This window comes from Arthrobacter sp. Dra40 (assembly GCF_059091905.1).
On sequence record NZ_JBNHHB010000005.1, the window covers coordinates 110,584 to 154,802 of the forward strand.

General features: G+C 67.1%; 45 protein-coding genes and 1 pseudogene (1 of these 46 running past the window's edge). 17 read left to right on the forward strand and 29 right to left on the reverse strand.

The window, feature by feature from the left end; genetic code table 11:
* The 12 genes from AC5RWT_RS04405 to dacB form a co-directional block, all read right to left on the reverse strand.
* A protein-coding gene (locus AC5RWT_RS04405; protein ID WP_494079297.1) for a PH domain-containing protein crosses the window boundary here: on the reverse strand, nucleotides 1-1,288 show its 5' portion. Its footprint begins 413 nt before the window's first position; 1,288 of the gene's 1,701 nt are visible here — the first part of the coding sequence; the start codon lies at nucleotides 1,286-1,288; its stop codon lies beyond the left edge, outside the window.
* On the reverse strand, nucleotides 1,285-1,797 hold the full coding sequence (locus AC5RWT_RS04410) for a PH domain-containing protein (RefSeq protein ID WP_494043380.1): 513 nt from the start codon (nucleotides 1,795-1,797) through the stop codon (nucleotides 1,285-1,287). The genes AC5RWT_RS04405 and AC5RWT_RS04410 overlap by 4 nt, the downstream gene beginning before the upstream one ends.
* A complete protein-coding gene (locus AC5RWT_RS04415) occupies nucleotides 1,790-2,287 on the reverse strand; it encodes a DUF3180 domain-containing protein (RefSeq protein WP_494043379.1) in 498 nt (165 codons plus the stop codon). Before AC5RWT_RS04415 ends, AC5RWT_RS04410 begins: the two co-directional genes overlap by 8 nt.
* A gap of 22 nt (nucleotides 2,288-2,309) precedes the next feature.
* Nucleotides 2,310-2,819 carry a 2-amino-4-hydroxy-6-hydroxymethyldihydropteridine diphosphokinase gene (gene folK, locus AC5RWT_RS04420; RefSeq protein ID WP_494043378.1) on the reverse strand — a complete coding sequence of 170 codons (510 nt, stop codon included), beginning with the start codon at nucleotides 2,817-2,819 and terminating at the stop codon, nucleotides 2,310-2,312.
* Complete coding sequence (gene folB / locus AC5RWT_RS04425) at nucleotides 2,816-3,199, reverse strand: dihydroneopterin aldolase (protein WP_494043377.1); 384 nt, start codon at nucleotides 3,197-3,199, stop codon at nucleotides 2,816-2,818. The genes folK and folB overlap by 4 nt, the downstream gene beginning before the upstream one ends.
* An 8-nt stretch (nucleotides 3,200-3,207) precedes the next feature.
* Nucleotides 3,208-4,113, reverse strand: a complete 906-nt coding sequence (folP, locus tag AC5RWT_RS04430; RefSeq protein ID WP_494079298.1) for a dihydropteroate synthase — start codon at nucleotides 4,111-4,113, stop codon at nucleotides 3,208-3,210.
* Between the two features lie 26 nt (nucleotides 4,114-4,139).
* Nucleotides 4,140-4,748, reverse strand: coding sequence for a GTP cyclohydrolase I FolE (gene folE, locus AC5RWT_RS04435; protein WP_494079299.1), 609 nt, complete (start codon nucleotides 4,746-4,748; stop codon nucleotides 4,140-4,142).
* 10 nt (nucleotides 4,749-4,758) lie between these two features.
* Entirely contained in the window at nucleotides 4,759-6,804 is a 2,046-nt protein-coding gene (gene ftsH / locus AC5RWT_RS04440; RefSeq protein WP_494043374.1) for an ATP-dependent zinc metalloprotease FtsH, read from the reverse strand.
* Nucleotides 6,805-6,961: 157 nt separating this feature from the next.
* A complete protein-coding gene (hpt, locus tag AC5RWT_RS04445) occupies nucleotides 6,962-7,513 on the reverse strand; it encodes a hypoxanthine phosphoribosyltransferase (protein WP_353916673.1) in 552 nt (183 codons plus the stop codon).
* A 15-nt stretch (nucleotides 7,514-7,528) separates the two neighbouring features.
* Nucleotides 7,529-8,641 carry a tRNA lysidine(34) synthetase TilS gene (gene tilS / locus AC5RWT_RS04450; protein ID WP_494079300.1) on the reverse strand — a complete coding sequence of 371 codons (1,113 nt, stop codon included), beginning with the start codon at nucleotides 8,639-8,641 and terminating at the stop codon, nucleotides 7,529-7,531.
* Nucleotides 8,638-9,801: a zinc-dependent metalloprotease gene (locus AC5RWT_RS04455; RefSeq protein WP_494079301.1), complete on the reverse strand. Its 1,164-nt coding sequence runs from the start codon at nucleotides 9,799-9,801 to the stop codon at nucleotides 8,638-8,640. The genes tilS and AC5RWT_RS04455 overlap by 4 nt, the downstream gene beginning before the upstream one ends.
* Nucleotides 9,802-9,867: 66 nt before the next feature.
* Nucleotides 9,868-11,280, reverse strand: a complete 1,413-nt coding sequence (dacB, locus tag AC5RWT_RS04460) for a D-alanyl-D-alanine carboxypeptidase/D-alanyl-D-alanine endopeptidase (RefSeq protein ID WP_494079302.1) — start codon at nucleotides 11,278-11,280, stop codon at nucleotides 9,868-9,870.
* A gap of 165 nt (nucleotides 11,281-11,445) precedes the next feature.
* Here dacB and AC5RWT_RS04465 point away from each other — a divergent pair, with 165 nt between their 5' ends.
* The 3 genes from AC5RWT_RS04465 (at nucleotide 11,446) to AC5RWT_RS04475 (ending at nucleotide 13,262) form a co-directional block, all read left to right on the forward strand.
* On the forward strand, nucleotides 11,446-11,931 hold the full coding sequence (locus tag AC5RWT_RS04465; protein ID WP_493951794.1) for an inorganic diphosphatase: 486 nt from the start codon (nucleotides 11,446-11,448) through the stop codon (nucleotides 11,929-11,931).
* 181 nt (nucleotides 11,932-12,112) lie between these two features.
* Complete coding sequence (locus AC5RWT_RS04470) at nucleotides 12,113-12,739, forward strand: hypothetical protein (protein ID WP_494079303.1); 627 nt, start codon at nucleotides 12,113-12,115, stop codon at nucleotides 12,737-12,739.
* 97 nt (nucleotides 12,740-12,836) lie between these two features.
* On the forward strand, nucleotides 12,837-13,262 hold the full coding sequence (locus AC5RWT_RS04475; protein WP_494043369.1) for a DUF1761 domain-containing protein: 426 nt from the start codon (nucleotides 12,837-12,839) through the stop codon (nucleotides 13,260-13,262).
* Nucleotides 13,263-13,434: 172 nt separating this feature from the next.
* On the opposite strand, the gene AC5RWT_RS04480 is transcribed toward AC5RWT_RS04475, so the two are convergent.
* Nucleotides 13,435-14,340, reverse strand: coding sequence for an HAD family hydrolase (locus tag AC5RWT_RS04480; protein WP_494079304.1), 906 nt, complete (start codon nucleotides 14,338-14,340; stop codon nucleotides 13,435-13,437).
* 128 nt (nucleotides 14,341-14,468) lie between these two features.
* A complete protein-coding gene (serS, locus tag AC5RWT_RS04485; protein ID WP_494079305.1) occupies nucleotides 14,469-15,758 on the reverse strand; it encodes a serine--tRNA ligase in 1,290 nt (429 codons plus the stop codon).
* 107 nt (nucleotides 15,759-15,865) lie between these two features.
* Between serS and AC5RWT_RS04490 the strand changes: the two genes are divergently transcribed.
* Nucleotides 15,866-16,951, forward strand: a complete 1,086-nt coding sequence (locus AC5RWT_RS04490; RefSeq protein ID WP_494079306.1) for a diacylglycerol/lipid kinase family protein — start codon at nucleotides 15,866-15,868, stop codon at nucleotides 16,949-16,951.
* A gap of 43 nt (nucleotides 16,952-16,994) precedes the next feature.
* Here the strand turns inward: AC5RWT_RS04490 and AC5RWT_RS04495 are convergent, their stop codons facing one another.
* The 3 genes from AC5RWT_RS04495 to AC5RWT_RS04505 all read right to left on the reverse strand — a co-directional run bounded on the left by AC5RWT_RS04495 (nucleotide 16,995) and on the right by AC5RWT_RS04505 (nucleotide 18,659).
* Nucleotides 16,995-17,324 carry a hypothetical protein gene (locus AC5RWT_RS04495; RefSeq protein ID WP_494079307.1) on the reverse strand — a complete coding sequence of 110 codons (330 nt, stop codon included), beginning with the start codon at nucleotides 17,322-17,324 and terminating at the stop codon, nucleotides 16,995-16,997.
* A gap of 82 nt (nucleotides 17,325-17,406) precedes the next feature.
* Nucleotides 17,407-18,333 (reverse strand): prephenate dehydratase, encoded by a 927-nt coding sequence (gene pheA / locus AC5RWT_RS04500; protein WP_494079308.1) that lies wholly within the window; start codon nucleotides 18,331-18,333, stop codon nucleotides 17,407-17,409.
* Nucleotides 18,333-18,659, reverse strand: a complete 327-nt coding sequence (locus AC5RWT_RS04505; RefSeq protein WP_494043363.1) for a rhodanese-like domain-containing protein — start codon at nucleotides 18,657-18,659, stop codon at nucleotides 18,333-18,335. The genes pheA and AC5RWT_RS04505 overlap by 1 nt, the downstream gene beginning before the upstream one ends.
* Nucleotides 18,660-18,789: 130 nt before the next feature.
* Between AC5RWT_RS04505 and AC5RWT_RS04510 the strand changes: the two genes are divergently transcribed.
* From AC5RWT_RS04510 to AC5RWT_RS04520, 3 genes are all read left to right on the forward strand, one after another.
* On the forward strand, nucleotides 18,790-19,533 hold the full coding sequence (locus tag AC5RWT_RS04510) for a Type 1 glutamine amidotransferase-like domain-containing protein (protein WP_494079309.1): 744 nt from the start codon (nucleotides 18,790-18,792) through the stop codon (nucleotides 19,531-19,533).
* A gap of 72 nt (nucleotides 19,534-19,605) precedes the next feature.
* Nucleotides 19,606-20,988: an amidase gene (locus tag AC5RWT_RS04515; protein ID WP_494079310.1), complete on the forward strand. Its 1,383-nt coding sequence runs from the start codon at nucleotides 19,606-19,608 to the stop codon at nucleotides 20,986-20,988.
* 195 nt (nucleotides 20,989-21,183) lie between these two features.
* Complete coding sequence (locus tag AC5RWT_RS04520) at nucleotides 21,184-22,587, forward strand: peptide MFS transporter (RefSeq protein WP_494079331.1); 1,404 nt, start codon at nucleotides 21,184-21,186, stop codon at nucleotides 22,585-22,587.
* A 108-nt stretch (nucleotides 22,588-22,695) separates the two neighbouring features.
* On the opposite strand, the gene AC5RWT_RS04525 is transcribed toward AC5RWT_RS04520, so the two are convergent.
* Nucleotides 22,696-23,136, reverse strand: a complete 441-nt coding sequence (locus AC5RWT_RS04525; RefSeq protein ID WP_494079311.1) for a DUF4190 domain-containing protein — start codon at nucleotides 23,134-23,136, stop codon at nucleotides 22,696-22,698.
* Nucleotides 23,137-23,286: 150 nt separating this feature from the next.
* Between AC5RWT_RS04525 and pgm the strand changes: the two genes are divergently transcribed.
* The 5 genes from pgm to AC5RWT_RS04550 all read left to right on the forward strand — a co-directional run bounded on the left by pgm (nucleotide 23,287) and on the right by AC5RWT_RS04550 (nucleotide 28,994).
* Nucleotides 23,287-24,933 (forward strand): phosphoglucomutase (alpha-D-glucose-1,6-bisphosphate-dependent), encoded by a 1,647-nt coding sequence (gene pgm, locus AC5RWT_RS04530; RefSeq protein WP_494079312.1) that lies wholly within the window; start codon nucleotides 23,287-23,289, stop codon nucleotides 24,931-24,933.
* A 126-nt stretch (nucleotides 24,934-25,059) separates the two neighbouring features.
* The gene (locus AC5RWT_RS04535) at nucleotides 25,060-26,385 is read left to right on the forward strand and encodes a uracil-xanthine permease family protein (RefSeq protein ID WP_494043359.1); all 1,326 of its coding nucleotides are present in this window, start codon (nucleotides 25,060-25,062) and stop codon (nucleotides 26,383-26,385) included.
* Nucleotides 26,386-26,522: 137 nt separating this feature from the next.
* Complete coding sequence (locus tag AC5RWT_RS04540) at nucleotides 26,523-26,732, forward strand: dodecin (protein WP_127513153.1); 210 nt, start codon at nucleotides 26,523-26,525, stop codon at nucleotides 26,730-26,732.
* Nucleotides 26,733-27,175: 443 nt separating this feature from the next.
* A complete protein-coding gene (locus AC5RWT_RS04545) occupies nucleotides 27,176-27,661 on the forward strand; it encodes an HtaA domain-containing protein (RefSeq protein WP_494079313.1) in 486 nt (161 codons plus the stop codon).
* A gap of 157 nt (nucleotides 27,662-27,818) precedes the next feature.
* On the forward strand, nucleotides 27,819-28,994 hold the full coding sequence (locus tag AC5RWT_RS04550) for a cytochrome P450 (protein ID WP_494079314.1): 1,176 nt from the start codon (nucleotides 27,819-27,821) through the stop codon (nucleotides 28,992-28,994).
* A gap of 172 nt (nucleotides 28,995-29,166) precedes the next feature.
* Here the strand turns inward: AC5RWT_RS04550 and AC5RWT_RS04555 are convergent, their stop codons facing one another.
* The 3 genes from AC5RWT_RS04555 to AC5RWT_RS04565 are packed head-to-tail and all read right to left on the reverse strand — an operon-like array spanning nucleotide 29,167 to nucleotide 31,565.
* A complete protein-coding gene (locus tag AC5RWT_RS04555) occupies nucleotides 29,167-29,682 on the reverse strand; it encodes a hypothetical protein (RefSeq protein WP_494079315.1) in 516 nt (171 codons plus the stop codon).
* A 27-nt stretch (nucleotides 29,683-29,709) separates the two neighbouring features.
* Nucleotides 29,710-30,831 carry a glycerate kinase gene (locus AC5RWT_RS04560; RefSeq protein WP_494079316.1) on the reverse strand — a complete coding sequence of 374 codons (1,122 nt, stop codon included), beginning with the start codon at nucleotides 30,829-30,831 and terminating at the stop codon, nucleotides 29,710-29,712.
* Nucleotides 30,828-31,565, reverse strand: coding sequence for a glycerophosphodiester phosphodiesterase family protein (locus AC5RWT_RS04565; RefSeq protein ID WP_494079332.1), 738 nt, complete (start codon nucleotides 31,563-31,565; stop codon nucleotides 30,828-30,830). The genes AC5RWT_RS04560 and AC5RWT_RS04565 overlap by 4 nt, the downstream gene beginning before the upstream one ends.
* Before the next feature lie 114 nt (nucleotides 31,566-31,679).
* Between AC5RWT_RS04565 and AC5RWT_RS04570 the strand changes: the two genes are divergently transcribed.
* Nucleotides 31,680-32,369, forward strand: a complete 690-nt coding sequence (locus tag AC5RWT_RS04570; RefSeq protein WP_494079317.1) for a hypothetical protein — start codon at nucleotides 31,680-31,682, stop codon at nucleotides 32,367-32,369.
* Between the two features lie 8 nt (nucleotides 32,370-32,377).
* Here AC5RWT_RS04570 and AC5RWT_RS04575 read toward each other — a convergent pair whose 3' ends face one another.
* From AC5RWT_RS04575 to AC5RWT_RS04595, 5 genes are all read right to left on the reverse strand, one after another.
* Nucleotides 32,378-33,214, reverse strand: coding sequence for an HAD family hydrolase (locus tag AC5RWT_RS04575; RefSeq protein ID WP_494043347.1), 837 nt, complete (start codon nucleotides 33,212-33,214; stop codon nucleotides 32,378-32,380).
* Nucleotides 33,215-33,253: 39 nt separating this feature from the next.
* The gene (locus AC5RWT_RS04580) at nucleotides 33,254-34,168 is read right to left on the reverse strand and encodes a carbohydrate kinase family protein (RefSeq protein WP_494079318.1); all 915 of its coding nucleotides are present in this window, start codon (nucleotides 34,166-34,168) and stop codon (nucleotides 33,254-33,256) included.
* 41 nt (nucleotides 34,169-34,209) lie between these two features.
* The gene (locus AC5RWT_RS04585; RefSeq protein ID WP_494079319.1) at nucleotides 34,210-35,055 is read right to left on the reverse strand and encodes an alpha/beta hydrolase; all 846 of its coding nucleotides are present in this window, start codon (nucleotides 35,053-35,055) and stop codon (nucleotides 34,210-34,212) included.
* A 24-nt stretch (nucleotides 35,056-35,079) separates the two neighbouring features.
* Nucleotides 35,080-36,159: a LacI family DNA-binding transcriptional regulator gene (locus AC5RWT_RS04590; protein WP_494079320.1), complete on the reverse strand. Its 1,080-nt coding sequence runs from the start codon at nucleotides 36,157-36,159 to the stop codon at nucleotides 35,080-35,082.
* A gap of 135 nt (nucleotides 36,160-36,294) precedes the next feature.
* Nucleotides 36,295-38,853 carry an ATP-dependent DNA ligase gene (locus AC5RWT_RS04595; RefSeq protein ID WP_494079321.1) on the reverse strand — a complete coding sequence of 853 codons (2,559 nt, stop codon included), beginning with the start codon at nucleotides 38,851-38,853 and terminating at the stop codon, nucleotides 36,295-36,297.
* Nucleotides 38,854-38,935: 82 nt separating this feature from the next.
* Here AC5RWT_RS04595 and ku point away from each other — a divergent pair, with 82 nt between their 5' ends.
* Nucleotides 38,936-39,793 carry a non-homologous end joining protein Ku gene (gene ku / locus AC5RWT_RS04600; protein ID WP_494079322.1) on the forward strand — a complete coding sequence of 286 codons (858 nt, stop codon included), beginning with the start codon at nucleotides 38,936-38,938 and terminating at the stop codon, nucleotides 39,791-39,793.
* Between the two features lie 110 nt (nucleotides 39,794-39,903).
* Here the strand turns inward: ku and AC5RWT_RS04605 are convergent, their stop codons facing one another.
* Entirely contained in the window at nucleotides 39,904-40,146 is a 243-nt protein-coding gene (locus AC5RWT_RS04605; RefSeq protein ID WP_494079323.1) for a DUF2630 family protein, read from the reverse strand.
* A 138-nt stretch (nucleotides 40,147-40,284) separates the two neighbouring features.
* Between AC5RWT_RS04605 and AC5RWT_RS04610 the strand changes: the two genes are divergently transcribed.
* The gene (locus tag AC5RWT_RS04610; protein ID WP_494079324.1) at nucleotides 40,285-40,758 is read left to right on the forward strand and encodes a MarR family winged helix-turn-helix transcriptional regulator; all 474 of its coding nucleotides are present in this window, start codon (nucleotides 40,285-40,287) and stop codon (nucleotides 40,756-40,758) included.
* A 102-nt stretch (nucleotides 40,759-40,860) separates the two neighbouring features.
* Complete coding sequence (locus AC5RWT_RS04615) at nucleotides 40,861-42,336, forward strand: MDR family MFS transporter (protein WP_494079325.1); 1,476 nt, start codon at nucleotides 40,861-40,863, stop codon at nucleotides 42,334-42,336.
* Between the two features lie 96 nt (nucleotides 42,337-42,432).
* On the opposite strand, the gene AC5RWT_RS04620 is transcribed toward AC5RWT_RS04615, so the two are convergent.
* Both AC5RWT_RS04620 and AC5RWT_RS04625 read right to left on the reverse strand, forming a co-directional pair.
* Nucleotides 42,433-42,969, reverse strand: coding sequence for a hypothetical protein (locus tag AC5RWT_RS04620; RefSeq protein WP_494079326.1), 537 nt, complete (start codon nucleotides 42,967-42,969; stop codon nucleotides 42,433-42,435).
* 99 nt (nucleotides 42,970-43,068) lie between these two features.
* On the reverse strand, nucleotides 43,069-43,497 hold the full coding sequence (locus AC5RWT_RS04625; protein WP_494079327.1) for a hypothetical protein: 429 nt from the start codon (nucleotides 43,495-43,497) through the stop codon (nucleotides 43,069-43,071).
* 537 nt (nucleotides 43,498-44,034) lie between these two features.
* Here AC5RWT_RS04625 and AC5RWT_RS04630 point away from each other — a divergent pair.
* Nucleotides 44,035-44,219, forward strand: a pseudogene (locus tag AC5RWT_RS04630) (hypothetical protein); the annotation flags it as partial.

Sequence of the window (44,219 nt, forward strand, 5' to 3'; positions counted from 1 at the left end):
CCAGCAACGCGGTGCCCGTGACGGCAAAGCCGTTGCGCCGCCAGGTCAGCCAGGAGAGCCAGCGGACGCGCCGCGGCGAGGTAACAAAGCCGCCGTCGGAGGCGCCGCCGTCGTTCTGGTCCGTGGCTGCGATCCCGTCCAGGCCCGCGGTGAAGACGGTGAACGGATCCTCCGTGCCCGGATCCGGGAGCACCAGGGCCAGCATCTGCATGACTTCCTGCTGCGTACCAACCGGCAACAACGTGGTGCGGGCACCGGAGTTCTCCGTGCTCACACCGTAGCCGGCCACGTTGACGCGCATCCGGTACCAGCCCTTGAAGCGCCAGAGCGGCGACTGCATGATTTCCACCGCCTGCACCCGGCCCGGCGGAACGGTTTGCGCACGGGTCTCCAGCAGCCCGTAACGCAGCCGGATGCCGTCCGGGGATACCGCGGCGCGGAAGTTGTAGCCGGTGCTGAAGGTTGACCAGTAGCCGGCGGCGACACCGAACGCGGCGGGCACCAGCAGGGCCGGGCCGAACGCTGCATCGAACAAAAAGGTGGACAGCCCCGCCGCGATCAGCATGATGGCAAGGAACACGGTGGTGCCGGAGAGCAGAGCCGCGCCGACGATGCGACTGCCCGGCACGGCCAGGATCTGCTGTTCGGGGGCCTCGGGAACCGGTTCCTGGGCATGGCCCGGTTCACTGGTCAGCCCGGCGGCCCGGGCCAGGATGGTGGCCCGAAGTTCCTGCGCCGCGGCCAGCGGAAGGTACGCCAGCCGCACGGCGGACTCGCCGGCGTCGGCCACCTCGAACTTGAGTTCCGCCAGGCCGAAGATCCGCGCCAGCAGGGGCTGGATGACGTCGATCGCCTGCACCCGGTCAAGCCGGGCCTGGCGGTGCTGGCGGAACAGGACGCCGGAGTTCACGCGGACGTGGCCTTCGGTCACTTGGTAGCGGGTATACCACCAGGACAGGAAGAAGCCGGCCACCAGCAGCAGGACGACCACGGCCACGATCAGCACGGTCCAGACCGCGCGGCCGCCGGTCAGCCCCCAGAATTCGTCGCCGCGGAACACGGCCTCGAACCAGTCGCGGCCAAAGAAGTAGGCGATGGCGGCCAGCGCGATCCAGCCACGGACCAGCGGCGAAATGGGATGCACCCGGTGCCAGGTGCCGGTGGTGTCAGGGGTGACCGGCACCCCCTGGGAGGCCGGCACCACCTCGCCGGACGCATCCGGTCCCCGCCCGTGCAGCGGATCCTGCCCGTGCAGCGGGTCTTGCCCGGTGCTGCCGGGAATGGTCATAGCCCGGCCAGCCTTGCCTGTCCGCGGTCGGAGAGCTGTTCGCGCAGCCGGGCGCCTTCTGCCGCCGGCACTCCGGGAATGCTGGCATTGGTCTGCGGGCTGGCCGTGTGCAGCTTGACCGAGCACAGGCCGAAGGCGCGCTGAAGCGGGCCCACGCCCACATCCACGTACTGCATCCTGCCGTAGGGCACCACCATCACGCGCTGGAAAAACAGACCGCGCCTGATCAGCAGGTCTTCGTCCCGTTCGGCGTAGCCGATGGCCCTGACTTGGCGCGGGATTAGCAGTCCGATCCAGATGCGGACCACGAGGGTGCCCACGCTCAGCAGCCAGGCGAGCCAGGCCGGGAAATCGGGCCACACGCCCGCCAGCAGCAGGACCAGCGGAACGGACAGGACGGCGAGTGCAACCACGGTGACGATCGCCCAGCTGATCAGTTCCACGGTGATGTACTTGGGCGAGACCCGGATCCAGCTGATGCCGGTCGGGTCGATCGCTTCGCTAGGCATACTCCCCCTCGCCTTGGGCCTCGGTCCCGTTGTCCTTGGCCGCCTCGGTGTCTTCGGGCGGGAGCTTGCAGAAATGCTCCACCACCAGCCCTATCACCACCATGATCAGGCCACCGCCCATCATAGCCAGCACGGCCGGCAGCTCGCCGAGGCCGGGCCGGTAGAGAAGCAGGATGAGCTGGTCCAGCAGGATGCCGGCGTGCCAGCCGAAGATCAGCGACCCGGCGTAGGCGCAGGCCTGGGCCAACACCAGCGTGCGGGCCGCCAGCACCGGATTCAGTTCCTTGTCCCGTTTGCCGTTGCGCCAGCGGCGCACCTTCAGGCCCAGCACCAGCGTGAACACGGCGATGGCCGCCATCGTGACCAGCGAGGAGAGATGCAGGAACGGCACCGGCAGCCCGTTGCGCTCGGTGACCTGGTTGCCCAGCCATCCCAGCACCGCTGTGACGACGGCGATGGCCGCCAGGACGCGGTACCTAATGGTCCTCACGAAGCCCCCACCACGCCGGACACTACTGCCCGGCTTCGAACGGTTCGGCTTCGTAGGGCTCTACGCCGTCCAGGTCCCCGGCAGCCTTCGCCAGTTCGCCCACCGGGACCCCGTTGAGCGTGGCGTTCGAGTCCATCCAAGCCCAGGGCGCCAGGACGAAGGCGCGTTCGTGCGCCCGCGGGTGCGGGATGATCAGGTCATCATCGTTCAGGGTCAGGTCGCCGTACGTGATGATGTCCACGTCCAGTGTCCGCGGGCCCCAGCGCACTTCGCGGGTGCGGTGGTGCTTGTTCTCCACCGCCTGGCAATGGGCCAGCAGCTGGTGCGGATCCAGGTCGGTCTCCACTTCCAGCACCATGTTCAGATAATCCGGCTGGTCCTCGGGACCGCCCACCGGCTTGGTCTGCACCACCGCCGAGACTTCGCGGAGCCGCACATGGGGCGTGTCCACCAGGTCTGCCACGGCGTGCGAGAGCGTGTCGCTGCGTTCGCCGAGGTTGCTGCCCAGCGCCAGTACGGCGCGCACGCTCATGGCTTCTCCCGGTAGATGCTGACCGTGACGTCGGAAAACTCCACCTGGATGGGCGCGTGGGGTTTGTGCACGGTCACCTCGACGGCCGCCACGGAGAACGTGCGCAGCACGTGGTCCGCAATCCGCTCGGCCAGTGTTTCGATCAGCTGCAGCGCCTCGCCGGTGATGATCGCTTCCACCTGATCCGCGAGCTCGGCGTAGTTGGCGGTCTTCGTCAGGTCGTCGCCTGCCGCCGCGGGCCGGATGTCCGTGTGCAACGCGACGTCCACGATGAACCGCTGTCCGTCATGGCGCTCTTGTTCCAGCACGCCGTGGTAGCCCACGGCGGAGATGCCGGTGAGCTTGATGATGTCCGGGCGCGCCGGTTGTCCTGCCGCCATGGCCCGCCCTACTTGGCCCAGGCGGCGGCGACCTTGACAGCGTCAAGGGAGGCACCGGCGTCGTGCACGCGCACGCCCCAGGCGCCGTTGGCCGCGGCCAGCGCGGAGACCGCCAGCGTGGCCTCGTCGCGTTCCTTGGGCGCGGCGGCCTTGCCTGCGGTGGTCAGCAACGACCCGAGGAACCGCTTGCGGGAAGCACCGACCAGCAGTTTGTGTCCCAGCTGGGCAAACTGCCCGGTGGCGCGCAGCAGTTCCCAGTTGTGCTCGGCATTCTTGGAGAAGCCCAGGCCCGGATCCAGAATGATCTGCTCCGGTGCAACGCCGGCAGCGACGAACTTGTCGCGCAGTTCCGTCAGTTCCGCGAGGACCTCGGCCACCACGTCCTGATATTCCGCCTTCGGATCCGCATGGCGGGCATCGCCGCGCCGGTGCATCAGGATGTAGGGGACCTTGCGCTCCGCCACCAGCGCCGGCATGTCAGGGTCGAAGGTCATGCCGGACACATCGTTGATAATGGCTGCGCCGGCATCCAGCGCCTTCGCGGCGGTGTCCACGTGCATGGTGTCCACGCTGATCAGGGCGCCGGCCTTGGCCAGTGCCTCGATGACCGGAAGAATGCGCTTCTGCTCTTCTGCCGGAGTGATCGAATCGGCGTCCGGGCGGGTGGATTCCCCGCCCACGTCAATGATGTCGGCACCGCCGTAGAGCAGCTTCAGCCCGTAGGCGATCGCCGCTTCCCGGTTGGCGTGCTCACCGCCGTCGCTGAACGAATCCGGCGTGACGTTCAAAATGGCCATAACGATGGCCCGGTCGGTGGGCAGCTCCGCAAACTTCTTCGGTACGCGTGCCTTGCGCAGCACGGGCAGGGGCGAGGTGGCGGGCCCGGTTCCGGGGACTGCGGCGAGTGAATCCATCTAGTTCTACCGTCTCTATCTCTTCGCTATCGTCCAATGATCAGGCTCATGGCCTCGGCCCGGGTGGCCTGTTCGCGCAACTGGCCGCGCACGGCCGAGGTGACCGTCTTGGCCCCCGGCTTGCGCACTCCGCGCATGGACATGCACATGTGCTCGCATTCGATGACGACGATCGCGCCCTTGGGTTCCAAGTACTTGACCAGCGCCTCCACGATCTGTGTGGTGAGGCGTTCTTGCACCTGCGGCCGGCGCGCGTAGATCTCCACCAGGCGGGCCAGCTTGCTCAGCCCGGTCACCTTACCGTCATGCGACGGAATGTAGCCAATATGCGCGGTCCCGTGGAACGGCACCAGATGGTGCTCACAGGTCGAATAGAACGGGATGTCCTTGACCAGCACCATTTCTTCATGGTTGATATCGAACGTGGTGCCGAGGATGTCCGCCGGATCCTGGTGCAATCCGGCAAAGACCTCCGCATACGAACGGGCAACCCGCTGCGGGGTGTCCTGCAGGCCCTCGCGGTCCGGATCTTCGCCGACGGCGATCAGGATCTCGCGCACCGCCTTTTCGATCCTGGGCAGGTCGATCTGCGGGTCGAAATCCAGTTCGGCAACGACGTCATCGTATTCGGTCACGTATGCGATCCTAGCCGCTGGTGCCCAAAACGCCGCCGCGGCCGTCGTCCTCCGGTAGCTCTCCGCCGGCCGGGTTCGGATCCACAATCACGGCCGCATGGCTTTCTTCTTCCTGCTGGCCGTTGGCGGCGGCGGCGGCTTCCCGCTCGCGCCGCGAAACGACGGGCGGAATGTCATGGACCGGCCGGGTCTCCTTGGACAGCCACACATCGCGCAGGTCGCGGCGGCGCAGGTCATGGAAGATCTCGGCGATCTCACGCTGGTTCAGCGTCTCGCGCTCCAGCAGGGCAAGGGCCAGCCGGTCCAGCACGTCGCGGTTTTCGGTCAGGATCGCGTAGGCCTCGTCGTGGGCGTCGTCGATCAGCCGGCGAACTTCCTCGTCCACCACGAACGCCACGTGGTCGGAGTAGTTGCGCTCATGCGACATGTCCCGACCCAGGAACGGCTCGCCGCCGCCCTGGCCCAGCTTCACGGCACCCACGCGTTCGCTCATGCCGTACTGGGTGACCATCTGGCGGGCGGTGCCGGTGGCCTTCTCAATGTCGTTCGAGGCGCCGGTGGACGGATCATGGAAGACAATCTCCTCGGCCACCCGGCCGCCCATGGCGTAGGCCAACTGGTCCAGCAGCTCGTTGCGGGTCACCGAGTACTTGTCATCCTCCGGCACCACCATGGTGTAGCCCAGGGCCCGGCCGCGGGGCAGGATGGTGACCTTGGTGACCGGCGCGGAGTAGCGCAGCGCGGCGGCAACCAGCGCGTGGCCGCCTTCGTGGTAAGCGGTGATCTTGCGCTCGTGCTCCTTCATCACGCGCGAGCGCTTCTGCGGGCCGGCCATCACACGGTCGATGGCTTCGTCCAGCGCCCGGTCGTCGATCAGCTGGGCGTTGGAGCGGGCGGTCAACAGTGCGGCCTCGTTGAGCACGTTGGCCAGGTCGGCGCCGGTGAATCCGGGCGCACGCTTGGCCAGCGACCGCAGGTCCACGCCGGGGGCCATGGGCTTGCCGGCCGCGTGCACCTGGAGGATCTGGTGGCGGCCCTCAAGATCCGGGGCCTCCACGGAAATCTGCCGGTCGAAGCGGCCCGGGCGCAGCAACGCCGGGTCCAGCACGTCCGGGCGGTTGGTGGCGGCGATCAGGATGACGTTGGTCTTGACGTCGAAGCCGTCCATCTCCACCAGCAACTGGTTCAGCGTCTGCTCGCGTTCGTCGTTGCCGCCGCCCACGCCGGCACCGCGGTGCCGGCCTACGGCGTCGATCTCATCCACGAAGATGATGGCTGGCGCGTTGGCCTTGGCCTGCTCGAACAAATCACGGACACGGGAGGCACCGACGCCCACGAACATCTCCACAAAGTCCGAACCGGAGATGGAGAAGAACGGTGCCCCGGCCTCGCCGGCCACGGCGCGTGCCAGCAGGGTCTTGCCGGTTCCGGGCGGACCGTAGAGCAGCACGCCCTTGGGGATCTTGGCCCCCACGGCCTGGAATTTGGCTGGTTCGGAGAGGAACTCCTTGATTTCGTGCAGTTCCTCGACGGCTTCGTCCGCGCCGGCGACGTCGGCAAAGGTCACCTGCGGCATGTCCTTGGAGATCAGCTTGGCCTTGGACTTGCCGAACTGCATGACCTTAGAGCCGCCGCCCTGCATCCGCGACAGCAGGAACCAGAAGATCAGGCCGATGATCAGGATGGGCAGGATCAGGCTGATGAAGCTCATGAACCAGTTGTTTTCCACCGGCTGGTCGGTGAAGTTGTCCACCCCGGAGGCGTTGATTGCGTCCACGATATCCGGGCCGCGGTCGCGGCTGTAGAAGAAGGTGACCGACTTGCCCTTGTTGGCGCCGTCGATGACCAGGTCGTCGCGCAGCGTCAGGTCGACGCTCTGCGCGCCGTCGTTAATCCGGGCTTGTTCCGCCTTCTTGTCCTGCAGCAGCGAAAGTCCCACACTGGTGTCCACCCGCGAGGACTGCGGACCGGCCAGGTTTGGCACGGCGATCAGGAGGATGACCAAGACCAGGACAATCCAGATGATTGGTCCCTTGAAAAGGTTCTTCAATTTCATGCGACTTGGGGGCTTGCGCCCGTCCCTCCTGCTTGTCCGCGCGTGATGGCAGCCCGGTGGGCTACTACAGCTATACACCGTCCGTCTTCATTCACGCTCGGCGGAGCCGATAAGTTCCCTCTCGGCGTAGCGTGGCCTTCAGTAGACGGTGCAGCGGTTATTCGTAAATGTGCGGCGCCAGCGTGCCGATGAAGTCCAGGTTGCGGTAGCGCTCGGCGTAGTCCAGCCCGTAGCCCACGACGAACTCGTTCGGGATCTCGTAGCCGACGTATTTGACGTCGATCTCCACCTTGGCGGCGTCGGGTTTACGCAGCAGCGTGCAGATTTCCACGCTGGCCGGACCGCGGGAAATCAGGTTGGTCTTCAGCCAGGACAGCGTGAGGCCGGAGTCGATGATGTCCTCCACGATGAGCACATGCTTGCCCATCAGGTCCGTCTCCAGGTCCTTCAGGATCCGCACCACGCCCGAGGACTGGGTGCCGGAGCCGTAGGAGGAGACGGCCATCCAGTCCATCTTGACGTGGCTGTGCAGGGCCCGCGCCAGGTCTGCCATGACCATCACCGCGCCCTTGAGGACGCCGACGATCAGCAGATCGCGTCCTTCATAATCCTTATCGATCTGGGCAGCCAGCTCGGCAACGCGCTGCTGGATCTGCTCCTTGGTGTAGAGGACGTGCTTGAGGTCTGCCTGGACGTCGTTGGAATCCACCACTTGCTCCCGGGTCTAGCGGTCTGACTGACCGGGGCTGCGGCCAGTTGCTCTCAACACAAGATTGCCATAGCCGGTGCCATCTTGGGGAACCGTATTGGCATTCGTCCGCCGGTAGACGCTGACGAATCCGGCCAACTGGACGGGGCCGGCCGAACCGTGGCGGCGCAGCAGCGTTTCGGCCGCTTGCAGCCGTTCGTAGCTGGGATTCTCGCCGCCCAACTCCGCGGCGGCCAAGGCGATTACGCGGTGCTTCATGGCGGCCGGGAGCCGTTCAATGCCGTCGCGCCGCAACTCCACTCCGTCCGGCGTCACGAGCCTCACGCGGCGGTATTCTTCGGCCGCCTGCTCCTGCAAGTACTCCGCATCCGCGGCCAGGATCTGAGCCGAACGCCACAGCGCCTCTGCCACGCCGGGGCCCATTTCGTCTTCCAGGAACGGCATCACCCGGGTCCGGATACGCGAGCGCATGAAGCGCGGATCCGTGTTGCTGGGGTCGTGCCAGGGTTGCAGTCCGGCCAGGGCGCAGACTTCCTCGGTGTCCCGCCGGCGCAGCGCCAGGAACGGACGCAGGTACTGGCCCCGCTTCACCGGCATGCCGGCCAGTGAGCGGGTGCCGGAACCGCGCCCGAGGCCCAGCAGCACCTGCTCTGCCTGGTCGTCCAGGGTGTGCCCCAGCAGAACCGCGGCCGCGCCGAATTCCGCCGCCGCAGCGTCCAGGGCTGCGTAGCGCGCCGTCCGGGCGGCGGCCTCCGGCCCCATCCCGGCGGATTCCACGCGCACGCGGCGCACCTGGATAGGCGCCAGGCCCAGCGATTCGAGCTGCAGCCGCGCCCCCTCAGCCACCTCGGCACTGCCTGCCTGCAATCCATGGTCGACGACGACGGCCCCCACCCGATAGGGACGGATGCCGTTGCGCGCGGGACGGTTGAAGAATTCGGCGGTGATGGCCAAGGCCAGCGAATCCGGCCCGCCGCTGCAGGCCACCAGCAACAGCGGCGCTTCGGCGGAGTCCGCGGCGGCCGGTGCCGGCCCAAACTCTTCCAGCACCTGGCGCAACTGGTGCCGGACGGACCCCACGCGCGGATGGAGCCGGGGCTTGCGCCGGCCCGCTGCCACACCGCTCATGCGCGGCTGAGGTCCATGCGGCTGATCCACAGGTCTGGATGGTGGATCTCTTCCTCGGTGGGCAGATTTTCCGGACGCTCCCACACGGCGTTGAAGCCTTCCATGCCGACCTGCCGGGTCACGGCGCGGACGAACTTGGCGCCGTCGGAGTACTGCCGCGCCTTGGCGTCCAGACCCATGAGCTTGCGGACCCAGTTCTCCAGCGCGCCGCGGCTCTGGCCACGGGCGTTGAACCGTTGGCGGATGGTTTTCACCGTCGGAACGATGGAGGAATCCACCGCATCCATCACCACGTTGGCGTGGCCCTCCAGCAGGCTCATCACGGCCGTCAGGTGCGAGAAGACCGCTTTCTCCTCCGGGCCCTGGATCAGTTCCAGGAGGGAACCCTTGAGCGAAGAACCCGGCGCTCCGCCGTCGTCCTTCCCGCTGTCCTTGGTCGCGGCCACGGCGGCCTTGACGGCCTGCTGCAGCCGCTCGCCCAGGGTGTCCGCTTTTTCCACCAGTGACGTCGAGAGCTCGCCGATCTGCTCCATCATGTGATCACGCAGCCAGGGCGCGGCAGCGAACTGCACCCGGTGCGTCTGCTCGTGCAGGCAGACCCACAACCTGAAGTCGGCCGGCACCACGTTCAGTTCGCGTTCCACGGTCACGATGTTGGGCGCCACCAGCATCAACCGGCCGGCCGCCGGGCCGCCGGGCAGCAGCGAGCAGAACGGGTCGTACTGGCCCAGCACCTTGCTGGACAAGAAGGAGAGGATGGCGCCCATCTGGGTGCCGGTAAGCGCGCTGCCCACGGCGGTGGTGGCGCTCTTGAGCTGGTCCGGGCGTTTCTCGGCGAGCGCAGTGAGGGCCGGGGCCAGCATGACCTCAAAGCTGCGGGCGTTGGCCTTTGACCAGGCCGCGCGGTCGATGATCAGCACCTCGGAATCGCGGAGGTCGCGGGCGGCGTCGAGACCGGTGATGCGGTGCACGTGGTCTACCGATTCCTCGGCAAGCCGGCGCAGCTCTTCCACGGCAGCACGGATTTCCGCGCCCTTCATCCGAGGGCCGGCCGGGGTCAGTTTGGCTGCCGTGGAGGCGGCCAGTTCCCAGTTGACCAGACGCGGGGGCGGGCCTGATGAGGCGCCGGATTCACTGGGGGTGGGTGCGCTGCTGTCCATGCGTTCCATCAGATCACATCAGCGCCGAGCCGGTCACTACCGGCCGTCTCTCGGATCGGTGCCCGGTCAGCGGCAACCGCAGCCGGCCAGCACGGTGGCGGCCCGGTCCGCGGCCGTGCGGGCGGCGTCGATTGAACCGTTCAGTCCATTGGCCACGAAGGCGAAAATCAGGAGCCGTCCGTCCGCGCTGGCCACGTAGCCGCTGAGCGACGTCACCGAGTTCAGCGTGCCGGTCTTGGCGCGGACCAGTCCGGCGCCGCCGGCGTTGACCCCCACATACCGTCCGGACAGGGTGCCGGTCAGGCCGGCGATCGGAAGCGAACCGATTCCTGCCCGCAGGTCCGCGTCCTGGGCGGTGGCGATCAACCTGACCGCCGCGGCCAGTTGTGCGGGACTCACCCGGTTCTTCATCGAGAGCCCGCTGGCGTCGGCCAACTCCATCCCCTCCACCGGAATGCCCAGCCGCTCGGCGGCCTCCCGCACGGCCTCGGTGCCGCCGCCGAAGGAGCCGGGCTTACCCACGGCAACGGCCGTGTTGCGTGCCAGGACCTCCGCCACGTAGTTGTCCGAGTTCTGCATCATGTAGGCCACCTGGTCGGCGACGGGTGCGGACTCCACCTCGGCCAGCACGGTACCGTCCGCCGGTGCCGCATCGCGGTCCACCTTGGCCGCCACCGTAAAATCCTTTCCGGCTACGGCTTGGGCCAGCGCATCCCGGAAGGCCGCCCCGGCCAGGGAAGCCGCATCGGCCACCAGATCACCCCCGCCGTCGGCCTGGTCCCGCCCGGCATACAGCGCCAGCGGGTAGACCGGGGCGATCTCGCCGTTCTTCACATCGCCCGGATCCCAGGCGGCGCTGATGGCCGGCCCCGAGTAGAGCGAATCGTCCACCACCACGGTCAGCTCGCCCGTGTAATCGCTGGCCGCCAGTTTCCCGGCCGCCTGGGCAGCCAGCGTTGCCAGTCCGGCTTCCCCCCAGACCGCGCCGGGCCGTGATTCCCCGGCCCCGAGCAAAGCATCGCCGCCGCCCACCAGGTACAGCACACCCGGGTTGCTGCCGCGCTTGATAGTGGTGCTGAGCCGCCGGTCCGCGCCGAGCGATTCCAGCGCGGCCACGGCGGTAAGCGTCTTCAGGTTCGACGCCGGAATCACCGGGTCGGCGGCGCCCTTGTTGTACAGCACCTCGCCGCTGGTCGCATCGGTGACCGTCCCCGTGAAGCTGCCGGCGCCGTCGAACGCCAAGGCCTTGTCCAGCGCGGGCTTCAGCGCGGCCGGATCGGGCAGCGGCGCCGTGCCGCTCGGACCCGCCGGCGGCGGATCCAGTTCGGTGGGGGGCAACTGCGCCGCCGGCGTGAGGATCACCGGCTCCGGCTCCGGCCAGTCGATGGCCTGCGCCAAATTGAATCCTGCGGGCACTGCCAGCGCGGCGAACACCACGGCCAGCAGCCCTGAGGTGAGCACACGGAAACCACGCCCCATGCTGCCCCTCCTGAGGATTGTGATTGTGGCTTTTCGCCCCGGCTCAACCCCGATGCCGGGGGGCGAAGGCAAGACGGATATCGTTAAGCGTAGTCGGCGCCGGGCAACGGTTGCGCACCAGCGGCGCCGGAGCCAAAAGTCTGAACGCCTCCAAGGAGCGAAGCCATGCAGCATGACGTCACCATCGAGATCCCCAAGGGATCCCGGGTCAAGTACGAAATCGACCACGAAACCCACCGCCTCCGCCTGGACCGGGTGCTGTTCACCTCCATGCAGTACCCCACCCACTACGGCTACTTCGAGGACACGCTGGGCGAAGACGGCGACCCGCTGGACGCCATGGTCATGCTGCAGGACTTCGACCTGCTGCCCGGCGTGCTGGTTGAGTCCCGCCCGATCGCCGTCTTTAACATGACCGACGACGGCGGCGGCGATGCCAAGGTGCTGTGCGTCCCGGCCGACAAGCGCTTCGACCACATCCAGGAACTCTCCGATGTGCCGGAGTTCCTGGTCAAGGAAATCGAGCACTTCTTCACCCGCTACAAGGACCTGGAGCCGGGCAAGTGGGTCAAGGCCGAGGGCTGGGCCGACCGCGCCGCCGCCGAAGCCGAACTGGAAGCCTCGATCAAGCGCTTTGCCGCCCAGGGCTAGAACTCGGCCGACGACGAACCGCAGGGACGCGTCGCCTAGCTGACGCGTCCGCTGGGGATAGGCGGCACCAACGACGGCGGTCCGGGCCTTAAAGGTCCGGGCCGCCTCCCGTCTCCGCGCACCGGACACGCCACCAACCGAAATCGGTTGTTCCCACCGTGCTGACGGCAATACTGGTGCCATGTATGTGCTCACCATCAACCAGCGCGATTCCCGCGAGGTGGGCGACCTGGTGCCCGAGCTCATCAAGTCGCTGCGCCACCTGCCGGCGGCCATCCCCTTCCAGCGCTCCGTCGGCGACGAGGCCATCGGTGCGGTCGCGGAAGCTTTCACCGCTATCGACGCCGCGCTGATCGCGCTGCGCAGCCGGCGCTGGCATGTGGGAATTGGCGTGGGTGAGCTGCGGCTGCCGCTTCCGCCGGAGATCAAGGACGCCGAAGGATACGGGCTGGTTTATGCCCGCCGCGCCGTGAACCGCGCACAGAAAACAGGCGAACGCGTCCCGCTGGCCGTTTCCGGCCCCGACGCGGACGTCGCAGCGGAAGCTGAAGCCGTGCTGCGGCTGCTCGGCCAGATTGTCGCCGCCCGCACCGACGCGGAGTGGAAGGTCCTGGACCTGATGACGCCGGGAGCGCGTGGCCAGCAAAAGTTCATCGCCGAGGAACTGGGCATCACCAGCCAGGCCGTGAGCAAGGCCGTGGTCCGGTCGCACTGGGTGGAGGAATGGGCCTGCCGGCCGGCAGCAGCGCGGCTGCTGGATCTGGTCTACGGGCCACGGTCCCTGCCGGCCGCCGCGCTGCCCTACTGACCGGCCGCGCGTGCACTGCCACAGCGCTTGCGGCGTTTAGACTCCGTAAGAGAATGCCCCGGCTTCCGTCGGTGGCGTGGAACAAAGGAGTGCACAAATGGTCCCCGAAATTAACGTCTGGGCGGTCATCGTAGCCACCATTTCAACCATGATCGTCGGGACCATCTGGTACACGCCGAAGGTCTTCGGCAACTACTGGATGAAGGTCGCCAAGGTCAGCCCCGGTGAAGGCAAGAACGCCGTGCGCCCCATCATCATCACCGTCATTGTCAGCTTCATCAGCGCCTGGGTGCTGGCGGGCTCGGCTGCCATTGCGCAGGACTTCTATGGCGGCAATTTCCTCTGGAACACCGTGCTGACCGCCGTGATCCTCTGGGCCGGCTTTACCGCAGCCCGCTTCGTCACCCATGACGCCTTCGAGGGACGCCCGGCCGGGCTGACCGTGCTGAACATCGTGCACGAACTGGTCACGTTCCTCGTCATGGCCCTGATCATCGGCCTCTTCGGGATCAGCGCAGCCTGACCCGCAGGCCAAGCGGCTGCCCTTTCCTGCCGGTTCCATGAGCCTCAGAGGCAGGTCGGCACGGCACGGGGTCAGCCCGGCTCGCTGTTAGACCGGCACGGTGTTCAGTCCGGCACAGTGTTCAGTCCGGCTCGGTGTTCGGTCCGGCTCGGTGTTCGGTCCGGCACGGTTCTTAGTCCAGCAGGCTGCGCAGGATAGTGGCGGCGCCGTCTTCTTCCACCGTTCCGGTGACTTCGTGGGCGACGGCGATGACCTCCTCGGGTGCCTGTCCCATGGCCACCCCGCGGGCGGCCCAGTCCAGCATCTCAATGTCGTTGCGCCCGTCACCCATGGCCACTGTGTGCGACGGCTCCACGTCCAGCTTTCGGCGCAGCGCTTCCAGGGCACTGGCCTTGGTGACGCCGTTGGCGGCGATGTCCAGCCAGGCCGTCCAGCCCACCGAGTAGGTCACTCCCTTGAGCCCGGCGGTGTCGATGGCTGCCTTGAACTCCTCGGGCGTGTTTTCGGCACTGGATACCACCACGCGCACGGCCGTGGATTCCAGCAGTGTTTCGAAGTCCACGCCCTTGGCTTCGATGCCGAAGCTTGCGTCCTGGAAGCGCTCGGTGGCCAGGAAGTTGCCTTCTTCGTCCTCCAGCGCGAACTTTGCGGTCGGCAGTTTCGAGCGCATCACGCGCAGGGCCGGGCCGGGGTTGAATGTCACCCGGTCTTCCACCTCGTAGCCGGCGTCCAGCGAGGTGTCGATCCGCAGGGTGACGCCGCCGTTCGAGCAGACCGCGTACCCCTTGGTCAAGCCGATCAACTCGATGATCGGCAGCGTTGCATTCAGCGACCGCCCGGTGGATACGACCACTTCGTGGCCGGCGTCGACGACGGCGCGAGCCGCTTCGCGCACCGCATCGCTCATGTGGCCGTCGTGGTTGACCAAGGTGCCGTCCACGTCCAAGGCCACCAGCTTGCGGGCCCCGTTCTCCACGAAGTTGTTCCGCCGGGCCGCGCTGGACTGATCTGTCTTGTTTTTCGCTGCTAACCGCTGGTCGTCGATGCCAGCGTGAGCTTTATCAGCTGTAGTTGTCATCCACCTAGTGAAGCATGACTAAGCTACGGACCGGTAGGGAGTTTTCTACGGGCGAATGACACGCCGGTGAACGGACGGGAGACTGCAGCGCACGCCTCGAGCCCGGAATCGGGCCACGCAAGCGGGTTTCAGCCGAGGACCGGCAGGACCTCCATGCCGCCCAGATAGGGCTGCAGGGCGGCGGGCACGTTCACCGAGCCGTCGGCGTTCTGGTGGTGTTCCAGGATGGCCACGATCCAGCGCGTGGTGGCCAGGGTTCCGTTCAACGTGGCGACCGCCCGGGTGCCCTTCCGCTCGCCCTCTGCCGCGACTTGGCGTTCGCGGATGTTCAGCCGGCGGGCCTGGAAGGTGGTGCAGTTGGAGGTGGAGGTCAACTCCCGGTAGGCCTGCTGGGTGGGCACCCAGGCTTCGCAGTCGAACTTGCGGGCCGCGCTCATGCCGAGGTCCCCTGCGGCGGTATCGATCACCCGGTAGGGCAGTTCCACCTTCGCCAGCATTTCCTCTTCCCAAGCCAGCAGCCGCGCGTGCTCGTCGGCGGCTTCCTCGACCGGGCAGTAGATGAACATTTCCAGCTTGTTGAACTGGTGCACCCGAATGATGCCCCGGGTGTCCTTGCCGGCCGCACCGGCCTCCCGGCGGTAGCAGGAGCTCCAGCCGGCGTAGCGCGTCGGACCGGCGGAGAGGTCAAGGATTTCGTCCGCGTGGTAGCCCGCCAAAGCCACCTCCGACGTACCCGTCAGGTACAGGTTGTCGCGCTCCAGCCGGTAAATCTCGTCGTCGTGCTCAACATCAAAGCCGGTGCCCTGCATCGTTTCCGGGCGGACCAGCGTGGGGGTGATCATCGGGATGAAGCCATTGGACACCGCCTGGTCCAGCGCCATGTTCATCAGCGCGATCTCCAGCCGGGCGCCCACTCCCTTGAGGAAGTAGAAGCGGGAGCCGGAGACCTTGGCCCCGCGTTCCATGTCGATGGCGCCGATCAGTTCCCCGATGGCCAGGTGGTCCCTCGGCTCGAAGCCGTCCGGACCAAAATCGCGGGGCTTGCCGACCGTTTTGACCACGGTGAAGTCGTCCTCACCGCCGGCGGGAACACCGTCCTCGATCAGGTTGGGGATACTGCGCAGCAGCGACTCCTGCTGGTTTTGCGCGGCGTCCGACGCCGCCTGCGCCTCCTTGACCGATGCCGCCAGTTCCTTGACCTGCGCGAGGAGCGCGGCCTTTTCCTCGCCCTTGGCCTGCGCCACCTTCTTGCCGAAGACGTTCTGTTCGGCGCGCAGTCCCTCGTACCGGTTGATCGCTTCCCGGCGCGCCACGTCGGCGGCGATGACGGCATCGACGACAGACTCGTCGGCGCCCCGGGCGCGCTGGGAGGCACGGAAGATCTCTGGATTGGCGCGGAGTTCGTTTACATCGATCACTTGCTAAGGGTACCCAAAAAGGCGTTCCCCCCTCGATCCGTGCCGCCGGCGCCGGCGGCGGGCGCGCGGGCCGCCCTCGAGGCGGCGCTGGATATCCTAGGAGCACCATGCCTGCCGAATGGATACTCGCCCTCACCGTAGCCGTAGCGGCGGCCGCCTTCGTGGTGATCTGGCTGGGCATCCGCCGGAGCTCCCGGCGACGCACGGGGGCGGGGCCCGCCGATCCGCCGCCGGCCCCGGTCTTGCCCGACCAGCGCGTGGTGTTCATCCTGAACCCGGTGAAGAACGGGGCGGCCGAGGCCCGCCGCCAGGTGGAAGCTGCCTGCGCAGCCGCCGGCTGGAGTCCTCCGCTGGTCTTGGAAACCACTCGGGACGACCCGGGCCACGGCCAGGCCAAACGCGCCTTGGAGGAGCGGCCCGACGTCGTCATTGCCGGCGGCGGGGACGGCACGATCCGGGTGGTTGCCAAGGAATTGTCCGGAACCCAGGTTCCGATGGGCGTGCTGCCGCTGGGCACGGGAAACCTGCTGGCGCGGAACCTGGGCCTTGAACCCAGCGCCCTGCAGGCCAACATCAACGTGGCGCTGCACGGTGTGATCCGCAAGATCGACACCGCGGACATCACCTTGGAGAACGAGGCCACCGGGGTACGCGTCGAAGACAGTTTCCTGGTGATCGCCGGCATCGGGGTGGATGCGGACGTGCTGGCCGACACCCGGGACGACCTCAAACGCCGGTTCGGCTGGATGGCCTACTCGGAAGCCGGTGTCCGCCACCTTGCCGGGCAGCGTAAGCGGGTCATGGTCAGCATCGACGGCGGCCCAGCCCAGCTCCGCAAGGTGCGCAGCATCCTCCTGGCCAACTGCGGGAGGCTTCCGGCGGGGATCGATTTCATCCCCACTGCGGAAATCGACGACGGCGAAATAGACATCGTGGTGCTCAGCCCGCGCAGCGTGGTCGGCTGGCTCTGGATCGCCGCCAAGACCGTGGTGCGGCACGCTGCGCCGATTCCGGTGATCGAATACCACCGCGGACGGACGGTTCGGATCACCGCGCACGACCCGATGGGCACCCAGCTCGACGGCGACCCCTCGGGGCCCGTCACGTCGCTGACCGTTGAGGTCAGGCCCCGGTCGCTGGCCGTACGCACGGAGTCGATCCCCACCGCCGACAGCGCCCGCCCCGCCGCCTAGGGCGAGGCAGCCGCTGCCGGCACGGGGAGATGAGACGGGGCGCTTAGGTGTCGTCGCCGCCGGCGTTGAGCGGATCGTCGCTGGCGTCGCCCTCGTTGGTGTCGTGCAGCTCTTCGCCCGGAATGTCGATCGGCTGCTCGTCCGCTTCGAGGGCCGGGATCTCAGCATCCGGCTGCTGCAGGTCTTCCTCCACGGGAATCGGGAATTCGCCGGCCGCCTGCTGGTTGATCAACTGCTGCTCCTCGGCGAAACGCAGGTCATTTCCCTGGTCCCCAAGGTCGCCCGGGCGGTTTTCGCTGGAGGTTTGGTTCAGCGCTTCCTCCGGGGTTGGCTCCCCGTCGTGGTACTGGTCCCTATCGTTCTGCTGTGTCATGCTGCTCCGATCTGTGGTCCCGAGGTCAGTTTTCCTCAGCATACTGACCATAACAACCGGCGGATACCCCGGCCGCCGGTATTCAGCGGGCGTGCAGCAGTTCCCTGACCCAACCATCGGCCCGCAGGAACGCCTCGTCCTGGTTGCTACGCGGAATCGTGTGGCCGCGGCGGTCGGCTCGCGGATAGGAGCCAAGGAACCTCAGGCCCGGGCTGAGCCGGTGCAACCCGCGAACCGCGTCGGCCACGCGTTCCTCGGCCAGATGCCCCTCCGCGTCCAGGCTGAAGAAATAGTCGCCGAGGAACTGTCCGGTTGGCCGGGACTCGATCCGGCTGAGGTTTACCCCCCGACTGGATAGCTGTTCCAAAATCGCCACCAGCGCCCCAGGATGATCCTGCGGCAGGGGGACCACCAGCGTGGTTTTGTCCGCCCCGGTCGGCGCTGGAAGGACGCCGGGCCGGCTGACCAGAATGAAGCGGGTGACGGCGTCGGGGTTGTCCCCGATGTCGTCGGCGAGCACCTGCAGACCGCGCTGCTCGGCCACCAGCGGCGAGCAGATCGCGGCCTGGTGTCCGGAGGCCGGGTCGAGCAGCCCCACTCCGGCCGCCGCGGTCGACGACGCGGGAAGATATGCCGCCTGCGGAATGTTTTCGCTGCACCACGCCCGGCACTGGGCCCACGCATGCGGATGGGTGGAAACCACGGAGATCCCGTGGCGCTCCGTCCCGGGACGGACGGCCAGCACAAAACGGATGGGCACCAGCTGTTCCCCGATGATCTGCAGCGGTTCACCGCCCGCTATCGCGTCCAACGTGGCGCTGACGCCGCCCTCGACCGAGTTCTCGATCGGAACCATCGCTGCGCCGGCTTCGCCCGAGCGGACCGCATCCAGGGCGGCCTCCACATTCGATGCCGGAATCCGGGGCACGTCTTCGGCCCCGGGGACCTGGAGGAGGGCTGCTTCGGTGAAGGTGCCCTCCGGCCCCAGGAAGGTGTAGACGCTGGTCATTACTGGACCCGGGGCTCCTGCCCGTTCTCCGACACGATGGGCTTGCCCGCGTCCAGCCAGGCACCCATGCCGCCGTGGATGTTGACGGCGGAATATCCGTTCGAGTTCAGCCATTCCGTGGCCCGGAAGGAGCGGCCGCCGCTGCGGCACACCACATGCAGGTCCACATCCGGGTCCAGCTCCTCCAGGCGCAGCGGCAATTCGTTAAGCGGAATATGCACCGCGCCGTCGATGTGTCCGGCTTCCCATTCATAGTCTTCGCGCACGTCCAGGATGGTGGCGTCGCCGCCTACGCTGTTGACGTCCACGTTCTCGACATCGCTCATGGCAACCTCCGCAATCCGCGGCAGCCACTGCTGCCGCTGATGATTTCTTGAGTACGCGTCCCGGCAATTCGGCCGCATCACAAGCCTATAGTGGGATCGTCCGCTGCACCTTAATGAGACAGGGGTATCCATGGCCGCAGACCAGCCGACCATCCTGGCCACGTCCGGAGGTTTCAAAGCCGGTGTGCGCAGCCGGATTGCGTTCAACCACCTGGTGCACCACGCCGTCGAACTGTCAGGGGCCACCGGGCGGGCGCCGCGGTTGACCCACCTGGGCACGGCCGGCGGCGACCAGCGCTGGTTCCAGGCCGAGCTGGACGAGGCGGCCCGGGCGGCCGGCTATGACCTGAGCCATCTCAACCTGTTCACCATGCCGAACGTGCCCGACGTCGAGGAGCACCTGCTCGGCCAGGATGTGGTGTGGGTGGGCGGCGGTTCGGTGGCCAACCTGCTGGCCGTGTGGCGGGTCCACGGACTGGATGCCATCTTCCGGCGGGTCTGGCAGGCCGGTGTGGTGCTGGCAGGCGTCTCGGCGGGCTCCATCTGCTGGTTCCGCGGCGGCACCACCGACTCCTTCGGTCCCGACCTGCGGCCGGTCACCAACGGCCTGGCGCTGCTGCCCTACGACAACGGCGTCCATTACGACTCGGAACCACAACGCCGGCCGCTGGTACACCGGCTGGTGGCGGACGGCATCCTGGGCGAAACACACTGCACCGACGACGGCGTGGGACTGGTCTACCACGGCATCGAACTGGCGGAAGCGGTCAGCGAGACCGAAGGAAAACTGGCCTACCGGGTGACCGCCCAGGCCGGCGACGGCCCGGAAGCCATCGCGGTGGAGGACCCGATCGAAGCCCGCTTCCTCGGCTGAACGGTACGGCTGCCCAGAGCGGGCCAGAGCAGGATTGGCCCGCACCGCCGCGCGGGGCTACAGTTACGGGCGATGACTGCACTGCATGATTTGACGGCCGTTGCCCAGCGCGACGCCGTGGCCCGAGGCGAACTGTCGGCCCGGGAACTGACGGACCACTATCTCCGCCGGATCGAGGCCCTGAATCCGCGCCTCGGCGCCTTCATAACTGTGGGCGCCGACCAAGCTCTCAAGCAGGCGCGCGCCGCGGACGACCACCAGGCCCGCGGCGGGACGCTGGGCCGGCTGCACGGACTTCCGCTGGCGTACAAGGACCTCACCGACGTGGCCGGACTTCCGACCACGCACGGCAGCGCCGCCCTGGATCACCGGCCCGCGCTGGCGAACCACCCGCTGGTCGACGTCCTCGAATCCGCCGGCAGCATCACCCTGGGCAAGACCCAGGTGCCGGAATTCGGTCTCACCTCCTACAGCGAAAACCGCGTGGCGCACCCGGCCCGCAACCCGTTGGATCCCACACTGAGCCCCGGCGGCTCCTCCGGCGGTAGCGCCGCGGCCGTCGCCGCGGGCATGCTGCCGTTTGCCCCGGGCTCCGACGGCGGCGGCTCGGTGCGGATCCCCGCGGCCGCCACCGGGCTGGTGGGACTCAAACCCGGACGCGGCCGGCTGCCCGCCGGCACCACCGGCGACGATGCCGGCCAGCTGGTGGTGGCAGGCCCCTTGGCCCGCACCGCAGCGGACGCGGGCCTGCTGATGGACGCCATGGCGGACGAACCCTCGGCCCGGGCGGCCTCCGGCGAGGAACCGGATTTCCTCGGTGCCGCGCTCCGCGCCGAAGGCCGCTTCCGGATCGGCGTGAGCACCGACTCGCCGTTCGAGTCCGCCTACCCGCTCTCGCTGGAACCGGAGGCCCGCCAGGCACTCGAGACGGCCCTGGAGTTGCTGGAGGGACTGGGCCACGATGTGGCGGACGCGGAGGTCCGCTACGATAACCGCTACCCGGACGCCTTCGCCACAGTATGGACCTCCGGCCTGGCCCGGCTGGACCTGCCGGCCGGACGCGAAGCGCAGCTCATGCCGCTCACCCGGGCCTTCCGGCGCCGCGCCGTGAAGCGCCCGCCCCAGGCGCTGGCGGAGGCGCTGTCCGTGCTGGCACGCTTCCAGGCCGACACCCGGGCACAATTCGGCCGCTACGACCTGATGCTCACTCCGGCGCTGGCGCAAACGCCGCGGCCGGTGGGCTGGTACACCTCCACCAGCGCGGATGTGGACTACATGCGCCAATGCCAATATTCGCCGTTCACCTCACTGGTCAACGTGTGCGGGCTGCCGGCCATTGCCGTTCCGGTCAGCAGCACCGAAGAAGGCTTGTCCATGGGGGTCCAGCTGATCGGCCGGCCGGGCTCCGAGGCCACCCTGCTGGCCGTTGCCGCCCAGCTGGAGAACGTCCGCTGACTCGCCGGAGAACCCCGCGCTGACCTGCGGAAACGCACTAGCACCCGGGCCCGGGTGAGGCAAGGATATGACAATGCGTGTCGCTAAGTGTCAGAATTGAACACCGTGAGCAATACCGTGCAGTCCGGAAATCCGCAGCCGGAACAAGCTATAAAGTCCAGTCAAACCGGCAAAACATTCTTCGGGCATCCACGGATGCTGGCCAATCTCTTCTCCGTAGAACTCTGGGAGCGTTTCTCCTTCTACGGCATGCAGGGCATCCTGCTCTACTACATGTACTACTCGGTCGCCGAGGGCGGCCTGGGCATCGACGAAGGCATCGCCACCGGCCTGGTGGGCGCCTACGGCGGCGGCGTTTACCTCTCCTCCATCCTGGGCGCGTGGGTGGCCGACCGCATCCTGGGCTCCGAGAAGGTCCTCTTCTACACGGGCATCATGGTCATGCTGGGGCACATCGCACTGGCCCTGCTTCCGGGCGGCGTGGGGCTGGCCGTCGGCCTGGTCCTGGTGGCCATCGGCTCCGGCGGCCTGAAGGCCACCGCCAGTTCGCTGGTCGGCTCGCTGTACAGCCTGAAGGACGACCGCCGCGATGCCGGCTTCTCCATTTTCTACATGGGCGTGAACATCGGCGGCCTGTTCGGCCCGCTGCTCACCGGCCTGGCCCAGGTGCAGCTTGGCTTCCACTACGGCTTCGGCCTGGCCGCGCTGGGCATGGCGATCGGCCTGACCCAGTACGCGCTGACCCGCAAGAACCTCCCCGAGGCCTCGCACCACGTGGCCAACCCGCTGCCGCGCGGCAACTACGGCAAGGTCGCCGCCGTGGCCGCGGCCGCCGTCGTCGTCATTGTGCTGCTGGTGGCCTTCGGCTTTGTCACCGCCGAAAACCTCGCGCCGATCATGGCCTGGCTGGCGATCATCGCCGCCGTCGTGTACTTCGTGGTGATCCTCTCCAGCAAGCAGGTGGACGGCGTGGAGCGCAAGCGGGTGTACGCCTTCATCCCGCTGTTCATCGCCTCCGCCGCATTCTGGGCGCTGTTCCAGCAGCAGTTCACCGTGGTGGCGCTGTACGCGGACAAGCAGCTGGACCGCTCGCTGGGCGGCTGGGAAATGCCGGCCAGCTGGGTGCAGTCCATCAACCCGGTGTTCATCATCATCTTCGCCGGCATATTCGCCGCCGTGTGGACCAAGCTCGGCCCGAAGCAGCCCAGCTCGCCGATGAAGTTCGCCCTGGGCCTGGTGGTCATGGGCCTGGCGTTCCTGGCCTTCATTCCGCTGGCCGGCGGCGGCGCCAACTCCACCCCGCTGCTGGCGATGGTCGGCATCCTGTTCCTCTTTACGATGGCGGAACTGTTCCTCTCCCCCACCGGGTCCTCGGTCTCCACCAAGCTCGCCCCGAAGGCGTTCCAGACCCAGATGGTGGCGCTGTTCCTGCTGTCCATCTCGCTGGGCACCACGCTGGCGGGAATCCTGGCCGGCTACTACGACCCGACCAATGAGGCCCCGTACTTCGGCTTCATCGGCGTGGTGGCGATCATCCTGGGCGTCGGCCTGGCCGCGGCCGTGCCGTCGCTGAAGAAGCTGATGGGCGGCATCCGCTAATACCGGACCGCAACCAACGACGGCGATGCCCGGGTGAGGATTGGATCCTCACCCGGGCATCGCCGTCGTTATGTGGCGTGTGGCTATTGGCAGGCAGCCGCGGCCGCGCTACATGCTGCCGAGGATGCCGATGAAGATCAGCAGGCACCAGATGCCGGTCACCGCGTAGCCCATGATCAGTCCGGCCAGCGCGAGGCTGCGGCCGGCCGGTTCCTTGCCCAGCGCGATGTGGCCGAACACGATGGCCAGGATCTGCGGGACGAACATGAAGCCGAACGTCACCACGGAGACAATGCCCAGCACCAGCGCCGCAATGCTCAGGCCCTTCGGTTGGGTCTGCGGCGTGTAGTACATCGGCTGGTTGTAGTCCGGGCCGCCATACGGCTGCTGGGCGTCGTACGGCTGGGCGCCGGGGCCGGGCTTGTACGCGTACGGATGGGGTGCATCGGGCAGCGACGGCGGCTGCGGGGCCTGGCCCGCGTTTGGGTCCGTGTACCAGCCCGGGTGCTTCGGATCGTTGAAGGGCGGCCTGTTCTCCGTGCCGGACATGCTCTGGATTCCCCCTGGGGTAGTTTCGCTGCTGCACGCAGCTGCGCTGCGGTGCCTTACCAGTCTAGGCGCCGCCCCGGATGCGCGGCTATGGCGGCGGATTCGTCACGGACCGCTACGGATCCTTGGGTTTTTTGGCATGCTTGAGGCATGGCAAACCGTGCGGGCACCGTAGCCCTCCCCACCGACCTTGTAGACCTGACCGCGCTGCGGGACGCCTACTTCGACATCAAGCCGGATCCGGCCGACCCGGCCCAGCGCGTGGCCTTCGGCACCTCCGGGCACCGCGGCACCAGCTTGAAGGCCTCCTTCAACGAGGAACACATCGCCGCCATCACCCAGGCCATTGTGGAGTACCGCGCCGGCCAGGGGATTACCGGCCCGCTGTTCGTCGGCAAGGACACGCACTCTCTCTCCGATCCGGCCCAGGACACCGCCCTGGAAGTGCTGGCCGGAAACGGCGTCACGGTGCTGGTCGATTCCCGCACCGGCTGGACCCCGACGCCGGCCATCAGCCACGCCATCCTGACCCACAACGCCGCCCATCCCGACGCCCAGGGCGACGGCATTGTGATCACTCCCTCGCACAATCCGCCCGGCGACGGCGGCTTCAAGTACAACCCGCCGCACGGCGGCCCCGCCGACTCGGATGCCACCGGCTGGATCGCCGCCCGCGCCAATGAGCTGCTGGAATCGGGCCTGCGCGGGGTGAGGCGGATGACGCTGGGGCAGGCGCAGTTCTCCGGCGCGGTGGGGACCTACGATTTCCTGGGCGCGTACGTGGACGATCTGCCGCAGGTGCTGGATCTGGACGCCATCCGCGCCGCCGGAGTGCGGATCGGCGCGGACCCGATGGGCGGGGCCTCGGTGGATTACTGGGGTGCCATCGCCGAGCGGCACCGGCTGGACCTGACGGTGGTCAACCCAACGGTGGACCCGCAGTGGGCGTTCATGACCCTGGACTGGGACGAGAAGATCCGGATGGACTGCTCGTCGCCGTCGGCCATGGCCTCGCTGATCAGCGCGGTGCGCGGCGGCGGCGCCGCCTTTGACATTGCCACCGGGAACGACGCCGATGCGGACCGGCACGGGATCGTCACCCCTGATGCCGGGCTGATGAACCCGAACCACTACCTCGCCGTGGCCATCGACTACCTCTACACACACCGGCCGGATTGGCCAGCGGGGGCAGCAGTGGGCAAGACGCTGGTGTCCTCCTCGATGATCGACCGGGTGGCGGCCAGCCTCGGCCGACGGCTGGTGGAGGTGCCTGTGGGCTTCAAATGGTTCGTGCCCGGCCTGCTCTCCGGCGAAGGCGTCTTCGGCGGCGAAGAGTCAGCCGGTGCCTCTTTTGTCCGCTTCGACGGCAAACCGTGGTCCACGGACAAGGACGGCATCCTGCTGGCGCTGCTGGCTTCCGAAATCAGCGCGGTCACCGGAAAATCGCCGTCCGAACTCTACGGCGGGCTGACCGCGAAGTTCGGGTCGCCGTCGTACGCGCGCATCGACGCCGCGGCGACTCGGGACCAGAAGGCAGCGCTGGCCAAACTCTCCGCCGCGGACGTGGCCGCGACGGAGCTGGCCGGCGAGTCGATCACCGCCAAGCTGACCGAAGCGCCCGGCAACGGCGCTGCCATCGGAGGGCTCAAGGTCACCACCGAAAACGCCTGGTTTGCCGCGCGCCCCTCCGGCACGGAGGACGTGTACAAGATCTATGCCGAATCCTTCCGCGGGCCGGACCATCTGGTGCAGGTGCAGGCCGAGGCCAAAGCGATTGTGGACGCCGTCATCGCCTAAAGGAGCCTGCTGAGTCGCAGAGCGGCCGCGTCTTCGAACCGTCACGACGGCGCGGCGCTGCTGCTGGAGCGGTAGGATGTCCTCCGGATATTTCCACTGACTCCCCGACTCTTTAAGAGGCCCACCATGAGCACGCCCGTCAAGTCATCCCCGTTCCGCTGGACGTTGCATGGTGACGGCAAGAACATTTCCGCGGGCACAGTGGTGGGGCCGCAGGAGCGGCTGACCTGGCCGCGCACCATCGGGATCGGCGCCCAGCACGTGGTCGCGATGTTCGGCGCCACCTTCCTGGTCCCGCTGCTGACCGGCTTTCCGCCGGCCACCACACTGCTGTTCTCCGGCGTGGGCACCCTCCTGTTCCTGATCATCACGGCGGGAAGGGTCCCCAGCTACCTGGGCTCCAGCTTCGCGTTCATTGCCCCGATCGGTGCGGCGATGAACCAGCACGGAATGGGCGGAGCGCTCGGCGGCCTGATCATGGCCGGCGCCGTGCTCTTCCTGATCGGCCTCATCGTGCACAAGGCCGGCACACATTGGATCCACGTGGTGATGCCGCCGGTGGTGACCGGTGCCATCGTGGCGCTGATCGGGCTCAACCTAGCGCCGGCTGCAAAAGCCAATTTTGAGAAAGGCCCGGTGACGGCGCTTGTCACCGTGGTGGCCATCCTGCTGGTGACCGTGCTGTTCCGCGGGCTGCTCGGCCGGCTGTCCATCCTGATCGGCGTGCTGGTGGGCTATCTGGTGGCCGTCCTGCGCGGCGAGGTGGACTTCTCCGCAATCAATGACGCCGCCTGGATCGGGCTGCCGGACTTCCATGCCCCGGAGTTCCACATCTCCGTGATCGGCCTGTTCGTCCCCGTGGTGCTGGTGCTGGTGGCGGAGAACATCGGCCACGTGAAGTCGGTGTCGGCGATGACCGGGCAGGATCTTGACCCGGTGACCGGGCGCGCGTTGATGGCCGATGGCCTGGCCACCGTGCTGGCCGGCAGCGGCGGCGGGTCCGGCACCACCACCTATGCAGAGAACATCGGCGTGATGGCTGCCTCCAAGGTCTATTCCACCGCTGCCTACTGGGTGGCCGGCATCGTCGCCATCCTGCTCAGCCTGCTCCCGAAGTTCGGCGCCGCCATCGCCACGGTTCCGGTCGGGGTCCTCGGCGGTGCCGGCGTGGTGCTCTACGGCATGATCGGCATCCTCGGCGTGCGGATCTGGGTGCAGAACCGGGTGAACTTCGCCAACCCGATTAACCTGTCGGTGGCCGGCGTTGCGCTGGTGGTCGGCATCGCCAACTTCACCTGGACTATCGGCGAACTGAAGTTCGAAGGCATCGCGCTTGGCACCGCGGCCGCCCTGATCATCTTCCACGGCATGAGCGCTGTGGCCCGTTGGCGCGGCACCGAGCCGGTGGACTCGGCCGAGGACGAGGGCGTCAAACCGTCCAAGCTCGGCTGACGCCCAGCCCGCGGCGCGGCAACTCTTGACGCGGCCATGCTCCCGGATCCCTTGAACCTAGACCGCGGAGTGGCCCGCGGCTAGCGTTGCACACACCCTCGGGGAGTCAGCCCCGGGAACGTCCGCAAGGAGGAAGCATGGCCAACCACGTTTACAACGTCACGGAGATTGTGGGAACGTCGCCGGATGGAATCGACGCCGCGGTCTCCAACGCCATCGCCGAGGCATCCAAGACACTGCGCAATCTCGACTGGTTTGAGGTGAAATCCGTCCGCGGCCACCTGAACGAAGGCAAAGTCTCGGACTGGCAGGTGACCATTAAGCTCGGCTTCCGGCACGAAAGCTAGCCGCGGGCCGAGACGAGGGCTTCCGGCGGTCAACGTGAACGATTTCGTTGGCGCCGGCTGTCCCGCCCTCCTAGCGCCACGAAGATGCACTGATCTGCTCGAGCCACTGTGAAGGCTCCGGAAGCAGGTGCGGCGTCACGACCTGGTCATCGAGAAGCGCAGACCAGACAGCGCCGGCCGGCTGTACGGCGCCCGCCGCTCTTCGCAAACACCGTCTGCTCGGCATCAAATCCTGACGACAGCACTGCCGTCCCGTTTTACCTCCGCTCTACACGGTTGGTGTGATCTTACTTACGATCAGAATACACACTGTCATGTGACAACTCACCCCGTAAAGCGATTTCAGGAACAACCCTTGGAAACACCCTCTGAATGTTCTTGTATCGTCAACATCCATTACGTGCCTGAAACGGATTTGGGCGCGACTAGTGCAGGGAGCAGACATGGAGGCAGGAATACTCTGGCCGATCAAGACAAGCCTGACGGCCTACATCCAGTCCCTCGACGACGGCAAGATCGACGTGGCGGAGCCCGCCGAGAGGCGCCCGGAAGGCTTTTGGTTTCCGCTGCGGGAAGGTGAAGCCTCGACCGAGCGGGGCGGCAGCATGCAGTTCGCCGGTTCCGTCCGACTGACCGGCCACTGGGGCATGCTCGACGTCGAATTCCGGGACCCACGTGTGGACTTCGACGATGCTGGAGCGGTTCTGCTCATTCGTGAACGCGGCGGCATCAACCAGGACCGGTTCGTTGCCATCGCCCGCCTGACCCGCGAACCCGAAACATCGGCAACCGCCCCCGACTTCGCGGCAGTCCTCACCGGCGAAGGCGCCTTCCTATTGGGCGGCCAATACCCAGCAGGGACGGCCCTGAGTCCGCTCCGCCTCCACCCGGCTACTGAGTCTTTCGAGCCGAATGCACAGCACGCATAGGTAGGATTCAAAACATTCATTTGTCTTATGCGGATGGACGCCGTTGGATAGCCATAGTGGCGCCGGACACATGCTCCGGCTCCCGATCCAACGCCCGAAGCCCGCAGAAGCGCCTTGCCGCTCCCTGCGCCCCCTACACGATGCGAGGTGCCACGGAATGGTTGCAGTGCTGCAGACGTCCGACATCGACCTTTGGTCCGACGAAGTATTGCTCGATCCCTACCCGGCGTTCACGGAACTGCGCGAGCAGGCCGCGGCCGTGCGGCTTGAAAAGAATGATGTCTGGGTGTTGAGCCGGTATCAGGAGATTCGCGAGGCGCTCGGCAACTGGGAGGCCTTCTCGTCGACTGCGGTCGCGTTCAATCCGGACATGAACGGCGCCTTGGTCGGCACCAGCCTCGCCACGGATCCGCCGCAGCACGAGGCACTGCGGAGCGCCCTCACCGAGAACCTCTCCCCCCGCGCGCTGCGCAAGCTGAAGGCCAGCATCGACCAGAAGGCCGACGACCTGGTGGCGGGCGTGGTGGAACGGGGCGCGTTCGACGCCATTAGCGACCTCGCCCGCGAACTGCCGCTGCAGGTGGTGCTGGACCTCATCGGCGTGCAGGGCGACGTTCGCAACAAGATCCTTGACTGGGGGGCTGCGGCCTTCAATGTGCTTGGTCCGATGAACGAACGCACCGCGCAGAACTTCCCGCTGGCCGGGGAACTGTTCCACTGGGCCACCACGCTTCAGCGCGAGGAACTCGTGGAGGGCAGCATGGGCCGGGCGATTTTCGACGCCGGGCACCGCGGCGAAATTCCCGCTGCGAACTGCGGCAAGATCGTGCACCAATACGTGGCAGCCGGCCTGGATACAACGATCGCCGCGATCGGCAACGCCATCGCGGCCTTCGGCGCGAACCCCGACCAATATGAACTGCTCCGGCAGGATGCCTCGCTCATTCCGGCTGCTTTCAACGAGACGCTCCGCTATGAGGCGCTGATGCACGCCCAGGGCCGCGTCACCACAAAGGACGTGGACGTCGACGGCACCATCATTCCGGCCGGATCCCAAGTTGCGCTCCTCTTCTACGCCGGAAACCGGGACCCCCGCCACTACCAGGATCCCGACACCTTCCTGGTGGAACGGAACCCGATCGACCACCTGTCCTTCGGGTACGGAGTGCATGGGTGTGCCGGACAGGGCCTGGCCCGGCTGGAGGCCTACGCGGTGTTCGACGCGCTCCGCCGCCGGGTGCAGGCGTTTACGGTCGGCGAGGGAGTGCGAAAGATCAACAACTCCAGCCGCGGCCTGGACAGCCTGCCCGTCCTTGAGGTGGTCCCGGCCTGATTCCGCGCCGGCGGGCTAGGGCCCAAACACCAAGCCGGAACACGTAGCAACGCCCGCATCCGGGCGCCCTCAAGCGGGGCGCCCAGGATGCGGGCGATGTTGTACGAAGGGATGGCCTACCGGAGCGCCCTCCTGCAGACCGCACCGAGAGGCGCCGGTTGTGCCAACTGCCTCAGTCGTCGACTGCCTGAGTAACCGGGCCCGCTGCTTTCCTGCCATCGGCCGCGGCGCGGAAGGCGAACACCGTGGACGCGATCGTCAGTGCCAGTGCGATGATTCCGAACGGGTTGCACAGCGCAGTGGACATTCCGAAGGCGGACGGACCGGCCAACAGCGACATGACGGACGTGCCGTCTCCGGCCCCTCCGCCGAAGTCCGGGACGGTGAACCCAAAGGCGATCGCCGCGAGCCAGGCGAGGGCCGGCGCCACCACGGCCCGCACCGGAAGCAGCACACCCCGGCGCGCCGCCTCGGCCAGCTTGACGCCGGTCAGCAACAGCAGCACCAGCAGCGCCGGGCCCAGGCTGATGCCCAACCACAGCACCATCTGGCCGCCGATCCCGAATAGCACCCGTCCCGCCACCACCCACAGCGGCACCAGTACAGCCATCGGAAGGGCCAGCCAGAGAACCACGGTTGGAAGGAAGGGTTGACGCACTGCGGAGGACGGAACAAAGGTACTGCTCATGCCCTCATGATAGGTCTGGCCCGGGGCTCAGGCCCCTTCGAGGGCGTGCTGCGTGGCCAACGTGACATAGCGCGCGGCGTGCGCCATCGCCTGCTCCTCACTGCGGGCCGTCTCCACCAGGCTGGCGGCCGCATGCACTCCGTATTCGGCCAGCTTGTCCGGCGCCAGGCTGATCTGACCAGCAACAACGACGGCGGGGATTCCGCCTGCGTGGGCACGTCCCGCCACGCCCAACGGCACCTTGCCAAACTCCGATTGCCGGTCCAGCGACCCCTCGCCGGTCAGCACCAGATCGGCATCGGCCAGCGCTGTGTCCAGCCCCACAAGGTCTGCCACGACATCGAAACCTCGCTCCACGCGGGCACCGGCCAGCGCCATGAATCCGGATGGGAAGCCACCCGCCGCCCCGGCGCCGGCTACGTTCACGTCGCGGCCTGTTGTCTGCAGCAGCAGCTGCGCCCACCGCTGCAGCGCTTCGTCAAGCAGCCGGCGCGAGACCGCATCGGCTCCCTTCTGTTCACCGAACACATGGGCGGCGCCGTCCGGGCCGTACAGGGGATTCACCACATCGGCCGCGATCCGGATGACGGTCTCCGCCAACCGCGGGTCCAAACCGGAGGCATCCAGCAGCTCGGCCGTCGCCAGCGCCGCACCGCCGAGCAGGATTTCGGCGCCGCCGTCGTTGTAAATGCTCACCCCGAGGGCGCGCAGGGCGCCGGACCCGCCATCGGTCATGGCGGAGCCGCCGACGCCCAGCACGATTTCGGTGGCGCCGGCATTCAGCGCCGCCTCGATCAGCTGGCCGCTGCCGTAGGAATGGGCCGCCAGGGCCGACTGCACGCTCGGCTCGGTGAGCAGAAGCCCGGAAGCCCGGGCGGTTTCGATCACGGCGGTTTTGCGATCCGGCCCTTCAAACATCCCCCACGATGCAGTCACTTCGCGGTCCAGCGGCCCGACTACGCGGTCGGTGTGCTCCACCGCACCGGCGGCGAGAGCGGCCTCCAAGGTGCCTTCGCCGCCGTCGGCCACGGGGAGCAACTGCACTTGGGCATCCGGATAGACCCGCAGCACGCCGTCGGCCATCGCGCTGGCAGCCTCGGCCGCCGAGAGCGTTCCCTTGAACTTGTCCGGTGCAATCAAGACCTTCATGTTGACTCCCTCTGCGGCCAACTGCCGCGTTCTGCCATGACGTCGGCCAGAATGTCGGCCCGGTCGGAGATCAATCCGTCCACGCCGAGTGCCAGTAGCCGCTGCATCTCGGCACGCTCGTTGATGGTCCACACATGCACCTGGAGGCCGGCGCGGTGGCACCGCCGCACGAAACCCTGCGTGACCACCGTGAACCGGCCGTACTTCACCGGCACCTGCACGGCATGCACCCGCAGCAACCGCGCCAGCAACTTTGCCAGTCCCACGAAGCCCAGCAGATAAATGCCCACGGTGGCATATACGCCGGCCGAGCCCGAGACCGGGCGCGTGAGCCCACGCAACACGCGGAAGCGCCGGCGGTCCGAAAAGGACGCCACCAGCACGCGGTCATGCGCGTCGTAGGCTTCGATCAGCCGGGCCAGCTCGTCCGCCGCAGCCATGTCCTTCACATCCACGTTGAGGCATACATCCGGCCACGCGGCCAGCAGCTCCTCGAACGTGGGAATCGGTTCCCCGGAGATCCGCAGCTGCGCCAACTGTCCGGCCGTGTGCGCGGTCAGTTCGCCGCGTCCGTCGGTGGTGCGTTCCAGCGTTGGATCATGGAACGCCATCAGCACGCCGTCGCGGGTGGCCCTGACGTCGGTTTCCAGGTAGCGGTAGCCCAATTCGACAGCGGCGCGGAAGGCGGCCATCGAGTTTTCCTGTCCCGCGGGGGAAAAACCTCGGTGAGACATTGCCAGCGGCCGGTTCTGCCCGGAACCGGGAAACGTAGGATTGAGGTACGGGCTGGCACTGCTCACACCCGGTACTCTACCGGCCCGCCCGACGTTGCCGACCAGGAGGAACCCATGCGCATTGCCCTAGTGCAGGCTGCCGGGCTGCACGGCGATGGCGCGGCGGTACGCAGCCAGCGCTGGCTGGAGCAGGCTGCCAGCCTGGGCGCCCAGCTGCTGGTGCTTCCCTCGGGTTTCCCGCCGGGCTTCCGCCGGGAACTGGGCAGGCTTGCTGCGCGCCACCGGGTGGCAGCAGCCGCCGGCGCAGGTACGGGCACCGGCGCCGGCAGCGGCACGGAACTCTGGCTGCTGGACGCCGCCGGCGAGCTCCAGGCCTGCACGGACTCTGCCGCGGTGGTGCCACTGAACGGGCGGCTGATCTGCGTGGCAACCGAGGACGATGCCGATCCGGCCGCCTGGGGCGCCGACCGCCGGCCCCGCCCATCGGTTTCCGACGAATGTGCCCAACTGCTGCTGGTGCCCGGCGGGAGCGCCGGGCGAGACGGCTGGTTCCGTGCGCTGGCCCGGCGCGGCGCACCTGCGCCGGCGGTGGCGTGGAACGGGCCTGGCCACAGCTTCATTGCCGCCCCGGGTGCTGGTGCATCCGCCGAGGCCGGCCTGTTCGAAGAGTTGATTTTTGCCGACGTGGATTTGTCCGCCAGGCAGCGGACCGTGGGCCCCAGCTGGTTTGCCCGCCGGTATCTTTCCGAAGGACCCGAGGCCAGGCCGCTAGCCGCGGCGACTGGAGTGGGCCGCGGCTCCTGAGCCAGGAATCAGGCGGTGGCCAACGGCCCCCGGGGTGTCTGCGGACGGCCCGCCAGCCGTTCCTCGATCACTTGGGCGACGCCGTCGTCATGGAAAGCCGGGGCACGGAACGGAGCCGCTTCGAGTGCCCTGCGATGTCCGGAGGCCATGGCGTACCCTGCCCCGGCCCACTGCAGCATCTCGATGTCGTTTGGCATGTCGCCGAAGGCCACCACGTCCCGGGCGTCAATGCCCAGCGAACCCGCGTACTCGGCCAGGGTGACCGCCTTGTTGAGTCCCGGCCGCGCCATTTCCAACAGCGGGTTTTCCGGCGCCGAATGCGTCACTGCCGCCAGGTGGGCGACAGCCGGGCCAACCTCCGCCAGGAAATCGTCCGGGTCGAGGTCGGTGCCGCGGGCCAGCAGCTTCACTACCGCATCGGTGCGGCGCAGGCTGTCCGGCAGCAATCTGGGCACGATGCCGTCCAGCAGTTCCACTGAGCCGGGCTGGATGAAGCCCGGTTCCAGTTGAAAGCCTTCCGTGGTTTCCGCGGCGAAGGTCACCGACGGGTGCAGGTGCAGGATGATTCGGCGCACGTCGAGGATGTTCTGGTACGGCAGCGCCTGCGCCGAAAGAACCTGACCGGACTCCAGGTCATAGACCACGGCGCCGTTGGAGCAGATTACTGTGCCGCGGTGGCCGATCTGCTCGGCCAGTGGGGTGAGCCAGCGCGGCGGCCGGCCGGTCACAAAGACAATTTCGACGCCGGCGGCCGCGGCGCTGTGGAAGGCACGGACGGTGCGGGGGCTGATTTTCCCGTCCCGGCCGATGATGGTTCCGTCCAAGTCGCTGGCGATGAGGCGCATTGCACCAGTCTAGGGACGAAGCGGCCGCCGGACGCCGCGCTAGCCCAACTCGTCCCGGTGCGGCGGGTTCGCCCCGGCCCGTGAAACCGTGACGGCGGCAGACCGGGCGGCGTGGGCCATCAGGTCTTCCAGCGTGGAGGCCGTCATGTCCCGCAGTCTCTCCCGCCGCGCTGAACCGGAAAATCCCGCTGCCAGCAGGGAATCGAGCAGCCCGGACATATAGGCGTCACCGGCTCCCACGCTGTCCACCACGGACACCGCCGGGGCGGCTACCGTGACCGATCCGGCACGGACCACTCCCCAGCTGCCCTTGGCCCCGCGCGTGACCACCACCGCCGCCGGCCCTTGCTTCAGCCAGTCCCGTGCTGTTTCTTCGACGCTGCGGTCCGGGTACAGCCACTGCAGGTCTTCATCGGATGCCTTGACCACGTCGGCCAGCACCATGAACTTTTCGGCCTGCCGGCGGGCAAAGTCCCGGTCGGTGATCAGCGTGGGCCGGCAGTTGGGGTCGTAACTGACCAGTGCCCGGGGGTGCGCCCGCTGCACCGTCCTGAACACCGTGTGCGCGCCGGGCTCCAACATGGTGGCGATCGAGCCGGTGTGCAGCCAGACCGTCTCGTCGAGCAGGCGGGGCCGGACCTGGTCGAGCTCCGGCAGTTCCCAGAGGAGGTCAAACGAGTAGCGGGCGGCACCGGTGGGATCCAGGTTGGCGGTGGCAGTACTCGTGGGCGAAGCATCCGGGTCCAGCGGCACCAGCACGGAGTTGCGCCGCAGGTGGCTGTGGACCAAGTCCCCGTACTGGTCCTTGCCGTACCGGCCGACGAACTGGACGGAATGGCCCAGCCGCGCCAGCCCGACCGCCACATTCAAGGGACTTCCGCCGACATGCACTCGGGGCGGCCGGGTGTCGGACCGGACCACGTCCACCAGCGCCTCGCCTATGACCGTGAGCACTCTGCCAACGTAGCAGAGCGCCGCCGGTTGCGGCAGCGGTATCAGCCCAGCCGCACCAGCACCTGCCGGATCCGCGCAAACGCCTCGGAAGCGGGATTGATCAGGTCGAAGTGGTCCCCCGGAACCATGATCAGTTCGGCCTCGCCGCCGGCCGCTTGGGCGGCGGCAACATAACGCTCGGAGAGCTCCCGCGGCACGTCCGCATCCTGGTCCGCGTGGAAGGCGTAGACCGGCACCGGCAGCGGCAGGTTCCGCATCGGGTCCGCCAGCCGGTACGGATCGGATCCATCCGGACCAGTGCCCTCCGCCCCGGCGGCGCCCCCAGCCATCCCCTGTGACGAGGAGGCATCGCCCGCCCCGTCCCGGCGGCGGCCCAGCAGGTTCTCCACCGCCCCGCCGCTCAGGCCCAGCTCATGGGCACGCGCCAGGTCCAGCACGCCGGACTGGCTGAGCACGGCGCCGAACTCCACCCGGGGAGCCGCCCCGGGCACGCGCCGTCCCGGGGCCCCGGCCGGCAACCGGCCCCGCCCGGCGGCCCACACGGCCAGCTGCCCTCCCGCCGAATGGCCTAGCCCCACCACGTGGTCCGCAGTGAATCCCAGCCGTTGCGCAGTGATGGCGAGTTTGTCGATTCCGGAGGCAACGTCGTCGAACGTTTCCGGCCAGCCGCCGCCGTTGCCCGCCCGCCGATACTCGACGTTCCAACAGATCCAGCCGCGCCCCGCCAGATCCGCCGCCAGCGGCCGTGCTAGCTCGGCCCCGTAGGCTGCGCGCCAGTAACCGCCGTGGATGAGGACGACGACGGCCGCGTACCGGCGTCGGGCAGGCACGTATAGTTCGGCGTATTGACTGGGATCCGGGCCGTAGCTGTGCCGCGTGCAGTCCATCCCTGCACTCTAGTGCCGGCTCGGCTAGGGCACCCCGTCGGAAACGCTGTCGGCCGCCTCATCCGAGCCGTCCGCTGCAGCCTCGACCGGGGCACCGGCCACCGTGGTCCCTCGGTGGTGCAGCTTCCACGGTGCGGGCACCAAGCGTCCGTTGGTGGGGGTACGCCCCTCCAACCGGTCGATCAGCAGGTCCACCACGGTGCCCACCAGCGGATCCGGGCCTACCGAGCTCATCGGCGGGTCGGAGTGGTGGCCCAAATCCGAGGTCTCCACCCCGATGATTTCCAAATCCTCGGGGATCCGGAGTTCGGCCGCGGTGGCGGAACCGGAGACGCACAGTGCCTCCAGATCCGCGGTGGTAAAGAACGCAGTGGGTGGATCGGCCAGCTTCAGGAGCTCGCCTGTCACCTCGTACGACTCGCGCCAGGACCCGTGCGTTGCCCGGACCAGGTTCTCGTCCAGTTCGACCCCGAGGTCGGCCATGGCCTGCCGGAACAGCTCCAGCCGGGTACCCCGCGGACCCGGTGCAGGCCCGCCCCTGTGCAGCACCGCGATGCGGCTGTGCCGGGCGGCCAGGTATGCGGCCGCCTGCGCGATGCCCGCTTCGGCGTCAACGGAGACCACATCGAAGCCGTCCGGCTGCTGGAACTGTGACACCACTACTTGCGCCACGCCGCGGTCAGCGAGATCGCGCAGGGTGTGGTCTTCCTCCGGCGTCTCGGTGCTGAAGCCCAGGATGGCGCCGTCCGCGCCGCCGGAGAGCATGAAGTTCCGCCACGCCTCCTGGCCCAGCAGGACCACCACGCGGTAGCCGTGTTCCGGAAGCACTCGGTTGGCCACCTCTGCCAACTGCCGGTCCCAGGCCGAATCCAGGTTTTCCACCACGACGGCGACCGTGTCCGTCCGCCCGCGCCGCATCCCTCGTGCAGCATGGTTGGGCACGTAGCCCAGCGACTTGGCGGCCTCCACCACCCGGGCTTTGGTCGGCTCGCTGATCCGGGTTGACCCCCCATGCCGCCCGGACAAGACATAGGACACCGTTGCCAGCGAGACTCCGGCCCGCTCGGCAACGTCGCGAATAGTCGGCTTAAATGAACTCCCCATGAGGTTCTGCCTTCTTCCCCAAGAAACATCCCCCGGAAACTTCCCCCTGAAGTTCCTCTGGGTAAAGACTAACGATTCATCGGCAGAATGATAGGGGTTCGGTGCAAAAACTTTTAAGCTTCCGGGACCGTCCGGTCAGGGCTGGAACTGCGGAATTTCGACGACGACGTCCGACGGCTTCTTGTCCGGCCGGAAGCCCCGCCAGACCGGGTGCCGCAGCTTCCCGGCCTCGGTGCGTTCGCTGAACTGCACCTCGCCGACCAAGGCAGGCCGGACCCAGTGCGCATCCGAGGCATCCGCCGCCGTCACGCCGTCCAGCGGCGGGGTCTTGCGGGACATCTTCTTCAGCCGGGATCCGATCTCGGCCAGTTCCCGCTCGGTCAGGCCGGAACCGACCCGGCCCAGGTAGCTCAGTTCCACGCCGTCTGGCACGGCCACCAGCAACGAGCCGACTTTGCGCGCGCGGGAACCCTTACCCGGCCGCCAGCCCACAATGACCACTTCCTGGGTCAGCTGGTGCTTGATCTTGATCCAACTCCTTGTCCGTAGGCCCGGCGCGTAGCTGCTGTCCGTGCGCTTGGCAATAATCCCTTCCAGGCCAACTTCCCGGCTGGCGGCAACGGCTTCTGCCAAGGCGGCGTCCAGTTCCGGCGGAACCTGGATGTGTCCGTCCCGGGGCGTTTCCACCGCTTCCTTGAGGATTTCGCGCCGTTGGGAGTATTCCAGCCCAAGCGTTGCCGTTCCGTCCAATTCCAGCAAATCAAAGAGGAAATAGTCCACCGGATATTTCTTGGCCGCACGCTCAATATCGGCCGTCTTCACCAGGTTCATCCGGTTCTGGAGCCGGCCGAAGTCCGGCCGCCCCTTGGCGTCGAGCGCGACGATTTCGCCATCAAGCACCGCAGTTTGGGCCAGCACATGCTCCGGCAGGTCCGAGAGCTCCGGGTAGGTCTTGGTCATGTCTTGGCCGTTGCGGCTGATCAATCGCACTTCGCCCCCCGCCACGACGGCGACAGCGCGAATCCCGTCCCACTTCATCTCGTACGCCCAGCCATCGTCCTCGTCGATGGAGGCCTCCGTACCCTGGACCGCCAGCATGGGTTTGACCGGCTGCGGCGCCGCAACAGTCGCCGGCGCGGAGCCGGCGCTGACCGGCGTCGCCGGCTCGCTGGCGGCTCCCTTGTCCTGGTCCTTGTCCTGGTCCTTGTCCTGGTCCTTTGACGGTGCGCTCTGCGCCCTCGCGGCTTCTGGGCGCGGCTGCTCCTTCATCAGGTGCATCAACCAGTTGCTCTTGCCATCCTCGCCGCCGGTGTGGATCAAGGCGTACCGGCGCGCACCGGAGGGACCGCCGTCGTTAGCGAGCCCCCCGTCCGGGCGACCATGCAGCACCACGATGACTTCCTTGCCGTCCCGCCACTTCTCCACTTCATAACTGCCGCTGTCCCAGATGGTCATCACCCCGGCGCCGTATTCGCCCTTGGGGATGGTGCCCTCGAAGGTGGCGTATTCCATCGGGTGGTCCTCGGTCTGGACGGCCAAATGGTTCTTGCCCGCCGTCACCGGCGGCCCCTTGGGCACGGCCCAGGACGCCAGCACCCCCTCATGCTCCAGCCGAACGTCGTAATGCAGGCGGCGTGCGTGGTGTTCCTGGATCACGAAGACCGGTTGTTCCGCCTCCCGCGGGGCGATGGCTGCCGGCACCGGTTCGGGGGTCCGGTCTGGATCGCGCATGGAGCGGTAGACGCTGAGCCGGTCCGCCGCCGGCGCCGCGGCCAGCGACTCTTCGTCTGCACTGCCGCCGGCCATGCCCGCGAGCGGGTCCCCGATCTGCTTGACCCGCTCCAGCACCTGCCGGAAGTCCAGATGGGTGAGGTCCGGGTCCTGCAGTTCCTGCCAGGTCCTGGGCACCGCCACGGTGGGATGCGGCCGGCCCCGCAGCGAGTACGGGGCAATGGTGGTCTTGGCCCAGTTGTTCTGGCTCCAGTCCACCAGCACCTTGCCCTGGCGCAGCGACTTCTTCATGTCGCTGACCACCAGGCCAGGATGGTCGGCCTCCAGCAGGCGGGCCAATTCGTGGGCCACCTGGCTGACTTCGTCGGAGGTCTGCTTGCCGTCCAGACCGGCGTAGAGATGGATCCCCTTGGAACCGGACGTGACCGGCCTTGGGTCAAGACCCATCCCCTCCAGGATGTCCTTGATCAGGAACGCCACCTCAACGCACTCCGGCAGCCCGGCGCCCTCGCCCGGATCCAGGTCCAGCACCATCCGGTCCGGGTTGTTGATCTTGCCGCGCGGACCAAACTTCCATTGCGGAACGTGGATTTCCAAGGCGGCAATCTGGGCCAGCCAGGTCAGGGTCGCCCGGTCATTGGCCAAGGGATAGACGTTGGTGTTGCTCTTGTGTTCAATGGAGTGCCGCTTGACCCAGTCGGGTGCCGACTTGTCCAGGTTCTTTTGGAAAAACACCTGTCCCGGTTCGGCGGCGGTGCCCACGCCGTGCACCCACCGCTTACGGGTCACCGGCCGGTCGGCCGCATGCGGAATCAGGTACTCGGCGATCTCGGAGTAATAGGCAATGACCTCCGCCTTGGTGGTCCCGGTCTCCGGATACAGCACCTTGTCCAGGTTGGTGAGCCTGAGCCGGCGCCCGTCAACGGTGACGGTCTCCTGCTGGCTGGATTTCGGGGTGGCCATACCGCCAGTCTGTCCGCCGCCTGCCCGATTGGCTAGTGGCTTGCCTCTGGCTTTGTACTGCCTCCGGGTGTTGACTAGTGCCATGAGAGCCATCTGGAAGGGAGCCGTGGCCTTTGGGCTGGTCAACGTGCCGGTCAAGCTCTACAGCGCCACCGAAGACCACGATGTGAGCCTGCACCAGGTGCATGACAAGGACGGCGGCCGCATCCGGTACCAGCGCCGCTGCGAGGTCTGCGGCAAGACGGTCGACTACCAGAACATCGACAAGGCGTACGACGACGGCGAGCACACGGTGGTGATTACCGACGAGGATTTCAAGTCGCTGCCGGTGGAAAAGAGCCGCGAAATCGAAGTGGTCGAGTTCGTGCCGAGCGACCAGATCGATCCGATCATGTTCGACCGCAGCTACTACCTGGAGCCGGATTCGAAGTCCTCCAAGGCCTACGTGCTACTGCGCAAGACGCTGGAGGAGACGGACCGCACGGCCATCGTGCAGTTCGCGCTGCGGCAAAAGACCCGGCTGGCGGCGCTGCGCGTCCGCGGCAAGGTCCTCATGCTCCAGACCCTGCTCTGGGAGGACGAAGTGCGGGAGGCCAGTTTCCCGTCCTTGGAAGAGACAGTACGAATCTCTGCCAAGGAGAAGGAGATGTCGGCGGCTCTGGTGGATTCGTTTTCCTCGGACTTCACGCCCGCCGACTACACCGACGAGTACCAGGAACAACTCCGCACCCTGATCGAGGCGAAGCTGGAGCAGGGCGAAGCGCTGGACACGGAGAAGACCTTCGGCGCGGAAGAAGAGGAAGAAGGCGGCAAGGTCCTGGACCTGATGGAGGCCCTGCGCCGCAGCGTGGAGAAGAACCGCGAGGCCAAGTCCTCCTCCGGCTCCGCCGCCAAGAAGAAGTCCGGGTCCAAGTCCTCCAAGGCGTCAAAGGGCGCCTAAATTCCGCCCCGAGAGTACGACGGCGAGGCGCAGCACCGGGCGCTGCAACTCGCCTTTCGCGTGCCTACCCAGGGCGGTGAGGTGCTCCGGCCTCTAGACCGGGGTGGATGTCATTGCCGGTAGTGCTCCACTTCGTCCACCGGTCGGGTCTCCGCTTCGCCGGGATCCTCGCCGGCCTTGCGCTTGGCCCGGCGTTGGCGCAGCAGGTCCCAGCACTGGTCCAGTTGCTCCTCTAGACGGCGGAGTTCGGCGGCACGGGCCGAGGCCTTGTCCGAATCGTCCGGCATGGAGTCCCGCAGTTGCTGTTCCTTCTCGACCAACGCGTTGATGTACTTGTGGATGTCCTGGTCCATCGCACGTCCCTCCTTGCGGTAGTCACCTCAGGCTACGTCGCACGCTGTCCGCGGGCTAGGGTCCTCATCGATGGACTGAATGCGAGGCCTCGGCTGCCATCCGGCATCCTGCCCGGCGCCGCATCTTATGCTTGGGGGATGGAGAACACCCAGCCCGGGGCCGTGCGGGGCCACGCCGTGGACCACCGCCAGCTTGCCGTGGCATTGATCGACATTTCGTCCGATGTGCGCCGAAAATCGCATGAGAATGCCGGCATTCCGCTGCTGCCGAACGGCATGGTGGACATCATGCGCGTCATCGAATCCCAGCCTGGTATCACCGTCGCAGAAGTCGCCGCCCGCTTGGACCGCCAATTCAGCAACGTCAGTACACAGCTCCGCGAACTGGTTGCCCGCGGCCTGGTGACCCGCATCCGCGACGCGGCAGACAAGCGCTACGTCACGCTGCACCCCACCCAGGAATCGCAGCGCATCCGAACGCTCTTGGAGACAGCGTGGGCCGAGGCGCTCGGCGCTGCGGCCGCAAAGCTCCGCCCGGAGGAGCAGGAGCAGCTTGCGGGCAGCCTTCCGGCCCTCCAGCGCTTGGCCGTCCTGATCGGGGAACCCAGCTGAGGGCTTCCCGAGCTCCCGGATCTCAGTTTTGTATTATGCTTATACTTTTGTAAGTATTACATTGCCCAGCGTGCCACCCCCAAACAACCAGAAAAGGTGTCCATGAAAGACGTCCTAGAGGAGAAAATTCCGCCCGGAGAGGTGGAGGCGGCAAAGGCCGTAGAGCCTGAGAGGATCTCGCCCAAGCGCGTCGCCGCCGTGATCACTGCGCTGGTGTTGTCAGCGCTGATCATGATCCTCAATGAGACTGTGCTGACCGTCGCCCTGCGCAATCTGATGGCGGATCTGAGCATCCGTGCCACCACCGCGCAGTGGTTGACCACTGGCTTCATGCTCACCATGGCCGTCGTCATTCCGACCACCGGCTTCATGCTCCAGCGTTTCACCACCAAGAGCCTCTTCGTCGCGGCGATGCTGCTGTTTATCGTCGGCACGGCGCTGGCCACCGTTGCGCCGACCTTCGCGATCCTGCTGATCGCCCGCATCGTCCAGGCCGGCGGCACTGCAATCATCCTGCCGCTGCTGATGGCCACCACGCTGACCTCCGTCCCGGTCAAGCACCGCGGCACGGTGATGGGCCTGAACTCCGTGGTGATTTCCGTGGCTCCGGCCATCGGCCCCACCCTTTCCGGCGCCATCATCGACTCCTTGAACTGGCGCTGGGTGTTCGGCCTGATGATTCCGGTTGCCGTCATCGTGTTCCTCTTCGGCGTCTTCGCGATCAAGACCGGCAAGGAAACCCGCAAGGCCCCGCTGGATGTCCTCTCGGTCATCCTGTCCGCCTTCGCCTTCGGCGGCATCGTTTACGCACTCTCCTCCATTGCCGACCTGATGGAAGGGGCCTGGGCGCCGATCGTCGCCCTCGTTGTCGGCGTTATCGCGCTGGTGCTGTTCATCAACCGCCAGCGTGCCCTGCGCAAGACCGAGTCGGACCTGTTGGATCTGCGTCCGTTCAAGGTGCACAACTTCCGCATCTCCGTGGTCATCGTCATGATCGCCATGGCGACCATGCTGGGCACCGTCATGGTCATGCCGATCTTCATGCAAAACGGGATGGGCCTGGGCACTCTGACTATCGGACTGGCCCTGCTCCCGGGCGGGTTGATCCAGGGCATCGTTTCCCCGATTGTCGGCCGCATTTACGACAAGGTCGGACCCCGTCCCATCGTCATTCCGGGCGCCGTGCTGCTGGCCGGCGGACAGTGGCTGCTGGGCAGTGTCCACATAGACACCCCGATCGCCATGATCGTCGTCTTCCACACGGTGTTCTGCGTCGGCATGGCCATGCTGATGACCCCGCTGATGACCGTTGCCCTAGGAGCGCTGCCGCGAGAGCAGTACGGCCACGGCAGCGCCATCATGAACACGCTGCAGCAGCTGGCCGGCGCCGCCGGCACCGCCGTGCTGATCGCGGCCATGACCATCGGCACCACCATGGCCGCTTCGAGCGGCATCGCGGACAACGTCACCCTGGTCGACGGCGTTCGCGTCGCCTTTACGGTGGGCGGCATCCTGGGCCTCGTTGCCGTCGTGTGCGCCCCGTTCGTGCGCCGCCTGCAGCCGGAGGCAGACCACTAAGCGTCTGCGGATCCTCTCCACGCGATACGAGGAAGCCGGTCATCCCGCTGGGAAATGACCGGCTTCCTTATTACTGCGGCACAGGGCGAGGAGGGACTAGGCCGCGTCTTCCACTGTTGCTGCCTCCTGATCGGTCTCGCGGACACCGTGCAGCCCGAAGAAGCTGAGCAAGGCCGCAGCCAGGGCTGCGATGGCAACCACCAGGAAGGCCTGGGTGAACCCGCTGCCCAAGGCCTCGAGTGCAAACTGGCTGGCGCCCGAACCGGGAACACCCTCAGGGATGCTGTTGAGCGCGATGGGGCCGCCGGCTTCGGCGATGCCCATCGCAGGGCCCAGCTGGTCCGGTGCCAGACCGGAGGTCTGCAGCGATCCCATCAATTGGCCGCCCGCGGCGGACAGTGCGATGGCCCCCACCAGCACGGGGCCCAGGGCGAATCCGAGGTCGCGCAGCAGGTTAGTGGTGGCGCTGGCCATGCCGGTCAGTTCCCGCGGCACCGAGTTCACGGCAACGGCAGTCATCGGGCTCAGCGTGAAGGCAAAGCCCAGGCCTACCAGCAGGGACGGCAGGATGAAGGTGGTCACGTCGCGGTTGGTCACGTCTGCGTTGGAGTTGATGAAGGCGCCAACGCTCATGGCCAGGAATCCGAAGGAGTCTCAATGATGTTGTCAACCGCTCCAAACGCATCGTGGCTGTCCGGCCGGCACCAGCCGGGCAGCCACTGCTGGGGTTGGTTAGCGTGTCCAGCCGGGGTAGGGTTTCCGGTCGGCAGCGGGAAGTTCGGTGGCCGTGGTGGGCAGGTTGGCCGGGCCGTCGGACTGGCCCATCTGCCAGTGGAAGAACACTTCGGCCGTGATGGCTTCAAAGCACGCGGTCTGGGAGCGGAACCAGGAGGCGGCAGTGTCGCCTTCGACGTAGGTTCCGTAGCCGAACAGTTCACCGGTTTCGTCCCGGGTGCGGGCCACGGTCAGGATGATCAGCGGCCATGCTCCGGCGTCCCAGCCCTCGGATCCCCAGTTCGGCAGTGCGGTCCAGCCGGCGCCGTCGAGGGTTTCCATCCAGTCGTATCCGTCCCCGGTCCTGTCATAGACAGGAAGGTCCGGGACGGTGATGGTCTCGCCGGTGTCCGTGGTGTTAGTGCGGCTCAGCGTTGCAGTTTTCATGGTTTGCTCCTTTGGTTCACAGGTGCGGGAATCCTTCGGTGACCAGCAGATCCGGTTCCCTCTCCCCCGACGTTTTTTGCCTGCTGGCGGAGCTTGCGGAGCTGTGGTCGACGGAGGCGGGGCCAACCCGTTAGGGCAAGCGGTCAGGAGAGTTCGGTGAGGAAATAAGCGACGCAGGAGCGCCGAGCCGAACCCCTGACCGTGCGGCCGGCCGCAGGCCGGTTGAGCCGCCGGAGCGGGCACGTATGATCCACAGGACAGCAGCAAAAGACAGAAATTGCTTTCCACAGTCCGAGAGGCAGCGAGGCCCGCCTTGATGCACGCGCGGCGTGCTGTGCGTGATCGGCCCTTCTCCAACCTTGTAGATGGATTCATCCGGCTGAGGGTGGGCGTTCAGCGGTGACATCGGACCTGCCATGCCCGCGTGGCATCGGTGGCCTTGGCCTGGCGTTGAGGTGCGACGATGAGCAGATGCAGAAGAGGACTGATTTGCTCCTTGAGGGACCTCGAGGGCGTCGGCTATGTCTGGAACTCGCGATGGCTTTGAGTCCGGAGATCCGTACAGCCGCGATATTGCTGGGGTATGAGCTGGACCCCGGGAAGGGAACATCGCTTGTCAGGCTATGCGTCGCTAACGACGGCCGGGATGAGGCTGCCGCTGCTGCCCCCGTGTCCCCGGAACTGTTGGCCGCGGCACTTGCTTCCCTTGATCCCACCGACGT

Bases quoted from the DNA above. Each gene is read 5' to 3' on its own strand.
- AC5RWT_RS04550 (WP_494079314.1), top strand. From the start codon at position 27,819: ATGGTTGCAGTGCTGCAGACGTCCGACATCGACCTTTGGTCCGACGAA.
- AC5RWT_RS04455 (WP_494079301.1), bottom strand. From the start codon at position 9,801: ATGGACAGCAGCGCACCCACCCCCAGTGAATCCGGCGCCTCATCAGGC.
- folB (WP_494043377.1), bottom strand. From the start codon at position 3,199: ATGGCGGCAGGACAACCGGCGCGCCCGGACATCATCAAGCTCACCGGC.
- AC5RWT_RS04495 (WP_494079307.1), bottom strand. From the start codon at position 17,324: ATGACACAGCAGAACGATAGGGACCAGTACCACGACGGGGAGCCAACC.
- AC5RWT_RS04585 (WP_494079319.1), bottom strand. From the start codon at position 35,055: ATGGACTGCACGCGGCACAGCTACGGCCCGGATCCCAGTCAATACGCC.
- AC5RWT_RS04590 (WP_494079320.1), bottom strand. From the start codon at position 36,159: ATGGGGAGTTCATTTAAGCCGACTATTCGCGACGTTGCCGAGCGGGCC.
- AC5RWT_RS04560 (WP_494079316.1), bottom strand. From the start codon at position 30,831: ATGAAGGTCTTGATTGCACCGGACAAGTTCAAGGGAACGCTCTCGGCG.
- AC5RWT_RS04575 (WP_494043347.1), bottom strand. From the start codon at position 33,214: ATGCGCCTCATCGCCAGCGACTTGGACGGAACCATCATCGGCCGGGAC.
- AC5RWT_RS04490 (WP_494079306.1), top strand. From the start codon at position 15,866: ATGCCTGCCGAATGGATACTCGCCCTCACCGTAGCCGTAGCGGCGGCC.
- AC5RWT_RS04475 (WP_494043369.1), top strand. From the start codon at position 12,837: ATGGTCCCCGAAATTAACGTCTGGGCGGTCATCGTAGCCACCATTTCA.
- AC5RWT_RS04570 (WP_494079317.1), top strand. From the start codon at position 31,680: ATGCGCATTGCCCTAGTGCAGGCTGCCGGGCTGCACGGCGATGGCGCG.
- AC5RWT_RS04595 (WP_494079321.1), bottom strand. From the start codon at position 38,853: ATGGCCACCCCGAAATCCAGCCAGCAGGAGACCGTCACCGTTGACGGG.
- AC5RWT_RS04525 (WP_494079311.1), bottom strand. From the start codon at position 23,136: ATGTCCGGCACGGAGAACAGGCCGCCCTTCAACGATCCGAAGCACCCG.
- AC5RWT_RS04535 (WP_494043359.1), top strand. From the start codon at position 25,060: ATGAGCACGCCCGTCAAGTCATCCCCGTTCCGCTGGACGTTGCATGGT.
- AC5RWT_RS04480 (WP_494079304.1), bottom strand. From the start codon at position 14,340: ATGACAACTACAGCTGATAAAGCTCACGCTGGCATCGACGACCAGCGG.
- AC5RWT_RS04610 (WP_494079324.1), top strand. From the start codon at position 40,285: ATGGAGAACACCCAGCCCGGGGCCGTGCGGGGCCACGCCGTGGACCAC.
- AC5RWT_RS04410 (WP_494043380.1), bottom strand. From the start codon at position 1,797: ATGCCTAGCGAAGCGATCGACCCGACCGGCATCAGCTGGATCCGGGTC.
- AC5RWT_RS04515 (WP_494079310.1), top strand. From the start codon at position 19,606: ATGACTGCACTGCATGATTTGACGGCCGTTGCCCAGCGCGACGCCGTG.
- AC5RWT_RS04565 (WP_494079332.1), bottom strand. From the start codon at position 31,565: ATGTCTCACCGAGGTTTTTCCCCCGCGGGACAGGAAAACTCGATGGCC.
- ftsH (WP_494043374.1), bottom strand. From the start codon at position 6,804: ATGAAATTGAAGAACCTTTTCAAGGGACCAATCATCTGGATTGTCCTG.
- AC5RWT_RS04540 (WP_127513153.1), top strand. From the start codon at position 26,523: ATGGCCAACCACGTTTACAACGTCACGGAGATTGTGGGAACGTCGCCG.
- AC5RWT_RS04520 (WP_494079331.1), top strand. From the start codon at position 21,184: ATGCTGGCCAATCTCTTCTCCGTAGAACTCTGGGAGCGTTTCTCCTTC.
- folP (WP_494079298.1), bottom strand. From the start codon at position 4,113: ATGGATTCACTCGCCGCAGTCCCCGGAACCGGGCCCGCCACCTCGCCC.
- AC5RWT_RS04505 (WP_494043363.1), bottom strand. From the start codon at position 18,659: ATGAGCGATGTCGAGAACGTGGACGTCAACAGCGTAGGCGGCGACGCC.
- pheA (WP_494079308.1), bottom strand. From the start codon at position 18,333: ATGACCAGCGTCTACACCTTCCTGGGGCCGGAGGGCACCTTCACCGAA.
- AC5RWT_RS04625 (WP_494079327.1), bottom strand. From the start codon at position 43,497: ATGAAAACTGCAACGCTGAGCCGCACTAACACCACGGACACCGGCGAG.
- dacB (WP_494079302.1), bottom strand. From the start codon at position 11,280: ATGGGGCGTGGTTTCCGTGTGCTCACCTCAGGGCTGCTGGCCGTGGTG.
- AC5RWT_RS04605 (WP_494079323.1), bottom strand. From the start codon at position 40,146: ATGGACCAGGACATCCACAAGTACATCAACGCGTTGGTCGAGAAGGAA.
- ku (WP_494079322.1), top strand. From the start codon at position 38,936: ATGAGAGCCATCTGGAAGGGAGCCGTGGCCTTTGGGCTGGTCAACGTG.
- AC5RWT_RS04620 (WP_494079326.1), bottom strand. From the start codon at position 42,969: ATGAGCGTTGGCGCCTTCATCAACTCCAACGCAGACGTGACCAACCGC.
- AC5RWT_RS04615 (WP_494079325.1), top strand. From the start codon at position 40,861: ATGAAAGACGTCCTAGAGGAGAAAATTCCGCCCGGAGAGGTGGAGGCG.
- tilS (WP_494079300.1), bottom strand. From the start codon at position 8,641: ATGAGCGGTGTGGCAGCGGGCCGGCGCAAGCCCCGGCTCCATCCGCGC.
- AC5RWT_RS04545 (WP_494079313.1), top strand. From the start codon at position 27,176: ATGGAGGCAGGAATACTCTGGCCGATCAAGACAAGCCTGACGGCCTAC.
- AC5RWT_RS04555 (WP_494079315.1), bottom strand. From the start codon at position 29,682: ATGAGCAGTACCTTTGTTCCGTCCTCCGCAGTGCGTCAACCCTTCCTT.
- pgm (WP_494079312.1), top strand. From the start codon at position 23,287: ATGGCAAACCGTGCGGGCACCGTAGCCCTCCCCACCGACCTTGTAGAC.
- AC5RWT_RS04510 (WP_494079309.1), top strand. From the start codon at position 18,790: ATGGCCGCAGACCAGCCGACCATCCTGGCCACGTCCGGAGGTTTCAAA.
- folK (WP_494043378.1), bottom strand. From the start codon at position 2,819: ATGAGCGTGCGCGCCGTACTGGCGCTGGGCAGCAACCTCGGCGAACGC.
- AC5RWT_RS04465 (WP_493951794.1), top strand. From the start codon at position 11,446: ATGCAGCATGACGTCACCATCGAGATCCCCAAGGGATCCCGGGTCAAG.
- AC5RWT_RS04470 (WP_494079303.1), top strand. From the start codon at position 12,113: ATGTATGTGCTCACCATCAACCAGCGCGATTCCCGCGAGGTGGGCGAC.